This window comes from Variovorax sp. 10L421, assembly GCF_056395365.1.
In genome coordinates this window covers 109,010-152,198 of the sequence record NZ_JBFTJJ010000015.1, presented here as the reverse complement: position 1 = coordinate 152,198, position 43,189 = coordinate 109,010, and the positions used below count along the sequence as shown (strand labels likewise).

Annotated in this window: 44 protein-coding genes (1 of these 44 only partly in view); 16 read left to right on the top strand and 28 right to left on the bottom strand. The window is 67.8% G+C overall.

Features of this window, described 5'->3' with window-relative positions; all coding sequences use genetic code 11:
- On the top strand, positions 1-1,256 hold a 1,256-nt coding region (locus AC1DFC_RS19685; protein ID WP_478179841.1), incomplete at its 5' end, for a thioesterase domain-containing protein.
- A gap of 57 nt (positions 1,257-1,313) precedes the next feature.
- Here AC1DFC_RS19685 and AC1DFC_RS19680 read toward each other — a convergent pair.
- From AC1DFC_RS19680 to fhuF, 4 genes are all read right to left on the bottom strand, one after another.
- A complete protein-coding gene (locus AC1DFC_RS19680) occupies positions 1,314-3,695 on the bottom strand; it encodes a TonB-dependent siderophore receptor (protein WP_478179840.1) in 2,382 nt (793 codons plus the stop codon).
- A 168-nt stretch (positions 3,696-3,863) separates the two neighbouring features.
- Positions 3,864-5,165, bottom strand: coding sequence for a lysine N(6)-hydroxylase/L-ornithine N(5)-oxygenase family protein (locus tag AC1DFC_RS19675; RefSeq protein ID WP_478179839.1), 1,302 nt, complete (start codon positions 5,163-5,165; stop codon positions 3,864-3,866).
- Positions 5,166-5,231: 66 nt separating this feature from the next.
- Positions 5,232-6,068 (bottom strand): formyltransferase family protein, encoded by an 837-nt coding sequence (locus tag AC1DFC_RS19670; protein ID WP_478179838.1) that lies wholly within the window; start codon positions 6,066-6,068, stop codon positions 5,232-5,234.
- Positions 6,069-6,111: 43 nt separating this feature from the next.
- On the bottom strand, positions 6,112-6,852 hold the full coding sequence (gene fhuF / locus AC1DFC_RS19665) for a siderophore-iron reductase FhuF (RefSeq protein WP_413314497.1): 741 nt from the start codon (positions 6,850-6,852) through the stop codon (positions 6,112-6,114).
- A gap of 269 nt (positions 6,853-7,121) precedes the next feature.
- Between fhuF and AC1DFC_RS19660 the strand changes: the two genes are divergently transcribed.
- Entirely contained in the window at positions 7,122-8,813 is a 1,692-nt protein-coding gene (locus AC1DFC_RS19660) for a cyclic peptide export ABC transporter (protein WP_478179837.1), read from the top strand.
- Positions 8,814-8,875: 62 nt separating this feature from the next.
- On the opposite strand, the gene AC1DFC_RS19655 is transcribed toward AC1DFC_RS19660, so the two are convergent.
- From AC1DFC_RS19655 to AC1DFC_RS19640, 4 genes are all read right to left on the bottom strand, one after another.
- Positions 8,876-9,931 carry a FecR family protein gene (locus AC1DFC_RS19655; RefSeq protein WP_478179836.1) on the bottom strand — a complete coding sequence of 352 codons (1,056 nt, stop codon included), beginning with the start codon at positions 9,929-9,931 and terminating at the stop codon, positions 8,876-8,878.
- The gene (locus tag AC1DFC_RS19650; protein ID WP_478179835.1) at positions 9,928-10,545 is read right to left on the bottom strand and encodes an RNA polymerase sigma factor; all 618 of its coding nucleotides are present in this window, start codon (positions 10,543-10,545) and stop codon (positions 9,928-9,930) included. The genes AC1DFC_RS19655 and AC1DFC_RS19650 overlap by 4 nt, the downstream gene beginning before the upstream one ends.
- A gap of 193 nt (positions 10,546-10,738) precedes the next feature.
- Entirely contained in the window at positions 10,739-12,166 is a 1,428-nt protein-coding gene (locus AC1DFC_RS19645) for an FAD-binding oxidoreductase (RefSeq protein WP_007835039.1), read from the bottom strand.
- Positions 12,163-12,579 carry a DUF2069 domain-containing protein gene (locus tag AC1DFC_RS19640; RefSeq protein ID WP_007835040.1) on the bottom strand — a complete coding sequence of 139 codons (417 nt, stop codon included), beginning with the start codon at positions 12,577-12,579 and terminating at the stop codon, positions 12,163-12,165. Before AC1DFC_RS19640 ends, AC1DFC_RS19645 begins: the two co-directional genes overlap by 4 nt.
- A 109-nt stretch (positions 12,580-12,688) precedes the next feature.
- On the opposite strand from AC1DFC_RS19640, the gene AC1DFC_RS19635 reads away from it, so the two are divergent.
- Positions 12,689-13,900 (top strand): YihY family inner membrane protein, encoded by a 1,212-nt coding sequence (locus AC1DFC_RS19635; protein WP_478179834.1) that lies wholly within the window; start codon positions 12,689-12,691, stop codon positions 13,898-13,900.
- A gap of 58 nt (positions 13,901-13,958) precedes the next feature.
- Here the strand turns inward: AC1DFC_RS19635 and AC1DFC_RS19630 are convergent, their stop codons facing one another.
- Positions 13,959-14,300 carry an Mpo1-like protein gene (locus tag AC1DFC_RS19630; RefSeq protein ID WP_042673646.1) on the bottom strand — a complete coding sequence of 114 codons (342 nt, stop codon included), beginning with the start codon at positions 14,298-14,300 and terminating at the stop codon, positions 13,959-13,961.
- Between the two features lie 123 nt (positions 14,301-14,423).
- On the opposite strand from AC1DFC_RS19630, the gene AC1DFC_RS19625 reads away from it, so the two are divergent.
- The gene (locus AC1DFC_RS19625; RefSeq protein WP_056589928.1) at positions 14,424-14,807 is read left to right on the top strand and encodes a thioredoxin family protein; all 384 of its coding nucleotides are present in this window, start codon (positions 14,424-14,426) and stop codon (positions 14,805-14,807) included.
- 12 nt (positions 14,808-14,819) lie between these two features.
- The gene (locus AC1DFC_RS19620; protein ID WP_413332307.1) at positions 14,820-15,482 is read left to right on the top strand and encodes an NAD-dependent epimerase/dehydratase family protein; all 663 of its coding nucleotides are present in this window, start codon (positions 14,820-14,822) and stop codon (positions 15,480-15,482) included.
- A 9-nt stretch (positions 15,483-15,491) separates the two neighbouring features.
- On the opposite strand, the gene AC1DFC_RS19615 is transcribed toward AC1DFC_RS19620, so the two are convergent.
- A complete protein-coding gene (locus AC1DFC_RS19615) occupies positions 15,492-16,430 on the bottom strand; it encodes a LysR family transcriptional regulator (protein WP_478179833.1) in 939 nt (312 codons plus the stop codon).
- A 116-nt stretch (positions 16,431-16,546) separates the two neighbouring features.
- On the opposite strand from AC1DFC_RS19615, the gene AC1DFC_RS19610 reads away from it, so the two are divergent.
- Entirely contained in the window at positions 16,547-17,974 is a 1,428-nt protein-coding gene (locus tag AC1DFC_RS19610; RefSeq protein ID WP_413332311.1) for a M20 family metallopeptidase, read from the top strand.
- 8 nt (positions 17,975-17,982) lie between these two features.
- Positions 17,983-18,972, top strand: a complete 990-nt coding sequence (locus AC1DFC_RS19605; protein WP_478179832.1) for a Bug family tripartite tricarboxylate transporter substrate binding protein — start codon at positions 17,983-17,985, stop codon at positions 18,970-18,972.
- 19 nt (positions 18,973-18,991) lie between these two features.
- On the opposite strand, the gene AC1DFC_RS19600 is transcribed toward AC1DFC_RS19605, so the two are convergent.
- Both AC1DFC_RS19600 and AC1DFC_RS19595 read right to left on the bottom strand, forming a co-directional pair.
- Positions 18,992-19,798: an alpha/beta fold hydrolase gene (locus AC1DFC_RS19600; RefSeq protein ID WP_413332314.1), complete on the bottom strand. Its 807-nt coding sequence runs from the start codon at positions 19,796-19,798 to the stop codon at positions 18,992-18,994.
- Between the two features lies 1 nt (position 19,799).
- Positions 19,800-21,110, bottom strand: a complete 1,311-nt coding sequence (locus AC1DFC_RS19595; protein ID WP_413332316.1) for an O-acetylhomoserine aminocarboxypropyltransferase — start codon at positions 21,108-21,110, stop codon at positions 19,800-19,802.
- 153 nt (positions 21,111-21,263) lie between these two features.
- On the opposite strand from AC1DFC_RS19595, the gene AC1DFC_RS19590 reads away from it, so the two are divergent.
- Positions 21,264-21,716 carry a CBS domain-containing protein gene (locus tag AC1DFC_RS19590; RefSeq protein ID WP_007835053.1) on the top strand — a complete coding sequence of 151 codons (453 nt, stop codon included), beginning with the start codon at positions 21,264-21,266 and terminating at the stop codon, positions 21,714-21,716.
- Between the two features lie 27 nt (positions 21,717-21,743).
- On the opposite strand, the gene AC1DFC_RS19585 is transcribed toward AC1DFC_RS19590, so the two are convergent.
- Genes AC1DFC_RS19585 through AC1DFC_RS19575 form a run of 3 tightly spaced genes read right to left on the bottom strand, consistent with a single transcriptional unit; the run spans position 21,744 to position 24,917 of the window.
- Positions 21,744-22,832, bottom strand: a complete 1,089-nt coding sequence (locus AC1DFC_RS19585; RefSeq protein WP_478179831.1) for a nucleoside hydrolase — start codon at positions 22,830-22,832, stop codon at positions 21,744-21,746.
- A gap of 7 nt (positions 22,833-22,839) precedes the next feature.
- Positions 22,840-23,817: a Bug family tripartite tricarboxylate transporter substrate binding protein gene (locus tag AC1DFC_RS19580; RefSeq protein ID WP_007835057.1), complete on the bottom strand. Its 978-nt coding sequence runs from the start codon at positions 23,815-23,817 to the stop codon at positions 22,840-22,842.
- 8 nt (positions 23,818-23,825) lie between these two features.
- Positions 23,826-24,917, bottom strand: a complete 1,092-nt coding sequence (locus tag AC1DFC_RS19575) for an adenosine deaminase family protein (protein ID WP_413314486.1) — start codon at positions 24,915-24,917, stop codon at positions 23,826-23,828.
- An 86-nt stretch (positions 24,918-25,003) separates the two neighbouring features.
- On the opposite strand from AC1DFC_RS19575, the gene AC1DFC_RS19570 reads away from it, so the two are divergent.
- Positions 25,004-25,969, top strand: coding sequence for a LysR family transcriptional regulator (locus tag AC1DFC_RS19570; protein ID WP_413332320.1), 966 nt, complete (start codon positions 25,004-25,006; stop codon positions 25,967-25,969).
- A gap of 5 nt (positions 25,970-25,974) precedes the next feature.
- Here AC1DFC_RS19570 and AC1DFC_RS19565 read toward each other — a convergent pair whose 3' ends face one another.
- On the bottom strand, positions 25,975-27,192 hold the full coding sequence (locus AC1DFC_RS19565; RefSeq protein WP_478179830.1) for a polyhydroxyalkanoate depolymerase: 1,218 nt from the start codon (positions 27,190-27,192) through the stop codon (positions 25,975-25,977).
- A gap of 94 nt (positions 27,193-27,286) precedes the next feature.
- Here AC1DFC_RS19565 and AC1DFC_RS19560 point away from each other — a divergent pair, with 94 nt between their 5' ends.
- The gene (locus tag AC1DFC_RS19560; RefSeq protein ID WP_007835071.1) at positions 27,287-27,943 is read left to right on the top strand and encodes a glutathione S-transferase; all 657 of its coding nucleotides are present in this window, start codon (positions 27,287-27,289) and stop codon (positions 27,941-27,943) included.
- Positions 27,944-27,964: 21 nt separating this feature from the next.
- Here the strand turns inward: AC1DFC_RS19560 and AC1DFC_RS19555 are convergent, their stop codons facing one another.
- Positions 27,965-28,792, bottom strand: coding sequence for a helix-turn-helix domain-containing protein (locus tag AC1DFC_RS19555; protein WP_478179829.1), 828 nt, complete (start codon positions 28,790-28,792; stop codon positions 27,965-27,967).
- A 110-nt stretch (positions 28,793-28,902) separates the two neighbouring features.
- Between AC1DFC_RS19555 and AC1DFC_RS19550 the strand changes: the two genes are divergently transcribed.
- Both AC1DFC_RS19550 and AC1DFC_RS19545 read left to right on the top strand, forming a co-directional pair.
- Positions 28,903-29,889, top strand: coding sequence for a tripartite tricarboxylate transporter substrate binding protein (locus tag AC1DFC_RS19550; RefSeq protein ID WP_413314481.1), 987 nt, complete (start codon positions 28,903-28,905; stop codon positions 29,887-29,889).
- Positions 29,890-29,909: 20 nt separating this feature from the next.
- Positions 29,910-31,226: a Rieske 2Fe-2S domain-containing protein gene (locus AC1DFC_RS19545; RefSeq protein ID WP_478179828.1), complete on the top strand. Its 1,317-nt coding sequence runs from the start codon at positions 29,910-29,912 to the stop codon at positions 31,224-31,226.
- Here the strand turns inward: AC1DFC_RS19545 and AC1DFC_RS19540 are convergent, their stop codons facing one another.
- The 6 genes from AC1DFC_RS19540 to AC1DFC_RS19515 are packed head-to-tail and all read right to left on the bottom strand — an operon-like array spanning position 31,227 to position 35,003.
- On the bottom strand, positions 31,227-31,574 hold the full coding sequence (locus AC1DFC_RS19540; protein ID WP_007835080.1) for a DOPA 4,5-dioxygenase family protein: 348 nt from the start codon (positions 31,572-31,574) through the stop codon (positions 31,227-31,229).
- A gap of 7 nt (positions 31,575-31,581) precedes the next feature.
- Positions 31,582-31,785, bottom strand: coding sequence for a DUF4166 domain-containing protein (locus tag AC1DFC_RS19535; RefSeq protein WP_007835082.1), 204 nt, complete (start codon positions 31,783-31,785; stop codon positions 31,582-31,584).
- Positions 31,786-31,836: 51 nt separating this feature from the next.
- Positions 31,837-32,901, bottom strand: coding sequence for an SRPBCC family protein (locus AC1DFC_RS19530; RefSeq protein ID WP_478179827.1), 1,065 nt, complete (start codon positions 32,899-32,901; stop codon positions 31,837-31,839).
- Positions 32,902-32,943: 42 nt separating this feature from the next.
- On the bottom strand, positions 32,944-33,903 hold the full coding sequence (locus tag AC1DFC_RS19525; RefSeq protein WP_007835085.1) for an SAM-dependent methyltransferase: 960 nt from the start codon (positions 33,901-33,903) through the stop codon (positions 32,944-32,946).
- A gap of 32 nt (positions 33,904-33,935) precedes the next feature.
- Entirely contained in the window at positions 33,936-34,358 is a 423-nt protein-coding gene (locus AC1DFC_RS19520) for a thiol-disulfide oxidoreductase DCC family protein (protein ID WP_413332332.1), read from the bottom strand.
- A gap of 60 nt (positions 34,359-34,418) precedes the next feature.
- On the bottom strand, positions 34,419-35,003 hold the full coding sequence (locus tag AC1DFC_RS19515; RefSeq protein ID WP_413332335.1) for a GbsR/MarR family transcriptional regulator: 585 nt from the start codon (positions 35,001-35,003) through the stop codon (positions 34,419-34,421).
- 117 nt (positions 35,004-35,120) lie between these two features.
- On the opposite strand from AC1DFC_RS19515, the gene AC1DFC_RS19510 reads away from it, so the two are divergent.
- The 3 genes from AC1DFC_RS19510 (at position 35,121) to AC1DFC_RS19500 (ending at position 38,526) form a co-directional block, all read left to right on the top strand.
- Positions 35,121-36,215 carry a PA0069 family radical SAM protein gene (locus tag AC1DFC_RS19510; RefSeq protein ID WP_478179826.1) on the top strand — a complete coding sequence of 365 codons (1,095 nt, stop codon included), beginning with the start codon at positions 35,121-35,123 and terminating at the stop codon, positions 36,213-36,215.
- A 344-nt stretch (positions 36,216-36,559) separates the two neighbouring features.
- Positions 36,560-37,486, top strand: coding sequence for a LysR family transcriptional regulator (locus AC1DFC_RS19505; RefSeq protein ID WP_478179825.1), 927 nt, complete (start codon positions 36,560-36,562; stop codon positions 37,484-37,486).
- Positions 37,487-37,851: 365 nt separating this feature from the next.
- A complete protein-coding gene (locus AC1DFC_RS19500; protein WP_007835095.1) occupies positions 37,852-38,526 on the top strand; it encodes a hypothetical protein in 675 nt (224 codons plus the stop codon).
- A gap of 94 nt (positions 38,527-38,620) precedes the next feature.
- Here the strand turns inward: AC1DFC_RS19500 and gnd are convergent, their stop codons facing one another.
- From gnd to AC1DFC_RS19480, 4 genes are all read right to left on the bottom strand, one after another.
- Positions 38,621-40,042 carry a decarboxylating NADP(+)-dependent phosphogluconate dehydrogenase gene (gene gnd / locus AC1DFC_RS19495; RefSeq protein ID WP_413332343.1) on the bottom strand — a complete coding sequence of 474 codons (1,422 nt, stop codon included), beginning with the start codon at positions 40,040-40,042 and terminating at the stop codon, positions 38,621-38,623.
- A 177-nt stretch (positions 40,043-40,219) separates the two neighbouring features.
- On the bottom strand, positions 40,220-40,651 hold the full coding sequence (arsC, locus tag AC1DFC_RS19490; RefSeq protein WP_478179824.1) for an arsenate reductase (glutaredoxin): 432 nt from the start codon (positions 40,649-40,651) through the stop codon (positions 40,220-40,222).
- The gene (locus tag AC1DFC_RS19485) at positions 40,648-41,940 is read right to left on the bottom strand and encodes an arsenic transporter (protein WP_478179823.1); all 1,293 of its coding nucleotides are present in this window, start codon (positions 41,938-41,940) and stop codon (positions 40,648-40,650) included. The genes arsC and AC1DFC_RS19485 overlap by 4 nt, the downstream gene beginning before the upstream one ends.
- On the bottom strand, positions 41,934-42,251 hold the full coding sequence (locus tag AC1DFC_RS19480; protein WP_007835104.1) for an ArsR/SmtB family transcription factor: 318 nt from the start codon (positions 42,249-42,251) through the stop codon (positions 41,934-41,936). Before AC1DFC_RS19480 ends, AC1DFC_RS19485 begins: the two co-directional genes overlap by 7 nt.
- A gap of 140 nt (positions 42,252-42,391) precedes the next feature.
- Between AC1DFC_RS19480 and AC1DFC_RS19475 the strand changes: the two genes are divergently transcribed.
- Positions 42,392-43,120: an alpha/beta fold hydrolase gene (locus tag AC1DFC_RS19475; RefSeq protein ID WP_007835108.1), complete on the top strand. Its 729-nt coding sequence runs from the start codon at positions 42,392-42,394 to the stop codon at positions 43,118-43,120.
- Positions 43,121-43,124: 4 nt separating this feature from the next.
- On the opposite strand, the gene AC1DFC_RS19470 is transcribed toward AC1DFC_RS19475, so the two are convergent.
- Positions 43,125-43,189, bottom strand: partial view of a 3'-5' exonuclease gene (locus AC1DFC_RS19470; RefSeq protein WP_413314465.1) — the 3' portion only. The gene runs 547 nt beyond the window's last position; 65 of the gene's 612 nt are visible here — the last part of the coding sequence; its start codon lies off the right edge, out of view; the stop codon is at positions 43,125-43,127.

Below are 43,189 nucleotides of genomic sequence, written 5' to 3'. Positions count from 1 at the left end.
GGCAGGACATCGACACGGCACAGCTTCGGCAGAAGCTCGGCCAGGCGCTGCCCGACTACATGGTGCCCGCCGCGCTGGTGGTGCTCGACGCACTGCCGCTGAACGCCAACGGCAAGGTGGACCGCAAGGCCCTGCCGGCGCCGGAGTTCGGCCGTGCACCGACGTGCGACGAGCAGCCTCAGGAGGGCGCGCAGGGCGTGCTCGAAGCGGCACTGGCGGCGATATGGGCTCAGGTGCTGGGTGTGCCGCGCGTGGGGCGCAACGACAACTTCTTCGAGCTGGGCGGCGATTCACTCGTCGCGCTCAGGCTGCTGGCCAGGATCAACAAGTCCCGTGTGCTGAGCGTGCAGATCTCCCTGCAGGATCTGCTCGAGAAGCAGACGATCGCCAGGTTGGTCGCGCAGCTGGACATGGGCGCGCCGCCGCAGCCTGTCCAGTTGCTGAACGCGTATGCTGGGCCGGCGGATGCGATGCCGCTGTTCTGCGTGCCGCCCGCGCTGCGCCATCCGATCGACTACCGGCCGATGGCGCGCCACCTGGAAGACTCGCGTGCCGTCTACGGCCTGAGCTATGCGGATGACGTCGCCGGGCTGGATTCCATCGAGCAGATGGCCCGGTACTACGCCGATGTCATCCGCAGGACGCAGCCGCAGGGGCCCGTGGGCATCGTCGGCTGGTCATTGGGCGCAGTTGTCGCGGTGCATGTCGCCAGCCTGCTGGAACAGCAGGGCGTGGACGTCGCCTTCCTCGGCATGGTCGACAGCTTTCTGCTGGACGAGAGCTTCGATCCGCACGGCTGGTACCAGGACTTCCGGGATTTCGTGCTGGACACCGCGAGCGGCGGCATGGGCCACGAGGCCGTCAACGCGATGCTCGACAGCTTCGAGCCGATCCGCTCGGGCTCCGACGAGACCGTGCGCGACGCCGTCGAGGAAATCGTGGCGGCGGCCGGCATGGGCATGAAACCGGGCGACATCTTCCAGGGGATCGTCGCCACCCGGCGCATGAACGCGATCACGCAAAAGATCGCCGCATTCCCGCGCGTGAAAGTGGCGCCGCATCTCTGGTGGAAGAAGGGCCGGGCGATCGTGCAGAAGAACGCGCTCTTGTCGCAGTTCGGCGGCAAGGCGCAGGTTTCGCTCGAGGTGAATGCCGACCATCAGGGCATCGTGCGCAACGCTGCGCTGCTGAGCCATCTGCATGCGGCCATGTGCGATGCGCAGCAGGCCAGGGAGAAGGCAGACGCGCGTCGATGATGGCGAGCGAAAGGTGACGAAGCCTCCCCCGCATTCACGCGGGGGAGAGGCATCGGATCAGAACTTGTACCGGGCGGTCAGGGTCGCCGTGCGGAGAGTGCCCTGGTAGCACTGTCCGTGGTAGCAGATCGAGTTGTACTGCTTGTTCGCCAGGTTGGAGATGTTGAGCGCGAAGCGCCACGGGCCGCGTTCGTAGTGCGCGGCCGCATCGAGGAGCGTCACGCCGCGTTCGTACGTGGTGTTGTGCTCGTCGTTCTGGCGCTTGCCGATGTAGCGCACGCCACCGCCGAACCCCAGGCCGTTGCCCATGGTGTAGTCGAGCCACACCGAGGCGGTCTGCTTGGGCACGAGCGGCGGGATCTTGCCGATTTCGCCCGCATCGGCGCTGTTGAGCACCTTCATGTCCAGCCAGGTGTAGGCGGCGGAGATGTTCAGGCCCGGTGCGAGCTCGCCCTTGGCTTCCAGCTCGAGGCCGCGGGAGCGCTGCTTGCCGATCTGGCGCCCCTCGGAGGTCGTCGGGTCGTAGGTGACCACGTTGGTCTTGCGCAGGTCGAAGACTGCCGCGGTATACGAGGTGCGCGAGCCCGCGGGCTGGAACTTGACGCCGACCTCGACCTGCTTGCCGCTGCTGGGCTTGAAGGGTTGGTTGTTCGCGTCGACGCCGCTGTTGGGCAGGAAGGACGTGGTGTAGCTCATGTAGGGAGCCCAGCCGTTGCCGAACAGGTAGCTGATGCCTGCCCGGCCACTGAACGCACTGTCCGATCGCCGGGTATGGCTCCTGGCCAGGTAGTTGTCGGTGAGCTGGCGCACTTCGTCGTGGCGGCCCCCGAGCGTGACGATCCAGTTGTCGCCGAACTTGATCTGGTCCTGGGCGTAGAAGCCGGTCTGGCGCGTCGATTGGGCCACGTCGGTCATCGGGATGGTGGGCATCGCCACGGCCTGGCCGTAGACGGGCGCCCAGATGTCCAGGGTCGGCGCCGCGCCGCGGAAGCGCCGCTGCTTGCCTTTCTGGTCGCTGTAGTCGACGCCTAGCAGCACCGTGTGCTGGACGGAGCCGTACTGCAGCTTGCCCTGCACGCTGGTGTCCAGCGTGGCCAGGTCCACGGGGTCGTTCCAGGTCCTGGCAACGCGGGTGAGCGTGTGTCCGTCGTTGCGAAGCGAACCGGCCCAGACTGCTCGCCTGTCCAGGGCGATCTGGCTGTAGCGGAAGTTCTGGCGCAGCGTCCAGGTGTCGTTCAGGGCCGTTTCGAAACGGTAGCCGATGGCGCTCTGCGACTGCTTGAGCTGGCCGAAGCTGTAGTCACCTACCTTCACCGGATAGAGAACGTAGTCCTGGGTGAGGTAGTACGGGTCTTCGGCCGTGTTGTTCTTGAGAAACTCCCCGAAGACGGTCAGCGAGGTCGTCGAATTGGGTTGCCAGCGTACGGACGGCGCAATGTAGCTGCGCGTGTGGTTCAGCTTGTGGCCGTCGGGATACTTGTCCTGGTCGTTGCTGTCGAGGCCCACCCCGACCACGCGATAGCTCAGGTCGGTGTTGCCGATCCTGTCGCCGAGGTCGAATGCCAGTTGCTTGCGCTGGTAGCTGCCGTACTGCAGTTCGATCTCGCGGATCCGCTCGCCGGTCGGCTGCTTGCTCACGCGGTTGACGATGCCGCCGGCGTCTCCCTGGCCGAACACCATCGACGAAGGGCCGCGCAATACCTCCACGCGCTCCAGCGCGTAGGGCTCGGTCAGGTAGTAGGTGGGGCCGAACGCCGGCTGCGCGAGCCCGTCCCTGTAGACACCGTTGGAAGAGGTGCTGAAGCCCCGCAGCAGGATGTATTCCCAGCCGCGGTTGTCGGGGCCGTAGGTGTTCGTCGTGACGCCCGGCGTGTAGCGGATGGCCTCCATGACGTCCTGTACGCCGCGCGCATCCATTTCCTCGCGGCCGATGACGGAGATCGACTGCGGCACCTCGATGAGCGGTGTGTCGGTCTTGGTGGCCGTGCTGCTGCGGCGGGCCGCATAGCCGGAAACCGGGCCGATGGGCGATTCCTCGGCGTTGGCCACCACCTGCACCGCAGGCAGGGTGCCCTGCGAGTTGGGAGCGTCGGCGGCGCGGCGGATCGCGAGGCCGCCGCTGGCGGTGCGCGTGGCTTCCAGTGAAGTGCCCGCGAGCATCTGGCGCAGGGCCTGGTCGACCGTGAGCTTGCCTTCCACGGCGTGCGAGCTGGTGCCTGCGACCACTTCGCCGGCGGCGAATACCTGCACGCCGGTCTGGCGCGAGAACTCGTTGAGCGCCGCGCCGAGCGCCTGCGATGGCACCTTCACCTCGAACACCTGTGCCGCGGCCTGGCCGGAAGCCTGTGCTGAAGCTACAGGGGCCCAGACGGTGAGAACGGAACCGAACGCCGCGGCAAGCGCGGCGTTCAGCAGATGTTGGCGAGGCAGGGGACGCATGGCAGAACAACTCCAGTTTTTTGAATTACGACGCATTCACATTCAGGTGCGGGGGCCGGCCCGATTTCCGGTCTCTGGCGCATCTATGAGTAAGACGTTCGAACTCATCAAACAGAGACACCATGTCCTAAGACTTTTTTCGCCGTCGCGGTCCGGCGACCCCGGGATTCAGGTTTGGATCGCCTCGGGTTCCGGCCTCAGGTGGAGCGGCGTGCCGGCCGGCGCGGCCAGCAGGGCGCTGCCGATTTCGCCGGTACGCACCGAGGTGACCGACAGCAGGGTGTCGCTCAGGCCGTGCGAGTCCTCGCAGGCGCCTTGCAGGTAGATGGCCGGATGGAAGCCGGGCGCGGCCTGCACGCGGTAGTGGCGGTCGACCGTGTAGTCGCCGAGGTAGCCCGCCAGCGGCGCGAGCAGCGCCTTGTGGTGCTCGCGCACATAGCCGGTGGCGAGCACCACGGCGTCGTAGCGCACCGTGTGCTCGCGCAGGACGTTCTGGTCCCACAGCACGAGGTGCACGCCCTGGCCGTCGGCCGTGGCACTGCGGATGTCGTGCCGGCGCAGGAAGCGCAGGCGGTTGCCGCCGGTCACACGCTGCTGGTAGAAGGCCTTGTAGATCTGCTGGATCAGCTCCAGGTCGGCCACCGCGTAGTTGGTGTGCCAGAACTCGTTGAGCAGCGCGGCGCGCTCTTCCTCCGAGCGGCTGAAGGTGTAGTCGGTGAACTCGGCGTTGAAGATCTCGTTCACGAAGGGGCTGTCGTCCGCCGGGCGGATCGAGCGGGCACGCGTGATGAGGTCGACCTGCGGCGCGCCGGGGCGGCCCTGCAGGTCCATGAAGATCTCGGCCGCGCTCTGTCCCGCGCCCACCACGGCGATGCGGCGCGCATCCGGCAGCTGCGCGATGTCCTGCAGGTAGCTGCTCGAATGGAAGACGCGCGGGTCGCTGCGCAGCGCGCGGAAGCCGTCGGGGATGTTCGCCGCGCCGCCGATGCCGACCACGAGGTTGCGCGCGAGCCGCTCGACCAGCTTGCCCGCGTGGTTGCGCGAGCGCACGCGCAGCAGCTCCACCTCGCCGCCCCTTTCCTCGGGCAGCACCTCGAACACTTCCTCACCGTAGGCGCAGGCGTCCTCGAACTGTTCGGCGGCCCACGAGAGGTAGTCGTTGAACTCGTGCCGGCTGGGGAAGAAGCTCTTCAGGTTGACGAAGTCGGTCAGCCGGCCTTTCTCGTGCAGGTAGTTGATGAAGGTGAAGCGGCTGGTCGGGTTGCGCAGCGTCGCCAGGTCCTTCATGAAGGAGATCTGCATGTGCGCCTGGTCCAGCAGCATGTGCGGATGCCAGGCGAAGCTCAGCTGCTTCTCGATGAAGAGCGTGTCGAACGGCCGGCCGGCGTGGCGCCTTTCCTCGAGTGCGATGGCCAGGGCGATGTTGGACGGGCCGAACCCGATCCCGACCAGATCATGGACGTGTGGCATTGAAATCAACTCCTGTGGTGCAGGGCGGTGTGAAAGAAGACAGGACGCTCGGCGGGCGCGCGATGTTCACGCGTCCACCGTCTCGGCCATCAGGGCCAGGCCCTGGTGGAGCGCGGGAAAGAGGCTGTGGTTGAAGTTGTTCCAGCGCAGCTCGAGGATGGTGTCCTCGGGGTCGATGTCGGTGCCCAGCACGTCGAAGATGACTTCGCCCGAGTCGATGCCGGTGTCCACGTAATGGAAGGAGGCGCCGGTCTTGCGCACCGGCTCGACCGCGACCGTCTCGCGCGTTTGCCAGTCGACCACCCGCTGGCCGCGGGCGCCATACAGCGCGTCGAGCGTGGCCCAGGCGCCGCGGCGCTCGAAGGGCGACTCCAGCCGCGTGATGCCCGGGTGGATGTTCACGATCCGGCGGAAGAACGGGCTTTCCGGCCGGGCCAGCCGGTCGAGGATCACCAGCAGGCCGTCGAGCACCACGAGGTCGGCCTCCAGCGCGTGCAGCCGTTCGAGCAGGCGCTGCTCGAACTCCTTCTTGCCGACGGCGCGTTCGGCGGCCGCGTCCAGCGGCAGCCGCCGGTAGGTCGAGGGCACGTTGTGGAACATGTCGTTGACGCGGCGGCCCTGCACCTGCAGCTCGCCCGGGTGGATCCAGCGGCGGGCGGGATCGAAGCCGAAGCCGTACGCCTGCAGCACCTCGCGGTCGCGCGGCGAGCCCTCGTCGTCGTCGAACAACACGGCCTCCAGCGAGTAGGCATCGCCCAGCGGTGTGCGGTCGAGTGCCCCGGCCAGGTACTCCAGCGGCGACTTCATGTAGCGCTGCCCGCCCTTGTAGTCGATGTACTGGCCGGCCTGGTCGGCTGCCGCATTCCTCAGGGACATGATGTAGACGAGTCTTGCCTTGGACATGGTGATGCGCTCGGTAGTGGGTGGAAGAAGTGGGGGCGGGATGTCAGCGGTGCGCAGGCGACAGCGGGCAGGCGCCGCAATGGCCTTCGCGGGGCAGCAGGTGAAAAAGGCAGCACTGGCGGTGCAGCTTCACTGTCCGGTCGCGGCCTTCGAGGCGCACGCGGACTTCGCGCTGCGGGCCGGGCAGGGGATTGGTCCATGCCGGCCAGGCGGCGTCGTGCAGCAGCCGTTGCCTGTCGCGGGCGATCGGCGGCGATCCGCCGGTCAGCGCAAGCGCCTGCTCGAGCACCGGCTCGAGGTTGCGTGCCGCGTTGCCCCACAGGATCTTGGACGGAATGCCTGTCAGGTGGCACAGCGCCGAGAACAGCGGCTCCAGGTGCCGCCACAGCAGCGCCGAGTAGCGTTCCTCGGTGGTCGCGCCGCGCTGCGGCCGGCCCAGTTCGCGGATGTGGAAGCTCAGCGGCCGGGCGTGCGGGCCGAGGCGCACCCATACCTGCTCCGCGGCCACGGGAAAGCCATGCTGCAGCACGCTGGCGGCAGCCGCGACCGGTGGCAGCAGCATGCCGAGATAGGCCATGCTCCAGGACGACGCCACGGCGCGCAGGTCTTCGCCTTCGACCCCGAGGTGCGATGCGTGCAGGCGCAGCACGTGGCCCAGCAGCCCGTGCGAGCGCACCAGATCGACGACGTGCAGCGCGCCCGCGGGCGGCTGCGGCGCGCACTGCAATGCCTCGCCGTGCGGCGCCAGGTCGCCCTGGAACAAGGGCTCCAGCAGGGCGATCATGGGGCCGTCGGGCAGGAGGGGGCACCGGCGGTGCGGCGTTTTGCAGGGCGCATGAAGCTAGGACGGTTGGGCGGCGCAGGTGTTCATGCGCACCGTGTTCGAACTGCTGCGTGAACATTTGCGCGGGCCGCCCGTCAAGTGGGGTACAGGCAGTCGGCTGCCGTCCGCAGCTCTGCCGGCGCGGCGGGCCGCCATTACGTTCGCGTCCGGCGGCAAGGCTTGTCCGCGCCGCCGGGCCCCAGTCGCCCGAGGGCGGAAAGAGTTCTTGCATGACAACAGCCCCTGGTTCCGACGGCGAGTTCGCACGCCTGCTCAAGCCGTTCCTGCCGTGGATGCTGCTGTCGGCGGTCACCGGCATCGGCGCGGGCGCGGCCACGGTCGCGCTGCTGGGCACCATCAACCAGGTGCTCAACCGGCAGGGCGGCCTCTCTGGCGGCCTGCTGCTGACCTTCGTCGGGCTGTGCGCGGCGGCGCTGTTCGGGCGCATGGTGTCCGATGTCTCGACCAACTTCGTCGGCCAGCGGGTGGTCGCGCTGGTCCGCAAGAGCCTGGCGCAGAAGATTCTCTCGGCGCCCATCGATGCCCTGGAGCGCTACCGCACCCACCGGCTGATGCCGGTGCTGTCGCAGGACGTGGACATGGTCAGCGACGTGGCGTTCGCGCTCGCCGCCACGCTGATCGCCTGCGTCACGGCACTTGGCTGCCTGGCTTACCTGGCCTACCTGTCGCTGCCGCTGTTCGGCGTGCTGGTGGTGGCGCTGGCGATCGGTGCGATGGTGCAGGCCATGGCGCAGATCCGCGGCGTGAACGGCTTCTGGAAGGCGCGCGAGCATGAAGACCAGCTGCACAAGGCCTACCGCGCGATCAGCGAGGGCGCCAAGGAGCTGCGCATGCACCGCGCGCGCCGCCAGCGCATGTTCGGCGGGCAGATCGAGCGCATCGTCGACAACATCCGCGCGGTCAACGGGCGCGCGATCAACACCTTCGTCATGGCCACCGCATTCGGCTCGGGCCTGTTCTTCCTGCTGATTGCGCTGATCCTGGGCTGGGCCTCATTCCGGCCGACCGAGCCCGCGGTGCTCAGCGGCTTCGTGCTGGTGCTGCTGTTCCTCAAGGGGCCGATGGACCAGATCGCGGGCGCGCTGCCTGCCGTGGGGCGCGCGCGGGTCGCGTTCCGGCGCATTGCCGACCTGTCGGCGCGCTTTGCCACGCCGGAGCCGCACCTGCACGTCGGCCGCACCGGTAGCGAGCTGAAATTCGAACACGAGATCGCGCTGCGCGGCGTGCGCTACGCGTTCGATGCGCCCGAGGGCGGCGAGGCCTTCGCGCTGGGTCCGATCGACCTGCGGCTTTGCCGCGGCGAGATGGTGTTCGTGGTGGGCGACAACGGCTCCGGCAAGACCACGCTCGTCAAGCTGCTGCTGGGCCTGTACGCGCCGCACGAGGGCCACGTGGCGATCGACGGTGCCGCGGTGGACGCCGAGCGCCGCGACGACTACCGCCAGCTCTTCACCACCGTGTTCTCCGACTTCTACTTGTTCGAGGACCTGGCCGCCGGCGAGGGCGAGGCGCACGGCGAAGCCAGCATGCAGGTGCTGCCGCAGCGCGCGTTGCCCTACCTGGAGCGCCTGGAGATCGCCCACAAGGTGAGCCTGAAGGACGGCGCCTTCACCACCACCGACCTGTCGACCGGCCAGCGCAAGCGGCTCGCGCTGGTGCACGCCTACCTGGAAGGGCGGCCGGTGCTGGTGTTCGACGAATGGGCCGCCGACCAGGACCCGACCTTCCGCCACCTGTTCTATACCGAGCTGCTGCCCGAGCTGCGCGCCAAGGGGCACCTGCTGGTCGTGATCTCGCACGACGATCGCTACTTCCACCTGGCCGACCGCGTGATCACCATGCGCGCGGGCCGCATCACGGACGACCGGCCTCGCGTCCACCTGGAGAGCCTTGCCGCATGAGCTCCCGTGGGCAAAGCGCTCGGCGGTGCCCGGGGCGTGGGCCGGTGGGCGTTGGCTTTTCGTCAGCGCGCCAGCAGCGCCACGCTCCCGTCGGGGCGGGGCGCGACCGTGAGCGGCAGGATCGTCGGCAGCGCGGCCATCAGCCCTTCGGAGTCGTTGACGCGGAAGCGGCCGGACAGCCGCATCGCATCGATGCGCGGACTGTCGCTGACGATGGGCCGCGTGCGGTAGCTGTTGACCGCGGCCAGGGCATCGCCAAGCGGCGTGTTCTCGAACACCAGCCAGCCATCGCGCCACGCGGACAGCGCGGCCGTGTCGGCCTGCTGCACGCGGCCGGCCTGGCCGTCGGCGATCTCGACGCGGTCGCCCGCATACAGGTCGATCGCCGCGCCTTCGGTCCCGGCGAACCCGGGGTGCGGCGCGACACCTACGCGCACGTGGCCGTGCTCCACGCCTATGGTGATCGGCCCGCCGCGGTCGCGTACGGTGAACGCGGTGCCGACCACCTCGATGACGGCGGCGCGCGTTTGCACGTGCAGTGGGCGGTCCTTGTCGGGCGCGACCTCGAAGCGCACCTCGCCGCGAGCCATGTCGACGAGGCGGCGGTTGCGGTACAGGGTGACCTCGACGGAGCTCTGCGGCGCGAGGTCGAGCCGGCTGCCCGGCACGCCGCGGATGCCGTCCGCGAGCGTCACCTTCAGCATCTGCGCGGTGGCTGTCCGGTAGGTGGCGAGGGACACCGGCTGCTGCCAGTACCACTGCACGCCGCGCCCCGCGACGAGGCCGGTGCCCAGCAGGGCCGCCACCGAGAGCAGCATCTTGCGGCGTTGCTGGCGGTGCGGTGACTTCGCCGCGGCTCCCGCATGGGCCATCAACGTGCCGCCGGGCTCTTCGAAATGCGCGCGCAGGCCGTTCGCCATGCCGCCGAGTGCGTCCCAGCGCTGGCGCGCTTCCTGGACGGCCGCGGCATGCTCCGCCGATTTGCCGCGCCATTGATGGAGTGCCAGGCGGGCGCTGCCGGCGGCCTCGCCGGGCGCCATTTCGCCTTCCACGATCAGCGCCAGCGCGCGCTCGATCAGCCTTTCGCGCGGAGCGCTCGCCGCAACGATGCCGTTCACGAGAAGTCTTCGGCCAATGCGGCGTCGAAGCCGGGGCGGTTCATCAAGACCTGGGGTTCGATCAGCTCGGAGCGCAGTTCTGCGAACACGCGCGAGCAGTCGATGGTGGCGCGCAACAGGTGCTTGGCCACGGCCATCTCGGTGATGTTGAGCCGCTGCGCGATCTCGGCGCGCGTGTGGCCGTAGGCGCGAAAGAGCAGGAACACCTCGCGGCGGCGCGGCGGCAGCTTTTCCATGGTTTCGACCACCCGCGTCAGCACCCGTTGCTGGGCGACGACGTATTCGCTGGACTGCACTGCCCGGTGCATGCCGGCGTCTGCATGCGAACCGGCCCAGTCCCGCGCCACCTTGCGACGCCGCGCGTCATCGACGCACAGGTTGCGCGCCACGCGAAAGAGCAGGGCGCGAGGCGATTCGATGCCACCGTTGTCCTTGATGTCGTCCGGCGCCGCATCGATGCGGGCGACTCCGCGCGACTTCGTGGCCTGTGCGTACACCCGCTCGAAACTCGACTGCGCGATGTCGGCCGCGTAGTGAGGGTCTCTCAGGTCGCGAGTGAGCTGTCGGCGCAGGTCCGCATAGTGAGCTACAAGTTCCTGGACGAGGTCGCGCATCCGGCCGCCTTCTCGCAAGCATCGACAATGGCCCCGGAACCGGCCGCTGGTCATGCCCGCAAGATCGCCGCCTCCTGCAAGGAACGACGAACTGGCGATGCCGGTGCTGCGCTTCGGTGATCCCGGGGGAGGGAGTTAATAAGAATTATTCTTATTGAGTGTATCACCGAGTTGCCGGCTTCGGCCTCGCGAACTAGACCCGGATCACCCGCCCCGGGTTCAGGATGTTCTTGGGATCGAGCCCGCGCTTGATCGCCCGCATCATCTCCAGCGCCACCGGCGACTTGTGCTTTTCCAGCTTGTCGACCTTGAGCGAGCCCACGCCATGCTCGGCCGAGAACGAGCCGCCGAACTTCTCGACCGCGTCGTACACCAGCGTGTTGATGCGCTCTTCCTCGTTCTTCAGGAAGGCCTTGGTGTCGATGTTCTCCGGCGCCTGCACGTTGTAGTGCAGGTTGCCGTCGCCCAGGTGGCCGAAGTTCACCAGCCGCACGCCGGCGATCTCGCGCGCCAGTAGCGCATCGGTCTCTGCGACGAACGCGGGGATGCGTGACACGGGAATGGAAATGTCGTGCTTGATGTTCAGGCCTTCCTCGGCCTGTGCGAGCGGAATGCTCTCGCGGATGTGCCAGAGCTGGTGCGCTTGCGTGAGGTTCTCGGCCACTACCGCGTCGGTCACGCAGCCGTCTTCGAACGCGGTTTCGAGCAGCGCTTCGAAGCGGGCGCGTGCGTGGTCCTCGGATTCGCTGTCGGAGTTTTCCAGCAGCACGCAGTACGGCACGGCATCGTCCTTGATGAACGGCACGCGCAGCTGCGGCATGTGCTTGTCGACCAGGCTCAGCGCAAACTTGCCCATCACCTCGAAGCCCGTGAGGCCCGGGCCCAGGTGCTTGTGCGCGAGGCCCAGCAAGGTGACCGCGTGATCGAGCGAGGGCACCGCGGCCCAGGCCGTGAGCTGCGCGGCAGGCAGCGGGTAGAGCTTCATGGTCGCGGCGGTGATGATGCCGAGCGTGCCTTCGCTGCCGATGAAGAGGTCGCGAAGGTCGTAGCCGGTGTTGTCCTTGCGCAGGCCGCTGGTGCCTTCCCAGATCTCGCCCTGCGGCGTGACCACTTCGAGGCCCAGGCACAGCTCGCGCGTGTTGCCGTAGCGAACCACCTGCGTGCCGCCTGCGTTGGTCGCGAGGTTGCCGCCGATGGTGCAGCTGCCTTCGGCCGCCAGGCTCAGCGGGAACAGGTAGCCCTGCTTTTCGGCGGTTTCCTGCAGCGTCTGCAGGATGCAGCCGGCTTCGACGGTCATCGTAAGGTTGGCCGCGTCGATGGCGCGGATCGTGTTCAGCCGCTGCAGGCTCAGCACCACCTGCGTGCCGCTCTCGTCCGGAATGGAGCCGACCGCGAGGCCGGTGTTGCCGCCCTGTGGAATGACCGCCGTGCCGGCCGCGGCGCAGGCCTTCACCACGTCGGCCACCTGCTGTGCATTGGCCGGCCGCACCACGGCCAGCGACTTGCCGCGCGCGCGCTTGCGCCAGTCCTGCTCGTAGGCGGTGAGGTCGCCCTCGTTCAGCACGTGGGGTGCGCCGACGATGGCGCGCAGTTGCTCGATGAGGGGCGTGGCAGTGGTCATTGGGCGGAGGTCTCCAGTGGACGGGCAGCAGCGGCTTTGGCGTGGCGCAAGCGCAGCCGCACATGCCAGGCGCAGGCCGCGAAGAGCACGAGGCACAGCAGCACCTCGACCAGCGCGAGCACTTGCCCCACGCCGTTGATGTCGCTCCAGGCGCGCACCACGCCCTCGGTGAAATAGAGCCAGACCATCAGGCTGACCCAGCGGTAGGTGTACATGCGGTTCTTCCACAGGCCTGCGAGCGGAATGACGAGCGGCAGCACCTTCAGTGCCAGCAGCGAGCCGCCTGGGCGCAGCGGCGCCAGCCACAGCTCCCATGCGAGGCCCAGCACGATGAGGCCGACGAGGCTGCCCACGGCGGCCCAGCGGGTGGCGCGAACGGAGGAGGGCGGGAGCGGCGGCGGTTTGGCATTCATGAGCGGGATACCGCGGAACCGGCTTTGCCGGGCCGCTGGTATCGCCCCCGGTGAGGGGGTTGGCGCAGCGACACGAAGTGCGCGGAGACTGGGGGAGAGTTCAACTCCTATGATAGCCGCCATGAATCGCAGGCAACTCTGGAGGGATCTTTCGCGCTTTCCGTGGGGCAACACCGCAGCGGTGCTGGGCGAGCGTTTTCGCGAAGACCGGCTCGGCCTCACGGCCAGCAGCCTGACCTTCACGACCACCATCGCGATGGTGCCGTTCTTCACGGTGGCGCTGGCGCTGTTCACCGTCTTCCCGATGTTCGCGAAGATGCAGGGCCGGCTGCAGCGCTGGCTCATCGAGAGCCTGATTCCCGACAACATCGCGCGGCAGGTGCTGGGCTACCTGAACCAGTTCTCGAGCAAGGCCGGCGGCCTGGGCATCGCGGGCCTGGTCGTGCTGCTGATCACCGCCATCGCGCTGATCCTCACGATCGACAAGACACTCAACAACATCTGGCGCGTGCGCTCGCCGCGGCCGTTCGCGCAGCGGGTGCTCATCTACTGGGCGGCCATCACGCTGGGGCCGATCATCCTCGCAGTGAGCCTGTCGACCACCTCGTACGTGGTCTCGGCCACCAGCGGCGTGGTGGGGCGCGGTATGGTCAAGCTGTTCTTCGACACCTTCGAATTCATGCTACTGGCGGTCGGCATGGCCTCGCTGTACCACTACGTGCCCAACACCAACGTGCGCTGGTCGCATGCATGGGCCGGCGGCATCTTCGTGGCGGCCGCCATCGAGATCGCCAAGCGCGTGCTGGGCTACTACCTGAGCCTCGTGCCCACTTATTCGGTGCTGTACGGGGCCTTCGCCACGGTGCCGATCCTGCTCGTGTGGATCTACGTGGCCTGGGTGATCGTGCTGCTCGGGGCGGTCATCGCGGCCTACCTGCCGAGCCTGCTGACCGGCGTGGCGCGGCGCGGCGGCGCCGCGGGCTGGCCGCTGCAACTGGCCATGGAAACGCTGCAGCACCTGGCCCGCGCGCAGGCCATGCCGGCCAAGGGCATGGGCGCGAGCGAACTGGTCACGCGCATGCGCGTCGATGCGCTGCAACTGGCGCCGGTGCTCGAAACACTGGTGGCGCTCGACTGGATCGCGCCGCTCGCCGAAGAGCCCGCCGACGAAGACCCGCGCTACGTGCTGCTCGCGGACCCCTCGACGCCGGTCGAGCCGCTGCTGAAGGAACTGCTGATGCCGCAGGCCGAGCCGCTCGAAGACCTCTGGCAGAAAGGTCCGCTGCGCTCCCTGAGGCTGGGGGACGTGCTGTTGATCTAGTGGCGTTCCGGATTGATCCGGGAACACCGCGGAACCGGCTTTGCTCCCGGCAAGGGGGTTAGATAATTTTTACCCGCCCCAGCCAGATGTCCCGGTACATGGCCCAGTCGCCCATGAACGAGTAGAGCGGCCGCTTGAACGAGGCCGGCTTGTTCTTCTCGAACCCGAAGTGCCCGACCCAGGCGAAGCCATAGCCCGCCACGAGCCCGGCCAGCAGCCACAGCGGGTTGAGCGTGACCACCAGCGCCACCAGGCACAGCAGCGACAAGGTCGAGCCGGCGAAATGCAGCCGCCGGCAGGTGAGGTTGGCGTGCTCGCTCAGGTAGAAGGGATAGAACTCCGCAAAGCTCTTGAATTGGCGCGGATCGACGGCAGATCCGGTGGCAGCCGAGGTGTTCATCATGCGACTCTCCTGTGCCCCCGAACCCCGGCGAGTCCCGTGGGCGAGAGCTTTGTCCATAATAGCCACGACCTCCCGGCCGTACCACCCCGGCCTTCCGATCACACCACCGACGCATCAGCCTTGAGCGCCCTTCCAAGCAACCCCGAATCCGCCGAGCCGGCCAGCGATGCGCCGTGGGTCGTGTGCCTGTGCGCCGAATGGTGCGGCACCTGCCGCGACTACCGGCCGCTGCTCGAACAGGTGGCGCGCGCGCATCCGCAGTTCCGCTTTGCATGGGTCGACATCGAGGACCACGCCGACATCGCCGATGCCTTCGACGTCGAGACCTTCCCGACCCTGCTGGTCGCGGGTGCCGACGGCACGCGCTTTCTCGGCCCGCTGCTGCCGCATGCCGAGACGCTGTCGCGCATGCTCTCCGCGCTGCAGCCGCCGAAGCCCTCGAGCCTCGACGTCGACCTGCTGCTCGCCGTGCTCAACAAGAAGCCGGCCGTCTTCGCGGTCTGACCGGAGCCTGCCATGAAGATCCTGATTTTTGGCGCCACCGGCATGGTGGGGCAGGGCGTGCTGCGCGAGTGCCTGCTCGCGGCGGACGTGGAAAGCGTCGTCGCAGTCGGCCGCAACCCCACGGGGCAGCAAAACCCGAAGCTGCGCGACCTGGTCCACAAGGACATGTACGACTACGGCGACATCGAGCCGCAGCTGCAGGGCTTCGATGCCTGCTTCTTCTGCCTCGGCGTGTCGTCGGTCGGCATGAAGGAGCCCGAGTACAAGCGCATCACCTACGACCTGACGCTGGCGGCAGCCACCGTGCTCGCGCGGCTCAACCCGGGCATGACCTTCACCTACGTGACGGGCGCGGGCACCGACAGCAGCGAGCGCGGCAGCAGCATGTGGGCGCGCGTGAAGGGCGCGACCGAGAACGCGCTGCTGCGCCTGCCGTTCAAGGCGGCCTACATGTTCCGCCCCGGCATGATCCAGCCGATGCATGGCGTGCGCTCCAAGACGCCGCTCTACGATGCCGCCATCTTCGTGCTCAAGCCCGTGCTCGGGCTGGCCTATCGCCTGTGGCCGAACCGGGTGACGACCACCGAGAAGGTCGGCCGCGCGATGCTGGCCGTGGCGCGCAACGGCGCACCGAAGGTGCTGCTCGACCCGGCGGACATCAACGCGCTCGGTTGAGCTTCTTCTTCAGGCGGCGGCCCGCGCGCGGCCGAGCTTGCGCCGGCCCGCGCTGGTGATCGCGCCTACCAGGTGCTCGACGAAGTCCTGCGCCAGCGTCGGCAGCGTGCGGCCTTCGAGCGCCAGCACCTGCAATTGCCGCTGCTGCAGCGGCGCTTCCGCGAAGGGCCGGGCTACCACGGTGCCCGCGTCGATCAGGTGCATCACCGTGAGATGGCCCGAAAGCATCACGTCGGGCGTGCGCAGCAGGGGCAGCAGCACCGAGGAAAAATTGCTCACGAAGATCGCGTGGTACTGCAGCCCCTGCAGGCTGCAGGCCTGGTCGAACAGCTGGCGTGCGGTCACGCCCTTGTCGCCCACGGCCAGCGGGTAGCGCACCGCGTCGGCCACCGACACCACGCGCTGCCGCGCGAGCGGATGGTCGGGCCGCAGCACGGCATACACGGGCGCGGTGGCCGAGTGCTCGATCTTCAGGCCCGGCTCCGGGGCGACTACGTATTTGAGCGCGATGTCGGTCTCGCCGCGCGCCAGCAGCGCGCTCACGCCGTCGGGCGAGCCCACGTGCAGCTCGAGCTGGCAGCCCGGGTGCGCCGACTCGAAGCTGCGCATCACCAGCGGCATGAAGTGCCCCGCGAAGCCTTCGGTGCAGGCCATGCGGATGCGCCGCGCGCCTTGCCCGCCCAGGTCGCGCACCTGTTCGACGACCTGCTCGATGTCGAGCTGCGCATTGCGCAGATGCGCCGCCAGCCGCTCGCCGGCGGCGGTCAGTGCCATGCCGCGCGCATGCCGCTCGAACAGCGGTGTGCCCAGGCTGTCTTCGAGCTTGGCGATCTGCCGGCTCACCGCCGACGATGCAACGAAAAGCCGCGTTGCGGCCTGATTGACCGAGCCGCTGCGCGCCACTTCGAGGAAGTGGCGCATCGGGATGCTGAGAAGCGGGAGCGTCATGGCGGCGTGTGGAGTATTGCCTTCAAGGCAATGGTAGCTTGCCAAAACGATGCTGGAAGCATTGGCCCGCAGGCCTTGTACTTGCTGCACCCGATGGACAGACAAGGAACCCCTTCATGCAACGCACAGACAGCCTGGCCGCTGCCGCCGCCTACTTCGACGCGGGCGGCTTCTTCGCCGACCTCCAGCGCCGCGTCGCCTTCCGCACCGAAAGCGACACCGGCGCCGCCACGCCCGCGCTGGAGGCCTACCTGCGCGAGGAACTGGTGCCGCCGCTTGCGGCGCTGGGCTTCGCCTGCGAGGTGATCGCCAATCCGGTGCCCGGCGGCGGGCCCTTCCTCATCGCGCGCCGTATCGAGGCCCCGGCCCTGCCCACGGTGATGACCTACGGCCACGGCGATGTGGTCAGCGGGCAGGACGCGCAGTGGGAGGAAGGCCTGGCGCCGTGGGCGCTCACGGTGCGCGGCGAGCGCTGGTACGGGCGCGGCACGGCCGACAACAAGGGCCAGCACAGCATCAACCTCGGTGGCCTGGCTGCAGCGCTGGAGGCCCGCGGCGGCCGCCTGGGCTACAACGTGATCTGGCTGGTCGAGATGGGCGAGGAGGCCGCTTCGCCCGGCCTGCATGCGGTGTGCGAGCAGCAGCGCGACAAGCTGCGCGCCGACCTGTTCATCGCCAGCGACGGCCCGCGCGTGAGCGCGACGCGGCCGACGCTCTTCCTCGGTTCGCGGGGCGCGGTCAACTTCAGCCTGCGGCTGCGCGCCCGGCCGCGCGGCTACCACTCGGGCAACTGGGGCGGCGTGCTGGTCAATCCCGGCACGGTCATCAGCCATGCGGTGGCCTCGCTGGTGGATGCGCGCGGCCGCATTCTGGTCGAGGCGCTGCGCCCGCCGCCCGTGACGCAGGCGGTGCGCGACGCGCTGGCCAGCATCGCCATCGGTGGCGGCGCGGACGATCCCGAGGTCGACGAGGGCTGGGGCGAACCCGGCCTGAGCCCGGCGGAGCGGCTGGTGGCCTGGAACACCATCGAGGTGCTGGCGCTCGGCGCGGGTTCGCCGCAGCGGCCCGTCAACGCGATTCCCTCCGAGGCCGTGGCGCACTGCCAGCTGCGCTTCGTGGTCGGCACGCCGTGGCAGGACCTGCAGAAGATCGTTCGCGCGCACCTCGATGCGCACGGCTTCGGCCAGGTCGAGGTGGAGGTCACGCTGACCGGCGCGGCGACGCGGCTCGACGTGGAGAACCCCTGGGTGGGTTGGGCGCGCAAGTCCATCGAGGAAAGCAGCGGCCGGCGGCTCGACCTGCTGCCCAACCTCGCCGGCTCGCTGCCCAACGACGTCTTCGCTGACCTGCTGGGGCTGCCGACGCTGTGGGTGCCGCATTCGTACCCGGCCTGCGCGCAGCACGCGCCCAACGAGCACCTGCTCGCGCCGCTGGCGCGCGAGGGCCTGCAGATCATGGCCGGCCTGTACTGGGACCTGGGCGAGCCGGGCCTCGCGCCATGGGCCGCCGGCCGGCTTGCGCAATCCGCTTCCACTCTCTCCTGACACGCACCATGGACAACGCCATCTCCCGTCGCCGCTTCGGCCTGCTGCTCTCCGCTTCCGCCTTGCTGGGCACGCATTCGCCCGTCTTCGCCCAGGGGGCCTGGCCCGAACGCCCGATCAGGCTGGTCGTGCCCTTCCCGCCGGGCGGCGGCACCGACCTGGTCGCACGCGCCATGGGGCAGACGCTGTCGGAGCAGCTCGGCCAGCCCGTCGTGATCGACAACAAGCCCGGCGCCTCCACCATCATCGGCACCGATGCGGTCGCCAAGGCCGCGCCCGACGGCTACACGCTGCTGCTGTCGGGCTCGACCAGCTTCAGCGTGAACCCGGCCCTGCGCGCCAAGCTGCCCTATGACACGGTGCGCGACCTGGCGCCCATCGCCATCGTGGCGCGCACGCCGCTGGTGCTGGTGGTGGGCAAGGGCCAGCCCTGGCAATCGCTGCCCGAACTCATCGCGGCGGCCAAGGCCAAGCCGAAGAGCATCCGCTACGCCACCTTCGGCTCGGGCTCGGGGCCGCACCTGTCGGGCGAGCTGTTCGCGCTGGCCGCGGGCATCCAGCTGCAGGACATCCCGTACAAGGGCAGCAGCCAGAGTTCGCTGGCGGTGATCGGCGGCGAGGTCGAGATCGCAATCGATACCGTGGCCGCCGTGGCGCCGCACGTGCGCGCGGGCAAGCTGCGCGCGCTGGGCATCGTGGGCGCGACGCGCTCCAGCATGCTGCCCGAGGTGYGCACGCTGGCCGAGCAGGGCCTGCCCGAAGCCACCTTCGACGCCTGGTACGGCTTTGCCGCCCCGGCGCGCACGCCGGCGCCGGTGATCGACAAGCTCGCTCGCACGGTGGTCGCGACCATGGGCCACCCGGCGCTGCAGGCGCAGCTGCGCGCGCAGGGCATGGAGCCAGTGGCCATCGGCGCGGCCGCATTCCGCGCGCAGATGGAAGGCGAGATCTCGCGCTACCGCGCGCTCGCCCACCGGGCGGGCATCGCGGCGGAATAAGCGCTCGCGCGCCCGGCGCTCAGGCGCTCAGGAAGTCGCGCAGCGCGAACAGCACCGCGTCGGGCGCCTCGCTCATCAGCGAGTGGCCCGCGTGCACCGTCACCACCTTCGCGTTGCGCGCCTTGCCCACCAGCGCCTTGGTGGCGCGCGGCGGCGTCATCTGGTCGGCGTCCCCGAGCAGGAACAGCACCGGGCACTGCACTTTCTCGATGGCGGCCTCGCCGTTCGCGTAGTCGTTGCAGGCCTTGAAGCCGATGTGGAACACGTTGGCTTCGCGGTTGCTCGCGAGCACGCGGCGCATCAGCGCGCGCGAGCTGCCGTAGAGCCAGGTGCCCGGGCCGAGCGAGGAGGGCGGCGGCGCCAGCAGCGAGTGCGAGAAGGTGTTGACCATGGCGATGGCGCGCTGCGGGTCGCTCACCGAGCTTTCGAGCAGCGCGGGCGACACCACCATCGGGTAGGCCGTGCCCACCATCGCGAGTTGCGTGATGCGCTCCGGCGCGCGCGAGGCCGCCTCCAGCGCGATCAGCGAGCCGAAACTGTGGCCGACGAGCGCGGCCTTCTGCACGCCGGCCGTATCGAGCAGCGCGATCACGAACTGCGCCGCCTCTTCCACGCTGGCCGGCGGCGGGCCTTCGCTCTTGCAGTGGCCGGGCAGGTCGACCGCGAGCACGTTCCAGCCGTGGTTGGCGAACCAGCGGCTCTGCAGGATCCACACGCTGTGGTCGTTCAGCACGCCGTGGATGAAGACGACGGTGGGCCTGGCCGCATCGAAGGGCTTGCCGCCGGTGTAGCAGTACGCGGTGTGGCCGTTGACGGTGTAGTTCATGTCAGGCACCCGCCTTTTCCGCGGCCTTCAGGGCGCGCTTCAGGTCGTCGATCAGGTCGGCGGGGTCTTCCAGGCCGATCGACAGGCGGATCGTGCCCTGCGAGATGCCTGCACCGGCCAGCGCCTCGTCGGTCATGCGGAAGTGCGTGGTGCTCGCGGGGTGGATCACCAGGCTGCGGCAGTCGCCCACGTTGGCCAGGTGGCTGAAGAGCTTCAGCGCTTCGATGAAGGCCTTGCCCTGCGCGCGGCTGCCCTTGATGTCGAAGCTGAACACCGCGCCCGCGCCGCGCGCGCCATGGCGAAGCAGCTTCTGCGCGAGCACGTGGCTCGGGTGCGATTCGATCAGCGGATGTCCCACGCGCGACACGAACGGGTGGCTCGCGAGGAACTCGACCACCTTCTGCGTGTTGTCGATGTGCCGCTCCATGCGCAGGGGCAGCGTCTCGATGCCCTGCAGGATCAGCCAGGCCGTGTGCGGGCTCATCGAGGCGCCGAAGTCGCGCAGGCCCTCGCGGCGGGCGCGCAGCAGGAAGGCGCCGACGGTGCTTTCCTCGCTGAACACCATGTTGTGGAAGCCGTCGTAGGCCTGGGTCAGCTCGGCGAATTTGCCAGACTTTTCCCAGTCGAAGCTGCCGCCGTCGACCACCACACCGCCGATGACGGTGCCGTGGCCCGAGAGGAACTTGGTGGCCGAGTGGTAGACCAGGTCGGCGCCCCAGTCGAAGGGCTTGATGAGGTAGGGCGAGGTGAGCGTGGAGTCGACCAGCAGCGGCACGCCGGCCTCGTGCGCGATGTCGGCCACGGCCGGGATGTCGAGCACGTCCAGCCCGGGGTTGCCCACCGTCTCGCCGAAGAAGAGCTTGGTCTCGGGCCGCACCGCGGCGCGCCAGCCGTCGAGGTCGCCGGGCTTCACGAAGGTGGTCTCGATGCCGAAGCGGCGCATCGTGTAGTGCAGCAGGTTCTGCGAGCCGCCGTACAGGGCCGTGCTGGCCACGATGTGCGAGCCGGCGCCCATCAGCGTGGCCACCGACAGGTGCAGTGCCGCCTGCCCGCTGGCGGTGGCGATGGCGCCGATGCCGCCCTCGAGCGCCGACACGCGCTGCTCGAGCACCGCGTTGGTCGGGTTGCTGATGCGCGAGTACACATGGCCCGCGCGCTCCAGGTTGAACAGGGCGGCCGCGTGGTCGCTCGACTCGAAGACGAAGGAAGTGGTCAGGTGGATCGGCACCGCCCGCGCGCCGGTCGTGGGGTCGGGCGCGGCGCCGGCGTGCAGCGCGAGGGTGTCGAAACCGGGGTCGGAATAACCGGGCATGAGGGCCTTTCTGTGGCTGAGCGTTGTCTCCTGGCAATGCCCCGTTACGTCTGCAATTCATGCGTCCGCGACATGGGCGCTCAGGTCGGCGTCGATTGTGGGCTATATTCAAATCGGCACGCCGCCGAGATAGAAGTCCGAGAGGAGCAAACGATGAAAGTCAGCGACATCCTTCGCGTCAAGGGCAATACGCTCTTCACCATCACGCCAGACGACCTGCTGGCAGAAGCCGCCAACACCATGGCGGAAAAGGACATCGGTTCGCTGGTGGTCATGGAGCATGGCGACCTGGTCGGCATGCTCACCTTTCGCGAAGTGATCGTTGCCGTCGTCAAGAACGGCGGCCAGATCGGCACCACGCTCGTGCGCAAGGCCATGGACGACGCGCCGGTCACCTGCACCCTGGAAACCGACCTCGACGAAATCCGCCGCATCATGCTGGAGCGCCACGCGCGCTACATGCCCGTGATGGACAAGCGCATGCTGATGGGCGTGATCAGCTTCTACGACGTGGCCAAGGCCGTGGTGGACAGCCAGAACTTCGAGAACAAGATGCTCAAGGCCTACATCCGCGATTGGCCTGCGGAGGACGAGAAGGCCGGCTGACCGGCCGGCCCGCGCGGCGTCCCCCGTTCAGGGCAGCCGCGCGATCTCCGCGCGCAGCAGCGCGTGGAAGCCTTCGGCATCGGCCTCGCCGATCCACAGCGCATTGGGCGCGCGGCGGTTGTAGCCGCGAAAATCGACCACCGTCGCGCCGGTCGTGAACTCCCCCTTGGTCTCCACGTCCACGCTCACCTTGGCGCCCTTGAACAGCTCGGGCCGCAGCAGGTACGCGATCACGCAGGGGTCGTACACCGGCCCCACGGCCACGCCGCGCCGGCGCACGCCGTACGCCATCATCGAATCGAAGATGTCCGCCACCACCTTGCCGGCGTTGTTGCCCATGGCGCGAAAGGGCGCGATACGCTCGGGCGTCACCAGCACACGGCGGGCCGCGTCGTGCGACATGGCAGTCACCGGCACGCCGCTGCGGAACACGATCGAGGCCGCCTCCGGGTCTGCATACACGTTGAAGGTGGCGGCGGGCGTGATGTTGCCGCCCACGCCCCAGGAGCCGTCCATCACCACGATCTCTGCAATGGCGGGTTTGATGTCGGGCGCCGAGTTGAGCGCGGCCGCGAAGTTGGTGAGCGGCCCCAGGCCCACGAGCGTGATGCTCTTCGGCGGCGCGGCGCGCAGCGTCTCGACGATGTACTGCACCGCGTGGGTGGGCATCAGCGGGCCGTGCGGCTCGTGCAGCGTCGGGCCTTCCATGCCGGTCTTGCCGTGCACGTCGTCGGCGAAGATGGGCTCGCGCACCAGCGGGCGCGGATAGCCGGCATAGACCGGGATGTCGGGCCGGGCGGCCCAGTCGCGCACGATGCGCGCGTTCTTCGCGGTCACGGCCAGCGGCAGGTTGCCCACGCTCACCGTCAGCGCCTTGATGTCGAGCCGGTCGGTGGCGGCCATGGCCATCAGCAGCGCGACGGCGTCGTCCTGGCCGGGGTCGGTGTCGATGATGACCTGGCGCTTGCCGCTCGCGGGCGGCAGTTGTGCAAGCGGCGTGCCGGCCAGCGCCTGCGCCAGCTCGGCGGGGCCGGGGCTCTGCGCGAAGGCCATGCCGGCAAGGCCGGCGGCGGACGCGCCGAGGAGCGCGCGGCGGGACAGCAGCGGCGAGGTCATGGTGCGCTCACTCCTTGATGTTGGCGGTTTGCACGATCTTCTGGTTGCGGGCGTACTCGGCCTGCACGAACTTCCCGAACGACTCGGCCGTGCTGTTGCCCGGCAGCGCGCCTTGCTCCAAGAGCTTGCTGCGCACGCCTTCTTCCTGCAGCACCGCGTTGAGCTCGCGGTTGATCTGCGCGACCACCGCCGGCGGCGTCTTCGCGGGCGCGAAGATGCCGGTCCAGCTCACCATGTCGAAGCCCTTGAGGCCGGGCATCTCGTCGAATGTGGGCACGTTGGGCAGCGCGGCCAGCCGCTTGCTGCCGGTGATGCCGAGCGCCTTCAGGCGCTTGCCGTTCACGTGCGGGATGGCGCTGGTGCTGACCAGCATCGCCAGGTCGACCTGATCGCCGATCACGTCGGTGGCGATCTGCGCGCCGCCGCGGTAGGGCACATGCGTGACGAAGATGCCGCTGCGTTCCTTCAGCAGCTCCATGGCGAGCTGCAGCACCGTGCCCACGCCCGAGGTCGCGTAGTTGTACTTGCCGGGCTTGGCCTTCGCGAGCTTCACGAAGTCGGAGAAAGTCTGGGCCTCCAGGCCGGGCCGCGCCACCAGCACCATCGGCGCGGTGTTGAGCAGGCCCACCGGCGCCAGGTCTTTCAGCGGATCGAAGCGGAAGGCCGAGGGGTTCACCAGCTTGCCGATGGCGATGGCGCTGTCGGGCCCTGCCACCAGCGTGTAGCCGTCGGGCGCCGCGTTCACGGCCTTGGCCACGCCGATGGCGCCACCCGCACCGGCCACGTTCTCCACCACCACCGACTGCTTGAGCCGCTCGCCGAGGCGCTGGGCCACGAGGCGCGCGTTCACGTCCACGCTGCCACCGGCCGTGAAGGGCACGATCAGCGTGATGGGCTTGGCCGAGGGCCACGCTTGCGCGAGGGCCACGGTGGGCAGGGCGGCGCAGAGCGCGGCGGCGAGTAGCAGGCGACGGGGCGTGTTCATGGCGTGGGTCATCCGTGGGAGGAGGGAGTGGGTTCTGTGTCGAGGCGGGCGCGCAGCGAATCGAATTCATCGCTCCACTGCGTGCGCCATGCGCGGCGCTGCGTGCCGTCGATCCACGCGCCGTCGAGGCCGTTGTGCATGAAGCAGCGCAGATCGTCCAGGCCGAAGCCGAAGTCGCGCACCATCATCAGCCAGGCCTGCGTGGGCGTGACCTTGTGCAGCGTCGGGTCGTCGGTGTTGGGGTGGATGCGCAGGCCCAGGCCGGGCATGCGGCGGATCGGATGGTCCAGCGCCCAGCGCTCGGGCGCCAGCGTGCGCAGGTAGTACGAGTTGGTGGGCACCACGGTGAAGATCACGCCGCGCTCGGCGCACCGGCGCGCGAAATCGGGCTGGTCGACCACCGTGTAGCCGTGGTCGATACGGTCGACCTGCAGCACGTCGAGCGCGGTGCGCACGTTGGTCCAGGGCATGCCGAACTCGCCCGCGTGCGCGGTGGTTTTGAGGCCGGCCTTCTTCGCATTGGCATAGGCCTGCGTGAAGAGCTCCGGCGGGCGGTCGACCTCGCGGTAGTCGATGCCGATGCCGATCACCTCCTCGCAGCGGTGCGCCTTGACCCATTCGACCATCTCCACGGCGGCCTCGGGGCTGGCTTCGCGGTCGATGGCTGCGATGAGGCGGCCGACGATGCCGAACTCCTGCTGCGCATCGTGGATGGCGCGAACGATGGCGCCTTGTGCGTGCGGATAGGCAATGCCCGAGCCGTGCACCGTGCCGGTCGGGTTCCAGAAGAACTCGGCGTAGCGCACGTTGTGGGCGGCCGCGTCCTGCAGGTATTCGAGCGTGAGCTGGTAGAGGTCGCCGGCGCTGCGCACCAGCTGGGCGTCGAGCGCGCGCAGCACGCGCAGCACGCCGACCGGTTTTTCGCCGCGCGTGTAGAAGCCCTCGATCTCGTCGGCCGCCAGCGGCGAGCCCGCGCGCTGGTTGAGCTGCTTGAAGGTTTCGTGGCGCACCGTGCCGAACAGGTGGCAATGCAGCTCGGCCTTGGGGATGGCGCGGAGCATCGATTCCAGCGTGAGCAGGGCAGGGGTGGGGCTGGTCATGCGGGCCAGTCTAGTAATGGAGGTCTCATAAGGAAAATTTTGAATTTCTATAATTTGATTCGCTGAATCAATAACCGGAAGTGCCCATGGCCGCCTTGCCCCTGCGTGCGCTCACGCTGCGCCAGCTGCAGTTCTTCTCGGTGCTGGTGGAAGAAGGTCAGTTCGGCCGCGCGGCCCGCAGGCTGGCCATCACGCAGCCGGCTTTGAGCAATGCCATCAAGCAGATGGAAAAGCTGCTCGGCGCCGAACTGCTGTCGCGTTCCACCCACCGGCTCGAACTCACGCCCGTGGGCGCCGAAGTGCTGGCGCGCACCGACTTTCTCGTCAACACCTTCGAGGTGGCGCTGCGCGACATCGAGAGCACAGTGCAGCGCGGCCGCGCCTTCGTGCGCATCGGCGTGATTCCCTCGGCCAGCGCGCGCGTGGCGGCGGCGGCCAGCGAATTCCTCAAGAGTGGCGGCGAGCGCGAGGTGGAACTGGCCTGGCGCGACGCGCCGTCGAACGCGCTGCTGGCCGAACTGCGCAGCGGCCAGATCGACATGGCGGTGGCCGCGATCACCGAGCCGCCGGGCGGCTTGACCTGCATCGACCTGTTCCGTGACCCGCTGGTGCTGGTGGTGCGGCGCGACCACGCACTGGTCGCGGCCGGCGGCGCGAACTGGGAGGCCATCGGCAGCGAGCGGCTGGTGCTGTTCGAGAGCGGCAGCATGCCGGCGCTGGGCAACCCGGCGCGCGCGCAGTTCGCGCAGGGTGCGCAGCCGTACCGGGTGAGCTATTCCGAGACGCTCTATGCGCTGGTGCGCAGCGGACAGGCGCTGGGGCTGATGCCGCGTCTGTACACCTCGTCGCTGCGCGACCCCGAACTGGCCGTGGTGCCGCTGCTGAAGCCGCGCATCGAGCGCCGCGTGGTGCTGGCCTACCTGCCGGGGCCGATGCGCAACGTGGTGGCGCAGGAACTCATTGCCTTCCTGCGCGAGCGCCTGCCGCAGGCCGGCGAGGCGACGGTGCGGCGCGTGAGCGGCAAGGGCGCGCGGGCGCGGCGCCAACCGTAGTCAATTCAGCCCAGCTCGGCCGCGGCGTGGATCGTCTCGCGCACGCGCGGATAGACCTGCGCGTTCCACTTGCTGCCGCTGAACACGCCGTAGTGCCCGACGCCGGCCTGCAGGTGGTGTGCCTTGAGGTAGGGCCGGATGCCCGTGCAGAGGTCTTGCGCCGCCACCGTCTGCCCCACGGAGCAGATGTCGTCACGCTCGCCTTCCACCGTGAGCAGCGCGGTGCGGCGGATGGCAGCCGGGTTCACGGTGCGCTCGCCGACGGTGAGCCTGCCCAGCGGCAGGTCGTAGGTCTGGAACACGCGCTCCACTGTCTCCAGGTAGAACTCGGCGGGCAGGTCGTTCACCGCCAGGTATTCGTCGTAGAAGGCGCCGATGGTGCGGGCCTTCTCGACGTCGCCTTCGACCAGGTGGCTGTACATGTCCTGGAACTGCTTCTTGTGCCGCTCGGGGTTCATGCTCATGAAGGCCGAGAGCTGCAGGAAGCCCGGGTACACGCGCCGCATCATGCCGGCGTGCGGCCACGGCACGTGGCTGATGAGGTTGCGCCTGAACCAGTCGATGGGCCGGTCGGTGGCGAGCTTGTTCACGGCGGTCGGGTTGATGCGGCAATCGACCGGGCCGGCCATGAGCGTCAGGCTGCGCGGCGTGGCGGGGTTGTCGTCCTCGGCCATCAGCGCGGTGGCGGCCAGCGCGGCCACGCAGGGCTGGCACACCGCCACCATGTGCACGCCCGGGCCCACGGCCTCCAGGAAGCCGATGAGCTGCAGCGTGTAGTCGTCCAGCCCGAAGCCGCCATGCCACAGCGGCACGTCGCGCGCGTTGTGCCAGTCGGTCAGGTACACGTCGTGGTCGCGCAGCAGGGTGCGCACCGTTTCGCGCAGCAGCGTGGCGAAATGGCCCGACAGTGGCGCGGCCAGCAGCACTGGCGGATGCACCGCATCGGTGTTCTTGCGGAAGTGCAACAGGGTGCCGAAGGGCGAGACGAGGGTTTTCTCCTCGTGCACGGCCACCTCGGCGCCGTCGGAAACCACGCTGTGGATGCCGTAGTCGGGCCGGGTGTGGGTCAGCCGCATGCGCGAGAACACCTCGAATTGGGCCGCCATCCGCCGCAATATGGTGCGTTCGGTGCCGTCCTTCCACAGCGCCCTGGCCATGTATTGCGCCGCGAGCCGCGCCGGGGAGAGCAGGTCGGCTTGGTTCTGGTAGGCCCGGTACAGCATGGACTTCGCGCAGGCAAGTTGCGGGCCAGCCGCTTGGCATGCGGCTTGCACGCAGACTGGACGAAAGGGCGCCACGCCCAAGGAGAGCTTCGAGATGGCCAAACCCGTTCTCACCATCAGCAGCAAGAACTACGGCGCGTGGGCGCTGCGCGGCTGGCTGATGTGCAGGCTGGCCGGGCTGGAGTTCAGCGAGAAGGTCATCCCGCCCGACGACCCGGCCATGAAAGCCGAGATGCTGCTGCTGTCGTCCTCGATGCTGGTCCCCTCGCTGCAGCACGGCGGCGTGAAGGTGTGGGACACGCTGGCCATCGGCGAGTACCTCAACGAGATCAAGCCCAAGGCCGGCCTGTTGCCCGCCGACGTGGCGGCCCGCGCCCACTGCCGCGCCATCTGCGGCGAGATGCATTCGGGCTTCGCCTCGATGCGCGGCGCGCTGCCGATGAACATCAAGGCCCATTTCAAGAACTTCAAGGTGTGGTCGCGCGCGCAGGCCGACATTGACCGCATCGTTGCCATTTGGCGCGAGTGCCTCAAGGCCTACGGCGGCCCGTTCCTCTTCGGCAGCCAGCCGGGCATGGCCGACGCGATGTATGCGCCGGTGGTCACGCGTTTCCTGAGCTACGACGTGGCGCTGGACAGCGTGTGCGCGGCCTACTGCAAGCGGGTGATGGAACTGCCGGCCATGAAGGAATGGGTGGCTGCGGCGAAGCAGGAACCCGACGAGATCGACGAGCTGGATGCGGAGTTCTGAACTGCGGCCCTGCCTCGCACTTCATTCATTGGCGGGCGGCGGCTCGAAGCCGCCCTGCGCCAGCTTGCGCTCGATGTTCTGCGCGGCCTGCTGCATGTCGGCGAGGTGCGCGGACACGATCTCGCGCTCGCTTTTCACCGCCGGCAGCCACGCGCAGCTGAGACAGCCAACCACCCTGTCTTCGTGGCGCAGCGGCACCGACACCGCGCCGAAGCGGTCGGGCGAATCCAGGCTGGTCGAGGTCGGGTCGCGCGCCACATAGCCCAGGTCGCGCGCGTGCGCCACCATGCGGCGGACGTTCTCGGGCCGCCGTGCGGCGCGGTCGAAGTCGTTCGGCGAGCGCGCCAGCGCGGCGAGGATCTCGCGCCGCTCGTCCTCGGGGCAGAACGACAGGTAGCAGCGGCCCAGCGACGACAGCAGCATCGGCGGCCGGAAGCCCAGCGCGCGGTAGTTGACCGCCAGGCCGTTGCGCGGCCGGTCGGTGTCGAGGATGAGCATGGCCGTGCCGTCGCGCACGCCCAGGTCGATGGGCCATGGCACCAGCCGCTGCAGCGTGGCGCGTGCAGGCGCAGCAAGCGCCGAAAGCCGCGTGCGCCATGCCGCCACGGGCCCCGACTGGCCGGTCGCCGACGCGGGCACGTAGCGCTTGTCGTGCTCGCTGCGCTCGACCCAGCCCGCCTGCTGCAGCGTCTTGAGGATGCGCAGCAGCGTGGCTTTCGACACGCCGGTCTGCCGGTGCAGCTCCTGCAGCGTGACGGCCGAGGAGCGCTGGATGGCCAGCATCACGTCGAGCCCGCGGCGCAGCGCGTCGATCGACTTCACACTCTGCGCGCCCATGGTGTCAGACATGCCGGCCTCCAGAAAAAGGTTCACTGAGTGAAACTATATCTTCTGACCGCGCGGCCTCGTTCCTACAGTGCGTTCGACCCCAACGTCGTCCCACCGAGAAGGAAAAGAGCATGTTGTTTCACCACCGAAACGCGGCCCGCGCCGCTGCTGCAGCCGTTCTTTCGCTATGTGCCGCCACCGCGGCCATGGCGCAGGCATGGCCCACGAAGCCCATCACCATCGTCGTGGCCTATCCGGCGGGCGGCGACACCGACGCCATCGCGCGGACCTATGCCGAGAAGCTGTCGCAGCGCGTCGGCCAGCCGGTGCTTGTCGACAACCGGCCCGGCGCGAGCGGCATGATCGGCAACGTGTGGGTCGCCAAGGCGCAGGCCGACGGCTACACGCTGCTGTTCACGCCCAGTACCTTTCCGATCGCGCAGCATGTGCTGAAGACCGGTCCCGGCGTGGCGCATGACGTGGTGAAGGACTTCACGCCCATCGTGAAGACCGGCAACATCCCGTTGCTGCTGGTCACCGCGCCTGCGACCGGCATCCAGAGCGTGGCGCAGCTCGTGGCCGGCGCGAAGGCCGGCAAGGCCTTCACCTACGGCACGCCGGGCGCGGGCTCGCCGATGCACATCGCGGGCGAGCTGCTCAACAAGGACGCGGGCATTGCCGCGACGCATGCGCCATACCGCGGCGTAGCCCCCGTGGTCAACGACACGCTCGGCGGCCACGTCAGCGTGGGCTGGATCACGCCCGGTGCCGTGTCGGGCCACATCGCCGCCGGCAAGCTGATTCCGCTCGCGGTCGCCGAGCGCCAGCGCACGAAGCTGATGCCCAACGTGCCCACCTTCATCGAACTGGGCTACCGGGACGTGGACGTGAGCGCATGGATGGGCCTGCTCGGCCCGAAGGCCATGCCCGCCGATGTCGTGCAGGCGCTCAACCAGCACTTCAACGAAATCCTGAAGATGCCCGACGTGCAGGCCAAGATGGCCGCGCTCGGCATCGAGCCCGTCGGTGGCGCGCCCGCCGTGCTGGCGCGCCAGATCCTGGATGACGACCAGCGCTTCGGAAAGCTGGTGCGCGAGTTCGGCATCCGCGCCGATTGAAGGACGGGGAGACGACAAGCATGTTGAGCGAAGAAAAAAACCGCGTGCTGACCGAAGTGGGCCCCGGCAAGCCGATGGGCGACTACCTGCGCCGCTACTGGCACCCGATCGCCGGCGCCAGCGAGTTCGACGGCAAGGCCGTGAAGCCGCTGCGCATCCTCGGCGAAGACCTCGTGCTCTACAAGGACCTGAGCGGCAACTACGGACTGGTCGACCGCCGCTGCCCGCACCGCAATGCCGACATGTCCTACGGCTACGTCGAGAAATGCGGCCTGCGCTGCAGCTACCACGGCTGGCAATACGACCAGGGCGGCCAGTGCATTCACCAGCCCTTCGAGGAAACGCTGGACCCCGGTGCGCGCATGCGCAGGAACACAAAGATCAAGGCCTACCCGGTGCAGGAGAAGGCCGGCCTGCTCTGGGCCTACATGGGCCCGCTGCCCGCGCCGCTGCTGCCTGACTGGGAGCTGTTCAACTACAAGAACGGCTTCGCGCAGGCGGTGTTCGCGGAGATTCCGTGCAACTGGTTCCAGTGCCAGGAAAACTCCATCGACCCCGTGCACTTCGAGTGGACCCACAACAACTGGACCACGCGCCTGCAGGGCGAGGAAGGGCCGTACGTGCCCACGCATCTGAAGCTGGCCTTCGAGGAGTTCGAGCACGGTTTCGTCTACAAGCGCCTGCGCGGCGGCGAGCGCGAAGACAACGTGATGTGGACCACCGGCCGCGTCACGCTGTGGCCCAACGGCTTCTTCCTGGGCCATCACTTCGAATGGCGTGTGCCCATCGACGACCACCATACGCTCAGCGTGCTGTGGGTGCTGAGCCGCGTGCCGACCGAGCAGGAGCCCTATGTGCAGGAGCGCATCCCCTCGTGGTACGGGCCCATCAAGGACCCGGCCACCGGCCGCTGGATCACCAGCCACGTCGCCAACCAGGACTTCGTGGTGTGGGTGGGGCAGGGCACCGTCACCGACCGCACGCGCGAGAAGCTGGGCCAGAGCGACAAGGGCATCGTGATGATGCGCCGCCGCTTCTTCGAGGAGATCGAGGCGATGCAGGCCGATCCGGCGCACGAGCCCAAAGGGCTGATCCGCGACGCGGAGAAGAACCGCGATGTGTTCCTGCCCTCGGCCTGCCGCGACGAGATGCTGAGCGGCCTGCCGCGTGCCGAACTGGCCGCGCATCCGCTGCTGGGCCCGTACCTGAAGGACTTCTTCGGGCAGGCCGGCCAGCCCGACGACGTGCGCGCAGCCTACGAACAGGCCATCGGCCAGAAGGTCGAGGGCGCGACCTTCTTCAAGGTGCACGGTGCCGGCTCGGAAGAGAAGGCCTAGTCAGTGCCGGAACATCCGCAGGTCGAGTGCGCTTTCTTCGCCGAGCCACATGGCATGCGCCGTGTGGTCGGCAAGGTCGTCGCCCGTCACGCCGTGCACGAACACGTCGAGCCCGTCGCGGTTGGCTTCGAGCCAGCCGATGACCTGGTCGAACTCGGCGGCGTCGAAGGCGATCTGGCAGCTCCAGTGCGGATGCGGCCCCACCAGCCGCTCGTGCACGCGGCCGACCACCACCATCAGCTCGCGGCCCGCGCGCTCGCAAAGGGCCTTGGCCTGCGCGAGCGTGTCGGGCCCGAAATAGACGTGGGCGTGATACTGGGCGTAGAGGTTCTCTGGGCGGCGCGGCATGGTGCGCTCATTGTGATCCCGTTCGCGGGCCGAGGTGAAAGCGCCCGCTGTATCGGAACACGTCGCCGAGCCAGCGGTGGCGCAGCAGCATCTTGATCGTGAAGCGGTCGGCATCGGCCGGGTCGGGCCGTTCTTCGACGTAGGCGGTGCCGAGAAAGAGGCAGAGCGGCAGCGGAATGCGCAACCCCGCGATGCGCCAGACATAGCCCATGTCAGTCCCAGGCGGGGCCCAGCGCTTGCTGGAAGACGGGCTGCACCGTCGTCATCCGGCGGTGGGCGGCATTGCCGTGGCTTCGCTGCGCGCCTTGTAGAAGCGCAGGATGTTCTCCGAGGCGTCGTCCAGCAGCAGATGCATGACACGGTCGGCATACCAGTTGAAGCTGGTGCTCAGCCGCCACGACACCGCCACGCGAAGCTCGGTGCCGCCGTCGCGTGGTGTCAGCGTGTAGGTGGCGTCGCGCAGGTCGAAGTATTGGCCGCCGATCATCACGTGGTCGTCGAGCGCGCCGGCCGGGAAGGAATCGGGCGAGAAGCGGAAGCGCCACTTCAGCAGGCGGTTGGGCTCCCACTCGGTGATGACCTCTTCGAAATGCACGTTCTTCTGCCACTGCACCTGGCGCACGCGGCCCTCGGGCGCGTCGACCGTCACGCCCGACACCGGCATCGGCACGCCGATGCGGTAGGCCCATGCGTCGCCGACCTCGGCGGGGCGGATGTCGCTCGCGGCATTGAGCTCGTGCCACACCCGCTCGGGCGGCGCTGCGATGAAGAGCGCGCGCGAGGTGTTGGAGAAGCGGTCGGGGTTGGACAGTTGGGGCTCGATGGCGCCGAGCACCAGCGGCAGCATCGCGAAGCTGTAGATGGCCTGCTTGGGCCAGTTGGTGACGCGGCACACGATGCCCATCGCCAGCCCGCCCACGCTGCCCATGGTGGCGAACAGCGGCACGATGACGATGGCGCAGATCAGGCCTTCGATGAACACCAGCAGCGTTCCGCCGACGAAGAGCGAGGTCGCCACCCACGGCGCCCAGATGTAGTACCCCCAGCTGCGGCGCTCGATGCGCTCGGCCATGTACACCGTGACCGCGCCGCATACCGCGGGCACGAAGTAGACGAAGGAAGCCAGCATGGCCGAGTAGGGCTTGCCGGGGGAGCTGCTGAAAAAGAGGCGCAGCACGAGCGCGACCGCGGCGCCGATGGCCATCGGCCAGAACCAGCCGAAGGGCATGCCGCGAACGGGCTTGGGCTGTGCTTCTTCGCTCATCGCGGGCTGCGGCTCGACGGGGGGCCGCCCGGCGAACCTGCTTTCTTCGGGATCGTTTTGCATGAAAAGCCTCTTCTCCTCTGTCTGTTTGTATTCGTGTTGCGCTCAGTCGGCGCGGCGCCTGGCGGTGACCATGCAGTAGTCGAAGTCGCGCCAGAACGTGCCCAGCGCCAATGCGCAGTAGCTGGCCACGATGTGCTTGCGCCGCCATGGGCTGAGCCTGCCGCGCGCCTTCCAGAGTTCGGCCAGCGTGAAGCGGGTGGCCAGTACCGGGATGTGCAGCGCGCTGGGCGCGACGCGCCAGCGCAGCGACTTCACTTCCACGTCGTCGAAGCCGTGCTCATGCAGTGCAGCGATGAAGTCTTCGCGCACGGCCAGTGTGGGCACGGCCCAGCTGTCGGCCCACAGGCGGTGCAGCCAGCCCGCGAGGCGACCGGGGCTGCGGCGAAGCAGGAAACCGTCGACCACCGCAAGGCGCGCGCCTGGCCTCAGCAGCCGCGCGGCTTCGCGGATGAAGTCCGCCTTGCTGGTGCCGCCGGCATAGCAGGCGCTCTCCACGGCCCACGCGCCATCGGCCTGTGCTGCGGGCAGGCCGGTGCGGGTGTAGTCGGCCTCGATGTGCGCCATGCGGTCGGTCACGCCCGCGGCGGCGTCGAGCTTCGCGGCGATGCGGTTCTGCACGGCGACGTTGGTCACGGTGATGGCGTAGAGCGACTCGTGGTCGCCAACCAGCGTGCGCGCGGTGGCGCCGGCGCCGCAGCCCAGGTCGATCACGCAGCGGCGTTGCGCCGCGCTGCCGGGCCGTGCCTGGCCGAGCTGCAGCGCGCGGCCGACCACGCGATTCATTTCCACCAGCATGCCTTCGCGCCGAAGCGGGTTCAGGCCCGCGCGCCAGAAGCCGAAGTGCATGTTGTAGCTGGGACTCCACGCGCTGTAGTCGACTGCGACTTCGGTGAAGTAGTCCTGCGTGTCCTCGGCCGTGATGGGCGCGCTTGCGTGGCTCGCCGGGATACGCAGGGGCGTGTCGTGGGGCGTGCGGAAGTCGGGCCGGAAAACAGTGGACATGGCGATTCCCTCAGATGGTTGTTCGTTGGTTCTCAGAGGCGGCAGTTGCCGTCGTCGCAGGAGGACGCGACGCGCCCCGCCAGCCTTGCGGCCAGCCAGCGCGGAATGCGGTAGCGGTTGCGCGCCAGCAGCGCATAGGCGCGGTCGGCCAGCGGTGCAACCAGAGGCAGGTCGAGCAGGAAGCTGCCGCTGGACAGGCCGACCGCCGTGCGGCAGATGCGGATCGCCGGCACGCCGACGAAGACCCGGCCTTCGGCGTCCGATACGTGGATGGCCGCCATCAGCGCGCTGCGCGGGGCCGGACCGCTGCTGAACGCCACTGGCGAGCAGTCGACCAGTTGCAGCCGGGCTTCCGCGTCGCGCGCCTTGAGGCTGCCCATTTCGGCAGAGCAGATCGCGCAGCTGGCATCGAAGTAGATCGTGAGCGGGTAGGCGGGAAGGGCGGGGCGGCTCATGGCGTTCTTTGTTATCGATATTTCTGTTAAAACAGAAATAAATGGGCAAAAAAAGAGACCTCAGATCATCGGCAGGCTGGCGTGGTGCGCGTCGGCGTCATCGCCCTTGCCGGGCGACGCCGATTCGCCGCGAACGAACTTCTGCACGCTGGCGCCCAGCGTCATCACCTTGTCGAGCGTGCCGGGCGACAGCCGCAGCATTTCGTCGGCCCAGGTGGCGAGCTTGTCCATGAGTTCCATGGTGGAGCGGATGCGGTCCTGCGCATCGGCGGGCTCCTTCTGGAAGTCGGGGCTGGAAACCAGCTCGCGCAGCACGCGCACGGTCGGGTCGAATTCGCGTTCCTTGCGCTCGCGCACGACGGTGCGGAACAGCTCCCACACGTCGACGCTGGTCTCGAAATAATCGCGGCGGTCGCCCAGCGTGTGGGTCACGCGCACGAGGTTCCAGGCCTGCAGTTCCTTGAGGCTGTTGCTGATGTTGGAGCGGGCCACGCCGAGCGTTTCGCTCAGTTCCTCCGCGTTCATCGGCTTGCCGTGCGCGAAGAGCAGCGCGTGGATCTGCGAGACGGTGCGGTTGACGCCCCACATCGAGCCCATTTCACCCCAGTGCAGCACGAACTTGCGTTGAATGTCGGTGAGTTCCATGGCGTCGAGTTTAGGATTTACGAAATTTCTGTCAATAGAGAAATAGAAAAATTGGCGACGAATGTGAATCGGTGAAATACTGTATTAATACACAGTACTTAAGCCCAAGGAGCTGCCATGCCAACTGCACGGATCCCCGTTCACGCCATCAAGGGCCGCGGTGCGGCCACGCAACTCGCGCACCGTTTCTCGAAGGACGAGCGCAGCGCCTTCGACGACGGCTGGGGCACGCTCGAGGAAGGCGTGGCCGAGGCTAACGAGCTGCAGCCCATCGCCACCGAGATCCGCTTCGAGGACGTGAAGTCGGTGCTCAACGAGAACGACTCGCCCGACGTCCCCTTCGACCGTTCGATCAATCCGTACCGCGGCTGCGAGCATGGCTGCATTTATTGCTTTGCCCGGCCCACGCACAGCTACCTGAATCTCTCTCCGGGCCTCGACTTCGAGACCAAGCTCATCGCCAAGCGCAACATCGTCGAGGTGCTGCGCGCCGAACTTGGGCGCAGGAGCTATCGGCCCAGCTACATCGCCATCGGAACCGCCACGGACTGCTACCAGCCCATCGAGCGCGAATTGCGGCTCACGCGCTCGATCATCGAACTGCTGAAGGAAACGAGGCATCCGTTCGCGCTGGTCACCAAGTCGAGCGCCATCGAGCGTGACCTCGACCTGATCGCGCCCATGGCGGCCGACCGCCTTGCGGCCGTGTACGTCACCGTGACCACGCTCGACGGCGACCTCGCCCGCAAGCTGGAGCCGCGCGCCGCAGCGCCGCATCGACGGCTGCGAGYCATCCGCACGCTGGCCGCGGCCGGCGTGCCGGTGGGTGTGAGCGTAGCGCCGCAGATTCCCTTCGTGACCGAAGACATGGAACTGGTGCTCGAGGCCGCGTGGGAAGCCGGTGCGCGCAGCGCCTTCTACACGGTGGTGCGGCTGCCTTGGGAGGTCGCGCCGCTCTTCAAGGAATGGCTTGCGCTGCACTATCCGCAGCGCGCCGACCGCATCATGGCGCGCATCCACGAGATGCGCGGCGGCAAGGACTACGACGCCGACTTCGCCACACGCATGAAAGGCTCAGGCCTGTGGGCCGACCTGATCCATCAGCGTTTCGAGAAGGCTGCGAACCGCCTCGGCTTCAACCGCGAGCGCATTCCGCTGGACATCACCGCGTTCCGGCCGCCGAGCGCGGTGGGGCAGGGCAGCTTGTTCTAACTGTGCGGGCTGGAATAAGCAAAGATTCATATATGAATCAGCAAAGGGCCAATTGCGGAAAAAACGTCTTGGCGGAGATAGTGGATTAGATCAACTATCTGCTATTTCCATATAAATGGCAGCCGCGCGGAATAGCTCCGCAGCGAAGGTCTATTTCGAAACTTATTTGTAAAGGCGCCCGTCGATGATAATTGGTCAGCTGGTGCTCAGGATTTTTGGAATTGTATCCGCACCTGATGGATTTTGATCGATTGCAAAGCGGTGATTGATCGATAGCAAAAACGGAATTGATAAATCGAAGCGCGCAAGCGAATTTGAAATCACCTATTGACAGAAAGAATCTCGTGCTCGACCTGAATGAAGTCGCAATGTTCGTCCAAGTCGCGCGCTTCGGCAGTTTTGCCGAGGCGGCGCGGCAGCTGCGCATGCCCTCGGCAACGGTGAGCCGCCGCATCCAGCAGCTCGAGGCGCGCCTGGGCACCCGGCTGATGCAGCGCTCGACCCGCAAACTGACGCTGACCAGCGCGGGAGAAACCTTTCGTGAACGATGCGGCCCCGCGGTCGAGGAGCTGATCGAAGCAGGGCAATCGCACGTCTCCGGCAGCCAGGAGCCGTGCGGCCCGGTACGGGTGGCTGCATCGGCCAGCTTCTTCGAATACTTCGAGATGGAATGGGTGACGGCGTTTCTCGATGCGCATCCGTTGGTCCAACTCGACTTCGTTCTCAGCGATGTCCCGGCGGATCTCATTGCCGATCGCATCGACGTGGCATTTCGCATCGGCCCGCTGGCCGATTCGAGCTACGTTTCCCGAAGGATTTTCGCGAGCCACGCTGGCCTCCTGGCCAGCCCCGCCTACCTGGCGGCGCACGGTGTACCCGCCACGCTGCAAGAGCTGAGCGAGCACGAATGCCTGACGCAGCCACCGGAAACCGGCAGCCACGCCACCTGGCGCCTGCAGGGGCCTGACGGCACAGAGGAAGAAGTGCGAGTGAGAGGGCGCTTCACCAGCAACGTGCAGGTGGCGCTGCGCAGGGCCGCCTGCGCCGGGCTCGGCATCGTCGCGTTGCCGGCGGTCCTGACGGCATCGGAAGTGGCCACGGGCCAGCTGGTGCCCGTGCTGCCGCTGTACATGCGAGCGGGACGCGGGATGAGCGTGGTGTATCCCAGCCGCCAACAGCGCCCCCTGGCGGTTTCGGCATTCGTCGACATGGCGGTGGAAAAACTCTGCCTGCAGGAATGGAGGCCGCTGTCCAGCGCGGAGCCTGTGTGAACGAGGGTGGGTGGCCTCAATTGGCGCGACCCATATTGGGGAATTGAAATTTTTCTTGGTGCATGACATGCAATGTGTCATGCCCATTGCCTCAAAACTGAGTGGCTGACCCCCACTTGCGGCGCCAGTAACGAGTCATAAAGTAGTAAAAAATTGTCGCGTGCGCTGATTCGTTTCATGCGGAATGTCCTTGCGGACTGCTTCGAATTGAACGCATCTTTCAGTACGGGCCAATTCATCCATTTTCATCTTTTTCAAGATGGATCGAACTTTATTTGGCAAGGAGATAGCGGATGCAAATTGATCGAATTGGCGCGAAGTGCCGGCGGTGAACTGACATGAGCGCCGCAAGCAGGACACGCCCATTGCTGAGGCTCGGCGTCTACAAGCTGCCGCTTGCCGAAGTCGTCGTGATCCAGACGATCGTGCGGCTGTATGCGAGCGACGCCGCGTTCCCGTGGCAGCTGGTCAATGCGCCGCCGTACGACGCGCTGCTGGTCGATGGTGCCGCCGTGGAAGAGGGCAGCCCGCAGGTGGCCGGCATGGCCGCTGCCGTGCTCAGGCTCACGCGCATGCATTCGGGCGGAAAGCCCGACACGCTGGAGCGGCCGATACGTGCCGACAGGCTGCAGCAATGGCTCAAGACCACCGAGCACGCGCTGCGCGAGGCGACGCCCGCGCGGTCGACGCTGGACGACGCAGCCGCCATGGAGATCGAGGTTTCCGATTCGGTGCGCTTCATGCTCCGCCGCCGGCCGCCAGCCCTGCTGTTGCGCAACGACCTCGACAACATCCGCATGGCGAGCCTGCTGGCACGGCGTGCATTGAACGCGGGCGAACTGGCCGACATCAGCCAGCTTCCGTTTTCCCAGTGCGTTTTATTCCTGCATTCGCTGCAAACGGCCGGTGTGCTTGAACTGCATGTGGGGCCGGCTGTGCTCTCCCACGCGCCGCGCAGCGACGGGGCAGTGCGGCGCGACTTCGGGCCAGGTCTCATCAACGGCATCCGCCGCCGGCTGGGCCTGCGAACTTCATGCTGAAGGAAGGATGAAGGAACTTCTGAGGGAGGTCCGGTCCCGCCGCGCCACCGTGTTGGCGATGGCTGCGCGGTGATCACTTCGAGGGAGAGCCAAGTCACCCAATGACTTCAGGCCAGTCCGTATGGAAGAACTGTCCTTCGGGCTTGTCGGTGCGCTCATACGTGTGCGCGCCGAAGAAGTCGCGCTGCGCCTGCAGCAGGTTCGCCGGCAGGCGCTCTGTGCGGTAGCTGTCGTAGTAGGCCAGCGAGGCGCTGAACGCCGGCACCGGAATGCCGTTGCTCACCGCCAGCGCCACCACCTCGCGCCAGTTCTGCTGCGTGCGGTTCAGCAGGTCCTTGAAGAACGGATCGAGCATCAGGTTGCCCAGCGCCGGGTCGGTGCGGAAGGCGTCGGTGATGCGGTTCAGGAAACGCGCGCGGATGATGCAGCCGCCGCGCCAGATGGAGGCGATGCCGCCGAGGTCGAGCCTCCATTGCTTCTTGTCGCCCATCGTCTTGATGAGGTCGAAGCCCTGTGTGTAGCTGATCACCTTGGAGGCATACAGCGCGTCGTGCACCTTGGCCACCAGCGCCTTCTTCTCGAGCGAGAGTTCGATCTTCGGGCCCTGCAGCACCTTGCTCGCCGCCACGCGCGCCTTCTTCTGCGACGACAGCACACGCGCCTCGACCGCGGCGTTGATGGTGCTGATGACCACCGCGTTCTCGGCCGCGTTGATCAGCGTCCATTGGCCCGTGCCCTTCTGGCCCGCCTTGTCGAGGATGAGGTCGACGATGGGCTTGCCCGTTTCCGGGTCCTTCTGTTCGAGCGCCTTGGCGGTGATCTGGATCAGATAGCTCTGCAGCTCGCCGTTGTTCCATTCGTTGAAGATCGCTGCCATCTCGTCCGTGCTGAAACCGGCCGCCTTGAACAGGCTGTAGGCCTCGCAGATCAGCTGCATGTCGCCGTACTCGATGCCGTTGTGCACCATCTTCACGTAGTGGCCGGCTCCGCCGGGGCCGATGTGGATCACGCAGGGCTCGCCGTCCACCTTGGCCGCGATGCTCTCGAAGATAGGCTTCATCACCTCCCAGGTGGAAAGCGGGCCGCCCGGCATGATCGACGGGCCCTTGCGCGCGCCTTCCTCGCCGCCCGACACGCCCGCGCCGATGAAACGCAGGCCCTTGGCTGCAAGGTAGGCGTCGCGGCGCTCGGTGTCGGTGTAGAGGCTGTTGCCGCCGTCGATGACGATGTCGTCCTTGTCGAGCAGCGGGATGAGCTGTTCGATCACCTGGTCGACCGGCGCGCCGGCCTTCACCATGATCTGGATCTTGCGGGGCCTGGCCAGGCTCTGAACGAACTCCTCGAGCGTCTTCGCGCCGACCAGCTTCTTGCCGGGGTTGGCCGCGATGAAGGCTTCGGTGGTCGCCTCGGTGCGGTTGTGCACGCTGACCTGGAAGCCGCGGCTTTCCACGTTCAGCACGAGGTTCTGGCCCATCACGGCCAGGCCGATCAATCCGAAATCGCTTTTGTTGCTCATGGCCTGTTCTTTCATGTGCGTGCGCCGGAATGCCAGCGCACCGGTTTCATTCGCGGAACATTTTGCCGGTGTCGGGCCTGGGACAGAGATGGGCGCGTTTTATTCCCGCTTGGCAAGCGGGCATGGATTGGGGTGTGGGCGCGGTCTGCGAAGTGCCCCGCGTCGAGCCTGGGCAGCTCAGGGCTTGGCGGCGCGCTGGCCCTTCGCGTCGATGACCACCTCGCCGTCTTCCTTCAGGAAAGCGCCTTGCTGCGGATGCGGCAGGATGTCGAGCACAGCTTCCGAAGGCCGGCACAGCCGCGTGCCGAGCGGCGTCGTCACTATCGGCCGGTTGATGAGGATCGGGTGCTGCAGCATGAAGTCGATCAGCTGTTCGTCGGTCCACTTCGGGTCGTCGAGGCCGAGTTCGTCGTACGGCGTGCCCTTGCGGCGCAGCACCTCGCGCACCGGAATGCCCATCGCGGCAATGAGCTGCTCCAGCGTGGCGCGGTCGGGCGGGTGCTGGAGGTACTCGATGACCCTGGGCTCGTCGCCCGTGTTGCGGATCAGCGCGAGCACGTTGCGGGACGTGCCGCAGGCGGGGTTGTGATAGATCGTGATGTCGTTCATGGAAGTGGAATGCTCAATCGAAGTGCCAATGCCGCAAGGGTCACGAACAGCACAGGCAGCGTCAGCACGATGCCGATCTTGAAGTAATACCCCCAGCCGATGGCCGTGCCCTTCCTGGCGAGCACGTGCAGCCAGAGCAGGGTGGCAAGGCTGCCGATGGGCGTGATCTTGGGGCCGAGGTCGCAGCCGATCACGTTGGCGTAGACCATCGCTTCCTTCACCGCGCCGCTCGCGTTCGATGCGTCGATGGACAGCGCGCCCACCAGCACCGTCGGCATGTTGTTCATGACCGACGAGAGCCCCGCCGCGAGAAAGCCCGTGCCCATCGCCGCGCCCCAGACGCCGCCTTGCGCAAAGACATTCAGCAGTGCGGCGATGTGGCCCGTCAGCCCCGCGTTGCGCAGCCCGTAGACCACGAGGTACATGCCCAGCGAGAAGACCACGATCTGCCAGGGCGCGCCATGCAGCACCTTCCTGATGCTGATCACCGGGCCGCGTCCCGCGACCGCCAGCAGCACGACCGCGCCAAAGGCCGCCACCGCGCTGACCGGCACACCCAGGGGCTCCAGTCCGAAGAAGCCTACGAGCAGCAGCAACAGCACGACCCAGCCCGCGCGGAAGGTCGCGGGGTCGCGGATCGCAGCGGCCGGCGGCTGGAGTTGGCCGACGTCGTAGCTTGTCGGAACGCCGCGTCCAAAGCGAAGCAGCAGCACCAGCAGGCTCGCGAGCACCGCCGCGATGTTCACGGGAATCATGACCGAGGCGTGTTCGCCGAAGCCGATCTTGAAGAAGTCCGCCGAGACGATGTTCACCAGGTTCGACACGATCAGCGGCAGGCTGGCCGTATCGGCGATGAAGCCCGCCGCCATCACGAAGGCGAGCGTGGCCGCCGGCGAGAAACCCAGCGCGACGAGCATCGCCATCACGATGGGCGTGAGGATCAGTGCCGCGCCGTCGTTGGCGAACAGCGCGGACACGGCGGCGCCCAGCAGCACGATGAACGCGAACAGCAGCCGCCCGCGTCCGCCGCCCCAGCGCGCCACGTGCAGCGCGGCCCATTCGAAGAAGCCCGCTTCGTCGAGCAGCAGGCTGATGACGATCACGGCAATGAAAGTGCCGGTCGCGTTCCATACGATGCCCCAGACGACGGGGATGTCGGACAGCTGGACCACGCCGAGCAACAGCGCGACCGCCGCCCCGAGCGAAGCGCTCCAGCCGATGCCCAGCCCGCGCGGCTGCCAGATCACCAGCACGAGCGTGAAGATGAAGATTGCGACGGCGCTCAGCATGCCGGCGGGCACCCGGTGGTGCAGGGTTCGCCCTGGCAGCAGTTCTGCGTGAGGTAGGCAAGCAGGCCGTTCATCCGGTCGAACGCCGCACGGTAGATGAGGTTGCGGCCCTGCCGCTCCTGGGAGACGAGCCCCGAATGCATGAGTTCCTTGAGGTGGAACGACAGCCCCGTTGCCGGCACCTCGAGCGCTTCGGTCAGCGCGCCGGGCGTGAGGCCGGCCGGGCCTGCCTCCACCAGCGCACGGAACACCCGCAGGCGAACGGGCTGCGCCAGTGCGGCCAGGGCGTGGACGACGTCATCTTCTTTCATATTTCAAATATCGTTGAATTATTGAATCATAGCAGCGTCGATCCGGCACGGGCCGGTCATCGCGCTGGCGCACAACGGCCACCCGCAGTACACCATTGCCCCTACAGTCATTCCCCTCACAACGAAGGAGACAAGCCCCCATGTCCGACACCTACGTTCTAGTCCACGGCGCGTGGCATACCGGCGCCGAGATCGAAGCCGTGGCCGACGGCCTGCGCGCAGCCGGCCACACTGCGTACTGCCCCACGCTTGCCGGCAACAACCCCGGCGACGACCGCGCCAGCACCACTCTGGAGGACGCGATCGCCTCGGCCGTGCGCTACATCGAGGAGAAGAATCTCACCGAGGTCCGCCTCGCGGGCCACAGCTACGGCGGCATGGTGATCTCGGGCGTGGCGGACCGCATCGCGCCACGCCTGAAGCGGCTGGTGTACATCAACGCCTTCGTGCCGCTCGATGGCGAGTCGCTCAACGACATGGTGCCGCCGCCATACGTCGCGATGTTCGACGCCGTGGCGGCGGCCAACGCCAACGCGGTGACCCTGCCTTTCGAGATCTGGCGCGAAGCCTTCATCAACGACGCCGACCTGGCGACCGCGCAGGCGGCCTACGAAAAGCTCAACCCGCATCCGTATCGCACCTTCACCGACAAGATCAGGCTGCGGCAGCCGCTGGCCGCGCTGGCGCTGGGCAAGTCGTACGTCAACTGCCAGCAGGACACCGCGATGCCGCACGGCATGCCGTGGCATCCGCGCCTGTCGGAGCGGCTGGGCCTGTTCCGCCTGGTGGAGTGCCCCGGCAGCCACGAGATGTTCTTCTCGAACCCCGGGCGGCTCGCGCAGGCGATCCTGGAGGCGGGGCGGGACTGACCGGTCAGCTGCCGCCGAAGAGCGCGTCGTACACGCGGATGGATGCATAGGCGTCATTGGCCGCGTAGC

Bases quoted from the DNA above. Each gene is read 5' to 3' on its own strand.
- AC1DFC_RS19680 (WP_478179840.1), bottom strand. From the start codon at position 3,695: ATGCGTCCCCTGCCTCGCCAACATCTGCTGAACGCCGCGCTTGCCGCG.
- AC1DFC_RS19675 (WP_478179839.1), bottom strand. From the start codon at position 5,165: ATGCCACACGTCCATGATCTGGTCGGGATCGGGTTCGGCCCGTCCAAC.
- AC1DFC_RS19670 (WP_478179838.1), bottom strand. From the start codon at position 6,068: ATGTCCAAGGCAAGACTCGTCTACATCATGTCCCTGAGGAATGCGGCA.
- fhuF (WP_413314497.1), bottom strand. From the start codon at position 6,852: ATGATCGCCCTGCTGGAGCCCTTGTTCCAGGGCGACCTGGCGCCGCAC.
- AC1DFC_RS19660 (WP_478179837.1), top strand. From the start codon at position 7,122: ATGACAACAGCCCCTGGTTCCGACGGCGAGTTCGCACGCCTGCTCAAG.
- AC1DFC_RS19650 (WP_478179835.1), bottom strand. From the start codon at position 10,545: ATGCGCGACCTCGTCCAGGAACTTGTAGCTCACTATGCGGACCTGCGC.
- AC1DFC_RS19645 (WP_007835039.1), bottom strand. From the start codon at position 12,166: ATGACCACTGCCACGCCCCTCATCGAGCAACTGCGCGCCATCGTCGGC.
- AC1DFC_RS19640 (WP_007835040.1), bottom strand. From the start codon at position 12,579: ATGAATGCCAAACCGCCGCCGCTCCCGCCCTCCTCCGTTCGCGCCACC.
- AC1DFC_RS19635 (WP_478179834.1), top strand. From the start codon at position 12,689: ATGATAGCCGCCATGAATCGCAGGCAACTCTGGAGGGATCTTTCGCGC.
- AC1DFC_RS19630 (WP_042673646.1), bottom strand. From the start codon at position 14,300: ATGAACACCTCGGCTGCCACCGGATCTGCCGTCGATCCGCGCCAATTC.
- AC1DFC_RS19620 (WP_413332307.1), top strand. From the start codon at position 14,820: ATGAAGATCCTGATTTTTGGCGCCACCGGCATGGTGGGGCAGGGCGTG.
- AC1DFC_RS19615 (WP_478179833.1), bottom strand. From the start codon at position 16,430: ATGACGCTCCCGCTTCTCAGCATCCCGATGCGCCACTTCCTCGAAGTG.
- AC1DFC_RS19610 (WP_413332311.1), top strand. From the start codon at position 16,547: ATGCAACGCACAGACAGCCTGGCCGCTGCCGCCGCCTACTTCGACGCG.
- AC1DFC_RS19600 (WP_413332314.1), bottom strand. From the start codon at position 19,798: ATGAACTACACCGTCAACGGCCACACCGCGTACTGCTACACCGGCGGC.
- AC1DFC_RS19595 (WP_413332316.1), bottom strand. From the start codon at position 21,110: ATGCCCGGTTATTCCGACCCCGGTTTCGACACCCTCGCGCTGCACGCC.
- AC1DFC_RS19590 (WP_007835053.1), top strand. From the start codon at position 21,264: ATGAAAGTCAGCGACATCCTTCGCGTCAAGGGCAATACGCTCTTCACC.
- AC1DFC_RS19585 (WP_478179831.1), bottom strand. From the start codon at position 22,832: ATGACCTCGCCGCTGCTGTCCCGCCGCGCGCTCCTCGGCGCGTCCGCC.
- AC1DFC_RS19580 (WP_007835057.1), bottom strand. From the start codon at position 23,817: ATGAACACGCCCCGTCGCCTGCTACTCGCCGCCGCGCTCTGCGCCGCC.
- AC1DFC_RS19575 (WP_413314486.1), bottom strand. From the start codon at position 24,917: ATGACCAGCCCCACCCCTGCCCTGCTCACGCTGGAATCGATGCTCCGC.
- AC1DFC_RS19570 (WP_413332320.1), top strand. From the start codon at position 25,004: ATGGCCGCCTTGCCCCTGCGTGCGCTCACGCTGCGCCAGCTGCAGTTC.
- AC1DFC_RS19565 (WP_478179830.1), bottom strand. From the start codon at position 27,192: ATGCTGTACCGGGCCTACCAGAACCAAGCCGACCTGCTCTCCCCGGCG.
- AC1DFC_RS19560 (WP_007835071.1), top strand. From the start codon at position 27,287: ATGGCCAAACCCGTTCTCACCATCAGCAGCAAGAACTACGGCGCGTGG.
- AC1DFC_RS19555 (WP_478179829.1), bottom strand. From the start codon at position 28,792: ATGTCTGACACCATGGGCGCGCAGAGTGTGAAGTCGATCGACGCGCTG.
- AC1DFC_RS19550 (WP_413314481.1), top strand. From the start codon at position 28,903: ATGTTGTTTCACCACCGAAACGCGGCCCGCGCCGCTGCTGCAGCCGTT.
- AC1DFC_RS19545 (WP_478179828.1), top strand. From the start codon at position 29,910: ATGTTGAGCGAAGAAAAAAACCGCGTGCTGACCGAAGTGGGCCCCGGC.
- AC1DFC_RS19540 (WP_007835080.1), bottom strand. From the start codon at position 31,574: ATGCCGCGCCGCCCAGAGAACCTCTACGCCCAGTATCACGCCCACGTC.
- AC1DFC_RS19535 (WP_007835082.1), bottom strand. From the start codon at position 31,785: ATGGGCTATGTCTGGCGCATCGCGGGGTTGCGCATTCCGCTGCCGCTC.
- AC1DFC_RS19530 (WP_478179827.1), bottom strand. From the start codon at position 32,901: ATGCAAAACGATCCCGAAGAAAGCAGGTTCGCCGGGCGGCCCCCCGTC.
- AC1DFC_RS19525 (WP_007835085.1), bottom strand. From the start codon at position 33,903: ATGTCCACTGTTTTCCGGCCCGACTTCCGCACGCCCCACGACACGCCC.
- AC1DFC_RS19520 (WP_413332332.1), bottom strand. From the start codon at position 34,358: ATGAGCCGCCCCGCCCTTCCCGCCTACCCGCTCACGATCTACTTCGAT.
- AC1DFC_RS19515 (WP_413332335.1), bottom strand. From the start codon at position 35,003: ATGGAACTCACCGACATTCAACGCAAGTTCGTGCTGCACTGGGGTGAA.
- gnd (WP_413332343.1), bottom strand. From the start codon at position 40,042: ATGAGCAACAAAAGCGATTTCGGATTGATCGGCCTGGCCGTGATGGGC.
- arsC (WP_478179824.1), bottom strand. From the start codon at position 40,651: ATGAACGACATCACGATCTATCACAACCCCGCCTGCGGCACGTCCCGC.
- AC1DFC_RS19485 (WP_478179823.1), bottom strand. From the start codon at position 41,940: ATGCTGAGCGCCGTCGCAATCTTCATCTTCACGCTCGTGCTGGTGATC.
- AC1DFC_RS19480 (WP_007835104.1), bottom strand. From the start codon at position 42,251: ATGAAAGAAGATGACGTCGTCCACGCCCTGGCCGCACTGGCGCAGCCC.
- AC1DFC_RS19475 (WP_007835108.1), top strand. From the start codon at position 42,392: ATGTCCGACACCTACGTTCTAGTCCACGGCGCGTGGCATACCGGCGCC.